Origin of the sequence: Methylophaga sp. SB9B (assembly GCF_004832235.1) — a bacterium.
Classification (GTDB): Bacteria; Pseudomonadota; Gammaproteobacteria; order Nitrosococcales; family Methylophagaceae; genus Methylophaga; species Methylophaga muralis.
This window is the reverse complement of the sequence record NZ_SSXS01000015.1, coordinates 1-57,671: the sequence shown is the minus strand read 5'-3', so window position 1 is coordinate 57,671 and position 57,671 is coordinate 1. Positions and strand designations below refer to the sequence as shown.

At 43.8% G+C, this 57,671-nt stretch carries 46 protein-coding genes, 3 tRNA genes and 2 pseudogenes (1 of these 51 running past the window's edge); 31 read left to right on the top strand and 20 right to left on the bottom strand.

From position 1 onward, the window contains the following. The 4 genes from E8Q33_RS14180 to E8Q33_RS14165 form a co-directional block, all read left to right on the top strand. A protein-coding gene (locus E8Q33_RS14180) for an EAL domain-containing protein (protein ID WP_247870125.1) crosses the window boundary here: on the top strand, nucleotides 1–955 show its 3' portion. The gene continues 323 nt to the left of window position 1, outside the view; the window shows 955 of its 1,278 coding nt (coding positions 324–1,278); the start codon falls outside the window, past its left edge; it ends in the stop codon at nucleotides 953–955. Between the two features lie 197 nt (nucleotides 956–1,152). Beyond that, on the top strand, nucleotides 1,153–2,502 hold the full coding sequence (locus tag E8Q33_RS14175; RefSeq protein ID WP_136555547.1) for a diguanylate cyclase domain-containing protein: 1,350 nt from the start codon (nucleotides 1,153–1,155) through the stop codon (nucleotides 2,500–2,502). A 165-nt stretch (nucleotides 2,503–2,667) separates the two neighbouring features. Further along, nucleotides 2,668–4,134, top strand: a complete 1,467-nt coding sequence (locus tag E8Q33_RS14170) for a NarK family nitrate/nitrite MFS transporter (RefSeq protein WP_136555545.1) — start codon at nucleotides 2,668–2,670, stop codon at nucleotides 4,132–4,134. Nucleotides 4,135–4,150: 16 nt separating this feature from the next. Beyond that, nucleotides 4,151–5,863, top strand: a complete 1,713-nt coding sequence (locus E8Q33_RS14165; protein ID WP_136555543.1) for a bifunctional protein-serine/threonine kinase/phosphatase — start codon at nucleotides 4,151–4,153, stop codon at nucleotides 5,861–5,863. Nucleotides 5,864–5,964: 101 nt separating this feature from the next. Here the strand turns inward: E8Q33_RS14165 and E8Q33_RS14160 are convergent, their stop codons facing one another. Genes E8Q33_RS14160 through E8Q33_RS14150 form a run of 3 tightly spaced genes read right to left on the bottom strand, consistent with a single transcriptional unit; the run spans nucleotide 5,965 to nucleotide 9,494 of the window. After that, nucleotides 5,965–7,899, bottom strand: coding sequence for a PQQ-dependent sugar dehydrogenase (locus tag E8Q33_RS14160; RefSeq protein WP_136555541.1), 1,935 nt, complete (start codon nucleotides 7,897–7,899; stop codon nucleotides 5,965–5,967). A 27-nt stretch (nucleotides 7,900–7,926) separates the two neighbouring features. Beyond that, nucleotides 7,927–8,925: a zinc-dependent alcohol dehydrogenase family protein gene (locus E8Q33_RS14155; protein ID WP_136555539.1), complete on the bottom strand. Its 999-nt coding sequence runs from the start codon at nucleotides 8,923–8,925 to the stop codon at nucleotides 7,927–7,929. Nucleotides 8,926–8,963: 38 nt separating this feature from the next. Then, nucleotides 8,964–9,494 carry a TetR/AcrR family transcriptional regulator gene (locus E8Q33_RS14150; protein ID WP_256369470.1) on the bottom strand — a complete coding sequence of 177 codons (531 nt, stop codon included), beginning with the start codon at nucleotides 9,492–9,494 and terminating at the stop codon, nucleotides 8,964–8,966. A 259-nt stretch (nucleotides 9,495–9,753) separates the two neighbouring features. Between E8Q33_RS14150 and E8Q33_RS14145 the strand changes: the two genes are divergently transcribed. Both E8Q33_RS14145 and E8Q33_RS14140 read left to right on the top strand, forming a co-directional pair. Then, entirely contained in the window at nucleotides 9,754–10,752 is a 999-nt protein-coding gene (locus E8Q33_RS14145) for a catalase family peroxidase (protein WP_136555537.1), read from the top strand. A gap of 69 nt (nucleotides 10,753–10,821) precedes the next feature. Next, entirely contained in the window at nucleotides 10,822–11,424 is a 603-nt protein-coding gene (locus E8Q33_RS14140; RefSeq protein WP_136555535.1) for a cysteine hydrolase family protein, read from the top strand. Nucleotides 11,425–11,473: 49 nt separating this feature from the next. Here E8Q33_RS14140 and E8Q33_RS14135 read toward each other — a convergent pair whose 3' ends face one another. Further along, entirely contained in the window at nucleotides 11,474–12,472 is a 999-nt protein-coding gene (locus tag E8Q33_RS14135) for a cytochrome-c peroxidase (RefSeq protein ID WP_136555533.1), read from the bottom strand. Nucleotides 12,473–12,648: 176 nt separating this feature from the next. Here E8Q33_RS14135 and E8Q33_RS14130 point away from each other — a divergent pair, with 176 nt between their 5' ends. Further along, a complete protein-coding gene (locus E8Q33_RS14130; protein ID WP_136555531.1) occupies nucleotides 12,649–14,400 on the top strand; it encodes a PQQ-binding-like beta-propeller repeat protein in 1,752 nt (583 codons plus the stop codon). A gap of 74 nt (nucleotides 14,401–14,474) precedes the next feature. Further along, nucleotides 14,475–15,914 carry a diguanylate cyclase gene (locus E8Q33_RS14125; protein WP_136555529.1) on the top strand — a complete coding sequence of 480 codons (1,440 nt, stop codon included), beginning with the start codon at nucleotides 14,475–14,477 and terminating at the stop codon, nucleotides 15,912–15,914. Here the strand turns inward: E8Q33_RS14125 and E8Q33_RS14120 are convergent, their stop codons facing one another. The 8 genes from E8Q33_RS14120 to rnr all read right to left on the bottom strand — a co-directional run bounded on the left by E8Q33_RS14120 (nucleotide 15,915) and on the right by rnr (nucleotide 24,344). Next, nucleotides 15,915–16,301, bottom strand: a complete 387-nt coding sequence (locus tag E8Q33_RS14120) for a group 1 truncated hemoglobin (RefSeq protein WP_136555527.1) — start codon at nucleotides 16,299–16,301, stop codon at nucleotides 15,915–15,917. Nucleotides 16,302–16,343: 42 nt separating this feature from the next. Next, nucleotides 16,344–17,174, bottom strand: a complete 831-nt coding sequence (locus E8Q33_RS14115) for a DUF3034 family protein (protein WP_136555525.1) — start codon at nucleotides 17,172–17,174, stop codon at nucleotides 16,344–16,346. Further along, nucleotides 17,134–19,485 carry an EAL domain-containing protein gene (locus E8Q33_RS14110; protein WP_136555523.1) on the bottom strand — a complete coding sequence of 784 codons (2,352 nt, stop codon included), beginning with the start codon at nucleotides 19,483–19,485 and terminating at the stop codon, nucleotides 17,134–17,136. The genes E8Q33_RS14115 and E8Q33_RS14110 overlap by 41 nt, the downstream gene beginning before the upstream one ends. Beyond that, on the bottom strand, nucleotides 19,466–20,131 hold the full coding sequence (locus tag E8Q33_RS14105; RefSeq protein WP_247870124.1) for a methylamine utilization protein: 666 nt from the start codon (nucleotides 20,129–20,131) through the stop codon (nucleotides 19,466–19,468). The genes E8Q33_RS14110 and E8Q33_RS14105 overlap by 20 nt, the downstream gene beginning before the upstream one ends. A 45-nt stretch (nucleotides 20,132–20,176) precedes the next feature. Then, the gene (gdhA, locus tag E8Q33_RS14100; protein WP_136555521.1) at nucleotides 20,177–21,529 is read right to left on the bottom strand and encodes an NADP-specific glutamate dehydrogenase; all 1,353 of its coding nucleotides are present in this window, start codon (nucleotides 21,527–21,529) and stop codon (nucleotides 20,177–20,179) included. Nucleotides 21,530–21,801: 272 nt separating this feature from the next. Then, nucleotides 21,802–21,877, bottom strand: a tRNA-Thr gene (locus tag E8Q33_RS14095). 122 nt (nucleotides 21,878–21,999) lie between these two features. Continuing rightward, a tRNA-His gene (locus E8Q33_RS14090) sits at nucleotides 22,000–22,075 on the bottom strand. A gap of 100 nt (nucleotides 22,076–22,175) precedes the next feature. Further along, entirely contained in the window at nucleotides 22,176–24,344 is a 2,169-nt protein-coding gene (gene rnr / locus E8Q33_RS14085; protein ID WP_136555519.1) for a ribonuclease R, read from the bottom strand. A 40-nt stretch (nucleotides 24,345–24,384) separates the two neighbouring features. Here rnr and E8Q33_RS14080 point away from each other — a divergent pair. The 4 genes from E8Q33_RS14080 to coq7 all read left to right on the top strand — a co-directional run bounded on the left by E8Q33_RS14080 (nucleotide 24,385) and on the right by coq7 (nucleotide 27,449). Then, nucleotides 24,385–24,471 (top strand) — tRNA-Leu (locus E8Q33_RS14080). Between the two features lie 203 nt (nucleotides 24,472–24,674). Continuing rightward, entirely contained in the window at nucleotides 24,675–25,628 is a 954-nt protein-coding gene (locus tag E8Q33_RS14075; protein ID WP_069295614.1) for a chemotaxis protein, read from the top strand. 87 nt (nucleotides 25,629–25,715) lie between these two features. Next, complete coding sequence (locus E8Q33_RS14070) at nucleotides 25,716–26,786, top strand: GGDEF domain-containing protein (RefSeq protein ID WP_069295613.1); 1,071 nt, start codon at nucleotides 25,716–25,718, stop codon at nucleotides 26,784–26,786. Between the two features lie 18 nt (nucleotides 26,787–26,804). Then, nucleotides 26,805–27,449, top strand: coding sequence for a 2-polyprenyl-3-methyl-6-methoxy-1,4-benzoquinone monooxygenase (gene coq7 / locus E8Q33_RS14065; protein WP_136555517.1), 645 nt, complete (start codon nucleotides 26,805–26,807; stop codon nucleotides 27,447–27,449). A gap of 7 nt (nucleotides 27,450–27,456) precedes the next feature. On the opposite strand, the gene E8Q33_RS14060 is transcribed toward coq7, so the two are convergent. Beyond that, complete coding sequence (locus tag E8Q33_RS14060) at nucleotides 27,457–27,720, bottom strand: PilZ domain-containing protein (protein WP_136555515.1); 264 nt, start codon at nucleotides 27,718–27,720, stop codon at nucleotides 27,457–27,459. A gap of 125 nt (nucleotides 27,721–27,845) precedes the next feature. Here E8Q33_RS14060 and E8Q33_RS14055 point away from each other — a divergent pair, with 125 nt between their 5' ends. The 5 genes from E8Q33_RS14055 (at nucleotide 27,846) to E8Q33_RS14035 (ending at nucleotide 33,407) form a co-directional block, all read left to right on the top strand. Next, nucleotides 27,846–30,239 (top strand): Lon protease family protein, encoded by a 2,394-nt coding sequence (locus E8Q33_RS14055; RefSeq protein WP_136555513.1) that lies wholly within the window; start codon nucleotides 27,846–27,848, stop codon nucleotides 30,237–30,239. Nucleotides 30,240–30,306: 67 nt separating this feature from the next. Beyond that, entirely contained in the window at nucleotides 30,307–30,723 is a 417-nt protein-coding gene (locus E8Q33_RS14050) for a hypothetical protein (RefSeq protein ID WP_084002941.1), read from the top strand. A 97-nt stretch (nucleotides 30,724–30,820) separates the two neighbouring features. Continuing rightward, nucleotides 30,821–32,023 (top strand): hypothetical protein, encoded by a 1,203-nt coding sequence (locus E8Q33_RS14045; RefSeq protein WP_247870123.1) that lies wholly within the window; start codon nucleotides 30,821–30,823, stop codon nucleotides 32,021–32,023. 100 nt (nucleotides 32,024–32,123) lie between these two features. After that, nucleotides 32,124–32,765 carry an MBL fold metallo-hydrolase gene (locus E8Q33_RS14040; RefSeq protein ID WP_136555565.1) on the top strand — a complete coding sequence of 214 codons (642 nt, stop codon included), beginning with the start codon at nucleotides 32,124–32,126 and terminating at the stop codon, nucleotides 32,763–32,765. 3 nt (nucleotides 32,766–32,768) lie between these two features. After that, complete coding sequence (locus tag E8Q33_RS14035) at nucleotides 32,769–33,407, top strand: carbonic anhydrase (protein ID WP_069295608.1); 639 nt, start codon at nucleotides 32,769–32,771, stop codon at nucleotides 33,405–33,407. 4 nt (nucleotides 33,408–33,411) lie between these two features. On the opposite strand, the gene E8Q33_RS14030 is transcribed toward E8Q33_RS14035, so the two are convergent. Further along, on the bottom strand, nucleotides 33,412–33,984 hold the full coding sequence (locus tag E8Q33_RS14030) for an outer membrane protein assembly factor BamE (protein ID WP_069295607.1): 573 nt from the start codon (nucleotides 33,982–33,984) through the stop codon (nucleotides 33,412–33,414). A gap of 77 nt (nucleotides 33,985–34,061) precedes the next feature. On the opposite strand from E8Q33_RS14030, the gene fur reads away from it, so the two are divergent. Beyond that, nucleotides 34,062–34,484 (top strand): ferric iron uptake transcriptional regulator, encoded by a 423-nt coding sequence (fur, locus tag E8Q33_RS14025; RefSeq protein ID WP_168800222.1) that lies wholly within the window; start codon nucleotides 34,062–34,064, stop codon nucleotides 34,482–34,484. On the opposite strand, the gene recN is transcribed toward fur, so the two are convergent. Together recN and E8Q33_RS14015 are read right to left on the bottom strand one after the other, a co-directional pair. Further along, nucleotides 34,485–36,158 carry a DNA repair protein RecN gene (gene recN / locus E8Q33_RS14020; RefSeq protein ID WP_136555511.1) on the bottom strand — a complete coding sequence of 558 codons (1,674 nt, stop codon included), beginning with the start codon at nucleotides 36,156–36,158 and terminating at the stop codon, nucleotides 34,485–34,487. After that, nucleotides 36,152–37,021: an NAD(+) kinase gene (locus E8Q33_RS14015; RefSeq protein WP_069295606.1), complete on the bottom strand. Its 870-nt coding sequence runs from the start codon at nucleotides 37,019–37,021 to the stop codon at nucleotides 36,152–36,154. Before E8Q33_RS14015 ends, recN begins: the two co-directional genes overlap by 7 nt. A gap of 174 nt (nucleotides 37,022–37,195) precedes the next feature. Here E8Q33_RS14015 and ndk point away from each other — a divergent pair, with 174 nt between their 5' ends. The 7 genes and pseudogenes from ndk (at nucleotide 37,196) to pgi (ending at nucleotide 44,473) form a co-directional block, all read left to right on the top strand. Further along, nucleotides 37,196–37,633: a nucleoside-diphosphate kinase gene (ndk, locus tag E8Q33_RS14010; protein WP_136555509.1), complete on the top strand. Its 438-nt coding sequence runs from the start codon at nucleotides 37,196–37,198 to the stop codon at nucleotides 37,631–37,633. A 3-nt stretch (nucleotides 37,634–37,636) separates the two neighbouring features. Beyond that, nucleotides 37,637–38,742: pseudogene (rlmN, locus tag E8Q33_RS14005) on the top strand (23S rRNA (adenine(2503)-C(2))-methyltransferase RlmN). Next, nucleotides 38,739–39,494 carry a type IV pilus biogenesis/stability protein PilW gene (gene pilW, locus E8Q33_RS14000; protein WP_069295603.1) on the top strand — a complete coding sequence of 252 codons (756 nt, stop codon included), beginning with the start codon at nucleotides 38,739–38,741 and terminating at the stop codon, nucleotides 39,492–39,494. Before rlmN ends, pilW begins: the two are co-directional and overlap by 4 nt. A gap of 5 nt (nucleotides 39,495–39,499) precedes the next feature. Continuing rightward, complete coding sequence (locus E8Q33_RS13995) at nucleotides 39,500–40,423, top strand: RodZ domain-containing protein (protein WP_136555507.1); 924 nt, start codon at nucleotides 39,500–39,502, stop codon at nucleotides 40,421–40,423. After that, the gene (ispG, locus tag E8Q33_RS13990) at nucleotides 40,423–41,541 is read left to right on the top strand and encodes a flavodoxin-dependent (E)-4-hydroxy-3-methylbut-2-enyl-diphosphate synthase (protein WP_069295601.1); all 1,119 of its coding nucleotides are present in this window, start codon (nucleotides 40,423–40,425) and stop codon (nucleotides 41,539–41,541) included. The genes E8Q33_RS13995 and ispG overlap by 1 nt, the downstream gene beginning before the upstream one ends. Nucleotides 41,542–41,543: 2 nt before the next feature. After that, complete coding sequence (gene hisS / locus E8Q33_RS13985) at nucleotides 41,544–42,818, top strand: histidine--tRNA ligase (RefSeq protein ID WP_069295600.1); 1,275 nt, start codon at nucleotides 41,544–41,546, stop codon at nucleotides 42,816–42,818. Nucleotides 42,819–42,835: 17 nt separating this feature from the next. Continuing rightward, the gene (pgi, locus tag E8Q33_RS13980; RefSeq protein WP_136555505.1) at nucleotides 42,836–44,473 is read left to right on the top strand and encodes a glucose-6-phosphate isomerase; all 1,638 of its coding nucleotides are present in this window, start codon (nucleotides 42,836–42,838) and stop codon (nucleotides 44,471–44,473) included. A gap of 44 nt (nucleotides 44,474–44,517) precedes the next feature. Here pgi and glgB read toward each other — a convergent pair whose 3' ends face one another. Then, nucleotides 44,518–46,692 (bottom strand): 1,4-alpha-glucan branching protein GlgB, encoded by a 2,175-nt coding sequence (glgB, locus tag E8Q33_RS13975; RefSeq protein ID WP_069295599.1) that lies wholly within the window; start codon nucleotides 46,690–46,692, stop codon nucleotides 44,518–44,520. Between the two features lie 106 nt (nucleotides 46,693–46,798). Between glgB and glgC the strand changes: the two genes are divergently transcribed. From glgC to gcvH, 4 genes and pseudogenes are all read left to right on the top strand, one after another. Next, complete coding sequence (glgC, locus tag E8Q33_RS13970; protein WP_069295598.1) at nucleotides 46,799–48,067, top strand: glucose-1-phosphate adenylyltransferase; 1,269 nt, start codon at nucleotides 46,799–46,801, stop codon at nucleotides 48,065–48,067. Then, nucleotides 48,057–49,739 carry a glycoside hydrolase family 57 protein gene (locus E8Q33_RS13965; RefSeq protein WP_136555504.1) on the top strand — a complete coding sequence of 561 codons (1,683 nt, stop codon included), beginning with the start codon at nucleotides 48,057–48,059 and terminating at the stop codon, nucleotides 49,737–49,739. The genes glgC and E8Q33_RS13965 overlap by 11 nt, the downstream gene beginning before the upstream one ends. 3 nt (nucleotides 49,740–49,742) lie before the next feature. Beyond that, nucleotides 49,743–51,198, top strand: a pseudogene (gene malQ, locus E8Q33_RS13960) (4-alpha-glucanotransferase). Beyond that, the gene (gene gcvH, locus E8Q33_RS13955) at nucleotides 51,191–51,580 is read left to right on the top strand and encodes a glycine cleavage system protein GcvH (protein ID WP_069295595.1); all 390 of its coding nucleotides are present in this window, start codon (nucleotides 51,191–51,193) and stop codon (nucleotides 51,578–51,580) included. The pseudogene malQ and the gene gcvH overlap by 8 nt, the downstream one beginning before the upstream one ends. On the opposite strand, the gene E8Q33_RS13950 is transcribed toward gcvH, so the two are convergent. Both E8Q33_RS13950 and E8Q33_RS13945 read right to left on the bottom strand, forming a co-directional pair. After that, nucleotides 51,556–52,662, bottom strand: a complete 1,107-nt coding sequence (locus tag E8Q33_RS13950) for an anhydro-N-acetylmuramic acid kinase (RefSeq protein WP_247870122.1) — start codon at nucleotides 52,660–52,662, stop codon at nucleotides 51,556–51,558. The two genes, gcvH and E8Q33_RS13950, sit on opposite strands and share 25 nt — an antisense overlap. Before the next feature lie 31 nt (nucleotides 52,663–52,693). Continuing rightward, nucleotides 52,694–54,283: an OapA family protein gene (locus tag E8Q33_RS13945; protein ID WP_136555500.1), complete on the bottom strand. Its 1,590-nt coding sequence runs from the start codon at nucleotides 54,281–54,283 to the stop codon at nucleotides 52,694–52,696. A 122-nt stretch (nucleotides 54,284–54,405) separates the two neighbouring features. Here E8Q33_RS13945 and tyrS point away from each other — a divergent pair, with 122 nt between their 5' ends. Beyond that, entirely contained in the window at nucleotides 54,406–55,608 is a 1,203-nt protein-coding gene (tyrS, locus tag E8Q33_RS13940) for a tyrosine--tRNA ligase (protein ID WP_136555563.1), read from the top strand. A 26-nt stretch (nucleotides 55,609–55,634) separates the two neighbouring features. Here the strand turns inward: tyrS and E8Q33_RS13935 are convergent, their stop codons facing one another. Then, a complete protein-coding gene (locus tag E8Q33_RS13935) occupies nucleotides 55,635–56,147 on the bottom strand; it encodes a hypothetical protein (RefSeq protein WP_136555498.1) in 513 nt (170 codons plus the stop codon). 113 nt (nucleotides 56,148–56,260) lie between these two features. On the opposite strand from E8Q33_RS13935, the gene E8Q33_RS13930 reads away from it, so the two are divergent. Then, nucleotides 56,261–57,262, top strand: a complete 1,002-nt coding sequence (locus E8Q33_RS13930) for a helix-turn-helix domain-containing protein (RefSeq protein WP_136555496.1) — start codon at nucleotides 56,261–56,263, stop codon at nucleotides 57,260–57,262. Nucleotides 57,263–57,671: the final 409 nt, after the last annotated feature.

Below are 57,671 nucleotides of genomic sequence, written 5' to 3'. Positions count from 1 at the left end.
CTGGTTATTTTTAAATCTGAATTCACAATGTCTGGTGTCCGAACGACCTGATGCCGGCTTTATGAATAACTTGTTTGAACAAACCGGTATTTCACCACATAGAGTAGTGATTGAAATTCTGGAAAGTGAAATTGATGACCGGCACTACCTCCGTAATTTGATTCGCCACTTTCGGGATTTAGGGTGTTTGATTGCCATTGATGATTTTGGTGCAGGGCACTCGAATTTTGATCGTATTTGGGAACTGGAACCGGATATCGTCAAAATTGATCGCAGTATGATTCGTGGAGCAGGGACATCCAGTCGGGTCGAACGTATCTTGACTGGGGTCGTGTCATTGATCCATGAAGCGGGCAGTCTGGTCATTATTGAAGGTGTGGAAACAGAGCGTGAAGCCCTGGTTGCCATTGCTGCAAATGCCGATATGGTTCAGGGATTCTATTTTGCCAAGCCGCAACCACGTATTACCCAAAACTTGAAATTCGCCGAAGTCATTGACCATCTGCTGAAAATTCAACAACGCCAGCGTTTTAAAAACAGTCACCAGATGAATCAGGATTTCAAAAAAATCGAATCGCTGTTTCGTCAAGCTGTCAGTGAGTTCTCCATTACCAATGCATTTGATACCAGCACCAATATTTTGTTTATAGAAAAACGCGCTGTGCGTTGTTATCTGCTGGATGAAGTCGGCTTTCAGATGGCGCGTAATGTTTATTCACCGCATTATCAGCAAAAAATGGACACACGATTTACCCCGCTGCTATCCGGTGATAACGCCAATTGGTCGCATAAACACTATCATTTTCGTGCCATCGAACACCCCGGCGAAATGCAGGTTAGTCGTCCTTATCTTTCAGTCGCTGACTCAAGAATGTGCATTACAGTTTCCCAGACGGTAGTGGTGCATAACAAGTTGTATGTGTTTTGTTGTGATCTGGATTGGCAGGACGATTAATACACCAACACCCACACCATAAGTGAGCAAGATCATGACAAGGGGGAGCATGTTCGAGGTTGTTAAAAAGTACCGGCATTTTTTGTTGCCGCTCAGTTTAGTGGTGATATTTGATATCACTTTACTGGCAATGAATTACGGTATTTCAGCCCAGTTAGAAGCCTCATCTATCAATATCAATATTGCGCCGGCAACGCATGTTGTCACAGAAAATGACCAAATCTTTGCTGCTGATGCATTATCAGCATCAACAAGGTATGGATACACAAGCGGCTTATCATGAAGTGATGGACGCTATGTCATTGTTTGATCAAACCTTAAAAGCCATGAGTTTGGGTGGTGAAACACTCAGTGCGGACGACCAGCTGATTCAGGTCAAACAGCTCAAAGAAACCGTGATTCAAAGAACATTGATGCAATCAATCGAGCTGTGGGAGCCATTGTATAGTTCGATTCAACAGATGCAGCTAAACGATTCTGCGTTAAATGTGCTGGTAGACGCCATGGTGGCAGATAACCTGCAACTGCTTTATTTAATGAATAAGTTGACCAATCAACTCGAAGCGTCGGCCAAACGGCAGACCTATCTGTTGCGAGGGTTGCAGACAATTATCGTTATTTTGATCCTGTTGTCGTTTGGCATGGCCATCAATCGTTTGATTCGACGTGAGCAGTATTTCAGCAAATTGATGGAAAAAAGCTCGGATATTGTTATCGGTATCAACTCGGCTACCAGTCGTATTACTTTTATGAGTGCGTCGGTTAAATTACTGCTTCAACACGACGAAATGTATTATTTGGGCCAGCCTTATCATCGATTGTTTAGTCAGGAATCGGCTTCGCGTATTTCACATTTACTGCTGCTCGCCAAGAAGTTTCGCCCATTGCCTTATAACCGCTGTGAAGTGCAGTTGGTCAGGGCTGATAATGAATTGATTGATGCCGAAATGCTGCTGCAGCTTAATCGCAGTGAAGATGGTCGCACCATTGAACTCAGTGCGGATATCCGTGATATCACTGAGCGTAAACAGTTGGAACTGGCGCTGACTGAAATGGCGCATAAGGATAGTTTGACTGGCCTGCCTAATCGGGCACAGTTTAGTTTGTTGGCAGAGCAGGCTATTTTGCAGGCCCAACGTAAAAGCAGCTCTTTGGCCATGATGTTTATTGATCTGGATGACTTTAAATCAGTGAATGATATGTTCGGGCATCATGTCGGTGATGCGTTGCTAATTGAAGTGGCAAATCGAATCAGCCAACGGCTGCGAGCGTCAGATACGGTATTTCGTATTGGTGGTGATGAGTTTGTGCTACTTCTCAGTGATGTGTCCCATAACCAGCACTTACAGCACGTTGGCGATAAAATCATCGCCGCTTTATCTGAGAAAATACTGATTGATAATTGCCCATGCCAGGTGGGTGCCAGCATTGGTATAGCTCGTTATCCAGATGATGGTGAAGATATTGATGCTTTATTGAAAGCGGCCGATGAAGCGATGTATCGGGTGAAACAATCCGGAAAAAATGCTGTGGCATTTGTCGCCTGAACCATGCACAGCCATGGTGCGCTAAGCACTAATTTGATTTAAATAAGTGCATTAGATACTTGTTTAAAGTGGTCAACAATAGTTAAATCAATAACTTATAAGTTGGCACAGTTCCCGCTTAAGCCGTTGACCAATGTTGGTCAAATGTTCTGAAGCGAGAACTCCATGTCTGCATCTAATTTAAAATTTTTATCCTTCAGCGGTAACAGCCGCATCTTACATCTCAGCTGGATGGCCTTTTTTATCAGTTTTGTGGTCTGGTTTAACCATGCACCCTTATTGGTTTCTATCAAAGAAACCCTTGGCCTGACCGACCAGCAAATAAAAACCCTTCTGATTCTCAATGTCGCATTGACCATTCCAGCCCGAATTGTAGTCGGCATGTTGGTGGACAAATACGGTCCTAAAATTATGTACTCAATGCTGCTGGGCATATCCAGTATGTTGTGTTTCTTTTTTGCAATCGCAGACAGTTTCGAACAAATGGCATTGGCACGGTTTTTACTGGGTTTTGTTGGTGCAGGGTTTGTTATCGGCATTCGGATGATTTCAGAATGGTTTCCTGCCAAACAAGTCGGTCTGGCAGAAGGTATTTACGGTGGCTGGGGTAATTTCGGTTCAGCTGCGGCAGCGATGAGTCTGCCAACTATTGCATTAATGTTTGGTGGTGATGAAGGCTGGCGTTATGCAGTGGCTCTAACCGGCTTTATTGCTTTGGTTTATGCCTTTATTTACTACAACAGCGTTTCCGATACACCTAAAGGCTCTACTTATTTCAAACCGAAAAAATCCGGCGCGATGGAAGTGACCAGTAAAGGTGATTTTTTATTGTTAATCCTGATGACCATTCCGATGTATGGCGCTTTGGGACTATTGGCGTGGAAATTGTCACCCAATGGTGTTTCCTTGCTCTCCGAGTCAGTCACGATGATGATTTATGGCGGCTTGGTCTTATTGTTTATGTATCAGCTTTATCATATCTATCAGGCCAACAAATCCATCTTCCATACACCGGTTCCAGAGATTCATCGTTACAAGTTCAAGCAGGTCGCGGTATTGAATATGGCCTATCTGGCGACTTTTGGTTCTGAGCTGGCGGTGGTGTCGATGTTGCCATTGTTTTTCAGTGAAACATTCAACATCACCGTAGTGCAGGCCGGTTTACTGGCATCAGGATTTGCCTTTATGAATCTGGTGTCACGACCAACGGGTGGTTATTTCAGTGATAAATTGGGCCGTAAACTGACGTTGACCATTTGTCTGGCGGGTCTGGCGGTTGGCTATTTTGTTATGGGTTTAATCACCCCAGAATGGTTTATTGTTTTAGCCGTATTGGCAACCATGTGCTGTTCGTTTTTTGTGCAGGCAGGTGAGGGTGCTGTGTTTGCAGTCGTACCATTAGTGCAACGTCGTTTGACCGGACAAATTGCCGGAATGGCGGGTGCTTATGGTAATGTCGGAGCCTTGTTGTTTTTGACGGTACTTTCAGTCGTGTCGGCTCAATTGTTTTTCTGGGTGATTGCTGCAACAGCGTTAGTGACCTTGGTTATTGTGCAGTTTATGGATGAGCCTCGCGGCCAGATGGCAGAAGTGTTGCCGGATGGTACCGTGCAAATGATCGACGTGCATTGATAACGGGATAAGGACCATGCTGAAAGTCCGTTGCGGACAATATTCTCATGCGGGTGTAAAAGCCGAAAATCAGGATGCGATTGGTTTTTATGCCCCGGAGAATAGCTTGCTGCTGGAGAGTAAAGGTGCCATCTGCGCGATTGCTGATGGTATCAGCAGCAGCGAGCAGGCTCGCGAAGCCAGTCATGCCGCCATCAAGGGGTTTACAGCGGATTATTTCAGCACGCCAGATACCTGGTCAGTCAAACAATCCGGTGGCAAAGTCTTAACGGCGATTAATATCTGGCTGTGTGGGCAAAGTCATCAGTTTCGAGAAATGTCGCGGGGCTTTGCTACCACCTTTTCGGCAGTCATTATCAAATCAGTTACAGCCCATCTGTTTCATGTTGGCGATGCCCGTATCTATCTGTTTCGCAATAATTCGCTGGAGCAACTGACTCAAGATCACCGTATTAAACTCGATGAAGGAAAAGAGTATCTGGGTCGGGCGCTAGGAGTTGATTACGCTCTGGAAATCGATTACAAAAACCTCAGCGTTGAGCGGGGCGATGTTTTTATATTGATGACCGACGGTGTTTACGAGTTTGTTGCCGATAGCGTCATCAAACAACAGTTAACTCAGCAGCAAGAGCTTGAGCAATCTGCCAAAGTATTATGCGAATTGGCATTGCAGAACGGCAGTCATGACAATGTCAGTTGTCAGCTGTTTTCAATAGACGAGTTGGCAGAGCCTAAAGTGGATGAGGTTTATGCACGGCTGACGGCGTTACCATTTCCTCCGGAGCTCTATGAAGGTGTGATCCTCGATGGTTATCGGGTATTACGTGAGTTACATGCCAGCTCCACCAGTCAGCTGTATCTGGCGATTGATACCGAAACCAAGCAAAAAGTGGTGTTAAAAACCCCATCAGTGAATTTTGAAGATGATCCGGCTTACTTGGAACGCTTCCAGCTTGAAGAGTGGATTGGTCGACGAATTGATAATGCCCATGTGGTTCGTATTGTTGAGCAGCAGCGTCCACGGCGATTTCTTTATTACGTGATGGAATATGTGGCAGGTAAAACCCTGCAACAGAAACTGGATGATGAAGGTCCGTTGAGCTTGAGTGAGGTCCGGCAGATTGTGCCACAACTTATCTCTGGATTAAGAGCCTTTCATCGGCTGGATATGCTGCATCAGGATCTTAAGCCCGGCAATATCATGCTCAGTGATGAAGGCGTGGTGAAAATTATTGATTTTGGTTCTACCCGCATCGCCGGTATTGCTGATGTCATCTCGCCGATAGAACGCAAAACATTACTCGGCACCAGAGAATATACCGCGCCAGAATATCTATTGGGCGAACAGGCAGGGGTGCAAGCCGATCAGTTTGCCTTAGGTTCAATTATTTATAACCTGCTCAGTGGCCAATTGCCGTATGGAAAACATTTTGAAAAAGCCATCAATCGACAACACTTAAGTCGACTGAATTATCAATCATTAACCCAATTGCAAGCAGATATCCCGGTATGGGTGGATAAAGCCATTCAAAAATCCGTTCAGCTTAATCCGCAGCGTCGTTATGAAGTTTTATCCGAGCTGCAAACAGACCTGACAAAACCCAACCCAGCATTTTTACAAGATGAATATGTCCCGTTGATTGAACGTCATCCGCTGAGGTTCTGGCAAACGCTCACTATTTTAAGTGTGCTGTTTAATCTGATATTGCTTTATCTTTTAGTGGGCTAATCAAATCAGCCTTAAAGCTGGAATTCAAGCTGCCCAACCTTTATCAGCCGAGATACAAAAAAGCCGGGAATAATCCCGCTTTTTGATTGCTTTGATTAAATTTACTTAATCGGCAGGAAATACAATTTTCCAGCTTTCATATCGGGCATCAGAATATGTTTGCCATCTGCTGATAAGGCGATATCGGCTGCAGATTCATATTCGTCAGTGATAAGTTGTGGTGTAGCTTTGGGCTCATTTAATTGCCAAACCTTGCCATTTGCCCAATCACTGATATAGAGGAAACCATCAGTATCCCGGACCAGACCATCTGCACCACCAAATCCACTGTTCACTTTGGTGGCTTTGGCAGCAGCAATATCCAGCTGAAACAAATCACCGGTGCCAAAATCGGCTACCAGCATTTTGTTATAACCATCCATCAGCAGACCATTAGGACGTTTAATGCCAGATTTAGCATTGATGATTTCGCTGACTTTGCCTTCGGCAGTGATCAGATAAATACCGGCATGTTTGCCGTCATCATCACCACTGTCGGATACATAGATATTGCCATGACCGTCGATTTCAACGTCATTGAGGAACACCGGTTTGCCGGGGAAACCATCAGCTTTAACTATCACTTCGCTCTGACCATCCAGGCTGATTTTCAGTAATTGATCAACATCTGCAACATACAATGTGTTGTCAAACATATCGATGCCTTTGGGATCATTAAGGCCATCGACCAGCGTTTCAGTGCTGCCGTCCGTGTTCACAACAGTGACTTTGCCATCACCTTGTTTTCCAAATTCGCCAATCTCCGTGACAAACACCCGACCATCTGGATGGGCAATGGCTGATTCTGGCATGACCAGACCTTCAATTGTTTTGGTTGAATGCGTTGCAGTTTTGCTTGTAGCAGCTTCTTCACCATAACTAACCCGGTAAATCACGCCATTAAAATCATCTGAGACCAGCACTGAACCATCAGGCAGTTGCAATATGTCAGTCGGACGACCCCAGGCTTCGCCATCTTGTAACCAACCGTCAATAAAGGTTTCCTGGCCACTGACTTCATTATTGTCGTCAAACGTCACACGCATTAATTGATAGCCCACCGGTTCTGTGCGGTTCCATGAACCGTGCTGAGCAATAATCACATCACCTTTAAAGTCTTCTGGGAACATATTGCCTGTATAAAACTTCATTCCTAGCCCAGCAGTGTGTGCCTGAAATTCTGCAACCGGAAACGTAACGTCTTTGGGTGGCGTTTTGTCTTTCCAGTCATCATGCTGGGTATCACCACCGACGTAATACGGAAAACCAAAATGCAGGCCTTTTTCAGGTGCAGCATTTAACTCTTCAGGTGGAATATCATCTCCCAGCATATCGCCACCGTTATCGGTGAAATACAGCACGCCGGTTTCAGGTTGGAAGTCCATACCGACAGAGTTACGAATGCCTTCGGCATAAACTTCTGCTTCGCTGCCATCCGGGTTCATCCGAATAATGGTTGCTTCCATGCCTTCCACATCGCAGATATTACAAGGCGCACCGACGGTGACATAGAGTTTGCCATCTGGTCCGAAATCAATATAACGCCAGCCATGATGGGCTTTGTCTGGCAGATCTTCATAAATCACTTCGCGCATTTCTTTGAAAGGCAAAGTCAGATCAAAACCGGGTGCGGCATAACGTGCAATGCGGTTCTGCTCTGCCACATATAAATTGCCCTGATACATGGCGACACCATTACCGACTTTTAGATCATCAAGAATGGTGACCACTTCGTTGGCTTTGCGATCTTTATTGCGATCAACTACAGCATAGACTTTAGAGCCACGAGTGCCGACAAATACGGTGCCGGTGGATTGTCCGAGAGCCATTTGGCGAGCCCCCGGCACTTCCGCATAAACTTCAACTTTAAAGCCATCAGGCACATTGAGTTTATGCAGGTTTTTTTCGACATCGGCTGCACCGGCAAAACTGGCGGTGCTGATTAAGCCTAACGAGGCGAGCGTTAAAGTACTGAGAGTCTTGAGAGTGAACTTCATAGTGGCGTTCTCCATTGAGGTAAACGATTAGGCGTTATTCGTGGTAACAACGATTTTGCCGATTTGTTGATTGGATTCCATATACTGATGAGCAGCAACAATGTTATCCAGCGTAAAGGTTTTAGCGATGACTGGTTTCAGATGTCCTGATGCAAGACCAGTATTAATAAAGTCGATGCCTCTGTGCAGGCGTTGGGCATCTTGTGTGAATTCAAACAGTGTATAACCACGTACCGTCAGGCCTTTGCTTAATGCGGCGAGTAACGGAAAAGGCGTAGCTTCTGTATCCAGTACACCATAGATAAACAGTTGTGCAAAGCGGCCGCAAGCATCTGCTAATTCATTTATGGCTGGTCCGGCGACTGGATCAAATACCATATCTGCGCCTTTACCATTTGTTATAAGCTGAACTTGTTCAGTTATTTTATCGGTTTCACTGACAATGACATGTTTTGCACCATATTGTTCTAACAGGGCTTTTTTAGCTGGGGTTCGGGTAATGGCAACTGGGATAGCACCAACCTGATTGGCGATCTGAATCGCGGCAAGACCGACGCTGCTCGATGCAGCAGGAATCAACAGAGTTTGTCCGGCGGATAGCTGGCCGATATCAACTAAGGCCCCCCATGCTGTGAGATATTGCATCCAGATTGCTGCGGCTTCGATATCAGAAACATTAGCGGGTTGTTTAACGATGGCATGAACCGGCAGAACGGCTTTTTCAGCATAGGTGCCGTATTGATTCATTGAAAATGCTGGGATGACGTTTACTTTGTCGCCGATGTTGAACTGGCTGACATTGGAACCAAGCTGTTCAATGATGCCCGATGCCTCATAACCCAAACGGGCAGGGAGTTCTGGTGTTTCCAGATATTGTCCGCTGCGGAACATGACTTCGGCACGATTAAGGCCAATGGTATTGATGTTGATAAGAACTTCATCTGCTTTGGGCGCAGTCAATTCCATGTCGTCCAATTGAATTACTTCTGGTCCACCTGTTTGATGGAAACGAGCGACTTTGCTCATAAAGCACCTCCGGAAATTTGAGAATAAGATTTAGCGGACTAACAATACGTTTTTAAAACAATATCGATAAAGGCCTGAAGGGGGGTGATACTGGAATGCATTTTTGCTCGCAAAATGGCACCTTGCCATCCCGATAACAGAAACTCAGCAAGCTGTTCCGTATCGGTAGTTGTTGGTAATTCGCCACATTCAATAGCGTGTTGCAGGCAATGGCTGAATTGCTGTTTCCAACCCTCAAAAACCTGATCCAATCGGACTCTAAAGGTTTCATTCTGGCTGGATAGCTCTTGACCCAATGTACCTATTAAACAACCACGTTTACATTGATTGTCACGGATGGTGGCAAGTCCGTTCTCAAGATAGTCACGAATCCGTTGTAACGGGCTGCTACTTTCATTGGTCAAGAAAAATGCAATCTTATCGGCATAATCAATAGCGAATTCATCAATGATGGCCAAGCCAAAATCTTCTTTACTCGCAAAGTAATAATAAAAAGATCCCTTAGGTACATCAGCGGTCTTCAGCACGGTATTTAATCCTGTGGGATTGAACCCATGACTGCCAATCACCTAGGTGCCTACTTGAATCAATAATTGTCTGGTTTCATTTTTTGTCATATTAGACCGGTCGTCTAGTAAATTTGTTACAACAATAGACCAGTCGTCTAGTAAATGCAAATCTTGGCCAAATACCCCAAATCAATACAGCTGAATTTTTGCTGCAGTGTTTAAATCAGCATGAACTTAGTTCATGCAGAAGGCTCATAAAGGTTTAATATAAATTTTCATGTCCAGAGCAGACTGTGAATTCATAAAAAGGAGAGCATTAATGGCTACTAAAACATTGAAGTATTTGCCACTGGCATTGTTGTTAGGTTTCAGCATAAATCCGGTTTTAGCTGAAGAAAGAGAAAAATCGACGGTTGAAAAGATTGTTGATGTGCAACACGATCTATTCAAAGGGCCAAGAGAGGGATTGCGTTCTAATCATACAAAAGGGGTGGTGCTAACCGGCGAGTTTCATCCTGCTGATTCGGCACGACAGATTACTTCTGCTGCTCATTTGCAACAGCAGTCCTCTCCGATAGTAGTACGTTTTTCCAATGCAACCGGGTTTCCCGACATAGCGGACAACGATCCCAGAGGATTGGCTAAAGGCATGGCGATGCGTATTGATCTGGGCGACGAGGAATATACCGATATGGTATTGAGTTCGGTACCGCGTTTTCCGGTGGCAACTCCAGAAGCGTTTTTAGAAATGCTCACAGCAGTCAGAGACTCTGCCACGTCAGAAGCTGAAACCAAACCTATCCAACAATTTTTAGCTGACAACCCTAAGGCCAAACACTTTGTCGAATACCCGAAACCATTTCCAGCCAGTTTTGCCAATTTGTCATATCACGGTATTAATGCGTTTAAATTCACTAATGCAGATGGTGAATCGGTTTATGGTCGTTATATTGTGACTCCTTTAGACGGTGTTAAAACATTGGAAAAAGCCGATGCGGAAATACAAAATGAAAACTATTTGATGAATGAAATTCGTGAAAGATTACCGCAGCAACCAGCGGAATTTCGTTTAGCCGTACAAGTTGCAGAGCCAGGTGATGAGGTGAATGATGCGACCATTATTTGGCCAGAGGATCGTCTAATAGTTGAGTTAGGTAGGATTGTTCTTTATGCGGCGAAAGCAGATGCTGCAGAGTATGAAAAAGCCACTATGTTTAATCCACTGGCTTTACCAGAAGGAATAGAGCCTTCAGCGGATCCGATTCTATTAGCTAGACCGGGGGCTTATGCGGTCAGTTTTCAACATCGTATGGATTAATTCAGATCAAAATCTAGTTCAATAAAACAGCACATTACTACCTAGTATGAACATTCAATGAGGATTGTTATGGCACAAGCATCACAAACATTAAGAGAGATTGTCGGTCTCGGTCACCAACCAGCTAATTTGAGTGATTCGGCTTTGATTTTGATTGATTGTCAAAATACCTATCGCAGAGGCGTTATGCAGCTCAGTGGCGTAGAAGAAGCGATTGTTGAAGCGAAAGCCTTACTCAAACGGGCAAGGGCTGCCAATATTCCTATCTTTCATATTCAGCATGATGGTGGCCCTGGCTCACCGTATGATTTAACCTCAGATATCGGCCAAATCTCCAGTGAAGTAGCGCCGCAGGATGGGGAGTATGTAATCACTAAAAACTTTCCCAATTCATTTATTCAAACAGAGCTGGACGAACGACTGAAATCGCTGAAAATTGAGAACATCGTGTTAGCGGGATTTATGACGCATATGTGTGTGAACTCCACAGCACATGGCGGATTTAATTTGGGATATAAACCGACTGTGGTCGCCAGTGCTACAGCGACTCGTCCGCTTGAAGCTGCTCATGGCAAACTGGTCCCGGCAGAACAGGTTCAGGATGCGGCCATTGCTTCGACCAGAGATTTATATGCTGCAGTAGTCGATCGTGTGGCAGATTTACCTGACTAGCCCATAAAAAAGCCCGGTGATGATTTTCATCTCCGTTTTTTTGACACGATTAGTTTTCGAAGGGAACAGGAATTGGCGTATTAGGCGTTGATGGTGGTAGTTGCGGTATAGCAAATTGCGGTTGGTCACCAGTCAGCGTTTTCAAAAATGCAGTGATATTTTTGATGTCCTGCTCTTCAAGTTGCTGGCCCAATTGCAATCTGGCCATTACATCCACGGCATCTTCCAGTTTCCAATACGCACCGTCGTGGAAATACGGATAGGTCAATTCAACATTACGTAAGGTCGGTACTTTAAAGGAAAAGCGGTCGGCATCTTTACCGGTCACGGCAATACGCCCTTCGGCAGGGTTATCTGTTTGGTAGGGCTCCATAATACCCATTCTTTGAAACGAGCTACCACCAACTGCTTCGCCGTTATGACAGGCTACACAACCGATTTGTTTGAACTTTTGATAACCGGCAATTTCCGTATCGGTTAAAGCGTTGTCATTACCGTTAAGCCATAAATCGAAACGTGAATTCGGCGTAACCAATGTTTCTTCAAACACAGCAATAGCGTTGGTGACTTGATCCAGTGTAATGTCATCGCTGCCATAAATTTTATTGAACTCAGCAACATATTGAGGAATCGAACGTAGAACATCGATGGCTAAAGAGTGGCTGAAAGCCATTTCCATTGGATTGGCAATTGGACCGGCAGCCTGTTCCTGTAAATCGGCGGCACGACCATCCCAGAATTGCGCCAGATTCATGCTGGAATTCAACACGGTGGGCGAATTGATAGGGCCTTGTTGCCAGTTATGACCTATCGATGTCGGCAGATTGTCACTGCCGCCCATACTCAGATTATGGCATGAGTTACAGGAGATAAAACCGGAACGAGATAGCCGGGGATCGAAAAAGAGTTTTTTCCCGAGTTCAACTTTATCCGGTTCGGTGATAATAAAAGGCTGAATAGGCTTAATCGGTTCATTTGCCAGGCGATTAGCCATGACAGGTGAAACATTCATAAGGGTAACCAGACCCAATAAGAGTGTTTTATACATTGCCCACCTCAATTTATTCAGTTGTCGTGAATTTGAGTGTAAGCGGAGTAATTATTTGCAGTGGGGTTAACAGGCAGGTAATTGATCTGGATCAATAGATCCAATCAGCATGATAAGCGCTATCCAGCGGGGATTAATTGTTATCATGACTAAATAATAATTAGAGAGAGAAAACAATGCGAGTAAAAGACTTCATCTGGTTAAGCGGCTTGTTGACAGTGATATCGCTGCCACTTTCAGCAGCAGAAAACGACTGGCCCGTTTATGGTGGTGATAACTTGCACCAGCGACACAGTAAACTGACACAAATCAATAAAAGTAATGTGACCGGTCTGGTCGAAGCATGGGAGTTTGATACCGGTGTTAATGACACTTTTCAAGCTACGCCGGTGGTACAGGATGGCGTGATGTATGTTTCTTTGCCGTTTAATGACGTCATTGCCTTGGATGCCGCGACGGGCAAACAGTTATGGCGTTATCAGCATGATTTGGACAAGGATTATCCGATTTGCTGTGGATCGGCCAATCGTGGTGTTGCTGTGTCCAATGGCATGGTTTTTACCGGCACTATTGATGCCCGACTGATTGCATTGGATGCCAAAACCGGCAAAAAACGTTGGGACCATCGTGTTATTGGTGAGAACACCGGCATCAGCGAAGATGCCAGCAAACTTGAGGATACTGAGCTGGGCAGTGTGTCTGGCACTTCTGGTGCCGGTATTAATATGGCGCCGATGATTTATCAGGATACGGTCATCATTGGCATCACTGGTGTAGGTTATGGATTGCATTTGGATGCAGTCGATTCTGACTCGCCTCTGGGAACCGTTGTCGGTATTGCCGGAAAATATGGACGTCGCGGGTTTATGGCGGGCTACGATATTCACACTGGTGAACAGAAGTGGCAGTTTGACACAATCAAGTCGGAAAACTGGGAGGGCAACTTCGTTACCAAAACGGCTGATGGGGTTGAATTACCTCGTAATATCACTAATGAAAAAGCCGCATTGCAAGAAAATGCCGATGCCTGGCGCTATGGCGGTGCTTCTGCCTGGAGTACGCCGGTTATTGATCCCTATACTGGCATATTGCATTTCGGCACGGGTAACCCCTCACCTCAAATGGAAGGATCGTCACGTCCTGGCGATAATCTTTACAGCAGTTCTTTACTGGCCCTTGATGCCAGTAGTGGTGATTATCGCTGGCATTATCAACAAGTGCCACACGATCTGTGGGGATATGATGTTGCCAGTCCGCCAGTATTATTTGATATAACGATCAGAGGTCAGCCGGTTCCAGCAATTGGTCAGGCGGGTAAAACCGGCTGGTTTTATGTGCATGATCGGCGTAATGGCAATTTTTTGTATAAAAGTGAAGCATTCGTTCCCCAAAAAAATATGTTCTCGCTGCCAAGCGCTGAGGGCACGATCATTTACCCCGGTGTTATGGGAGGAGCCAATTGGTCTCCGGTATCAGTAGATGCTCGGCGTCGCTTGGTGTTTATTCCTGGCATCCATTGGCCGGTGGAGTATAAATTACATCAGCAGGCCGCAAGTGAAGGTAAGGACGCCGTACGCTATTCTTCGATGTCGCCTATCAATACCCCTGAAAAACATGGATTGTTGACGGCAATTGATTTGGATAGTGGCAAGATTGTCTGGCAAGTGAAAACTGAAAACCCGTTGATCGGGGGCGTGTTAAGTACCGCCAGTGGATTGGTGTTTACTGGAGAGGGCAGTGGCGAGTTGATGGCTTTTGATGCCGATTCTGGCGAAAAACGCTGGAGTGGTAAAACTGATGCTGGCGTTAATGCGCCGCCCATAACTTATCGAATTGATGGCAAACAATATATTGCAGTGGCAGTGGGCGGCAATCGCTTGTTTGGTTTTAAAACCGGGCAGAAAATTAAAGTCTGGCGGTTACCTTAGAAGTTGGTGTTAATCGCAGCATCAGCTTCCAACAGAAAATAGACCTTTAACAGTTTTTGGAAACAACGACATAGATGAATAGCATAAAGGCTAGAGTTATTCTGCTTTGTGTCAGTCTGATCATATTGACAGCTCTGGCCATGCAGTTCAGTCATGGATGGTTTATCAGCCAGCATAACCAACGGCAGATGAATTCGCAGGTAGCGAATGCTTCGTATTTTCTGCAGCAATATATCGAGAGTCGTGAATCAAATTTGCGTTACTCAAGCAATGTGATTACTCAGGATTTTGGTTTCAGACAAGCCATTGCAACCAACGATCTGCCGACTATTACCAGTATGCTTACCAACCATGCCCAACGAATTCAGGCTGATCTGATGTTGGTGCTGAATAATGATGGAGAGTTGATTGCCGGCAATGAACTGGACTTTCCCTTTACAGAATTGGCCAATGTTAATTGGTTAGATTTCAACCGAGCTTCAGAAGCAGGTCAGTTTGTAGAAGTAAATAACCGTTTATACCGCTTGTTTAGTTTGCCCATCAGAGCTCCTCATCAAATTGGTATTAGCGTTATAGCGTTTGAAATCAATGGTATGTTGCTTGAAGAATTAAAGCTAAAAACAGGACTGGATATCATTTTTCAGTCGTCACTATCAGATTTGTTTTTAAGCACATTAAACATAGATAAAGCTGAGTTTGAAACCATTTTACAGCAAGAAAATCTACCGAAATTGTGGTGGCAACGCTCAGACTATTTATTGGAAAAAGTTGCACTGCAAAGTTCTTTGGAGCAACAAATACAACTGTTTCTGCTGGCCGATTTATCAGTGTTTTATCAGGTGTTTGATCGGTTAAATTATTCGTTGCTGTTGTTAACGCTGGTGATTGTTGTGATTGCAGTTGTCTTGAGCACTCTACTGGCACGTCGTCTGGCTAATCCGTTATCACATCTCTACCAAGATTTAATTTACCGGGCGACGCACGATCATCTCACCGCTATTTTTAATCGTTATGCAGCAATTGAGCGGATTACCGATGAGTTAAAACGTTCCTCACGCAATGACAAGATTTATTGTGTGGCTTTATGTGATATCGATAATTTTAAAAAGATAAACGATACCTACGGCCATGCTGTTGGTGATGAAATATTACGAGGTTTTGCAGCCCGTTTGAAGACCACTTTGCGTAGCTATGACGTACTCGGACGCTTTGGTGGTGAGGAATTTTTAATTGCCCTGCAATTAAAACCGGAAGAGGCAACGGCATCTTTTGAACGGTTACGAACCGTTATTTCATCGACGCCAATTACTGGTGGATCGGAGTTAATTCCTGTCACCATGAGTTGTGGGGTTTGCTTGCTATGGCCGGAAGACGATGTACCACCAATGGATGTCATTTTGCAGGCGGCCGACTCGGCTTTATATAAAGCTAAAGATCATGGTCGCAATCAGGTCATTTTCACTCATATCCCACAGTTTCCGGTAAAGGAAGCAGAAATGGATGAAGAAGCTTAATCAGCGATAAATGATTTCTTCGCGTAATTGCGCGAGTCTGGCAATCAGCTGGTTCTGTATTCGATGCGGAATACCCTCGTCATCCATGGCATTAATCAATAAATCCACTAGGTGGTTAAAATCCCTTTCATTGATATTCATGCCTGTATGAATATCCACCATATTGTCGCCGGTGTACTGACATGGCCCATCGGATATAGCACAGAAATGTTCAATCAGATTTTCTTTAAACCTGCTGACCCGTGACTGGGCAAAATAATGAAATACTTGTTCATCACGACCAATTTCTTGCACCAGGTTCTCGACGATATTATGGATTCCCGGTTCACCACCTAATTTGTCATACAAAGTTGTCTGTGGGGTGGTGGCACAGCCAGCAAATAACAAACAGCAAGCCCCAAAAAAAACTGTTTCGAAAGTTTGTCAGCATCAGAAGTAACCCGTCACAGAAAAATAAGCACCTTGCTGATTTTTGGCACCGGCGATTTCACCCAAATCCAACCAGGCTGCCGTCAAACTAATGACTTTATTAGGAAACCAAGCCACAAACACGTTTGACCAGTCATCTTCTTTTAAGCCCAGATTATCGGGCTTTTGACGGTATTCAACGCCCAAAGCCAAATGCCGACCAAATAAAATAGCAGTTGAAGCTTCAAGAACTATCTCACGCTGATTACCACGCTCTGCGCTGCCAAACCCCAATAAGCCGGTTTGATTGGCTTCGGTTGAGCGAGCGGTGATATTCCATAACCAGTTATATCCGCCAATTGCGCCGAGATGCAATTTGCTGGCGGCTAGATAAACATCCGTTCCTGAATCTTCATCAGCCCCTAACAGATAAGCTACTGTTGGATCATCGAGCTTTTTATGCTGAATACCCAGACTGATTTGCGGGAAACGACTATAGACAATATCGCCATAGAGTCTGGCTTTGACACCTAACACGCGTTGTTTGATATTGAGATTTAACGCGTCAACATGAAATTTCTGTTTGGCGACAGAAAATTCGACACGGTCATAAAAAGTGGCCTGTGCACCACATACATGCAAGTCATAATCATCAACGTTGGCACCACTGCAAAACACATTGGCGGCAATTTCATCTCGACTGCCGTAACCGGCTAACTGTGCCCATGGTACAAAACCGCCGCCACCTGCACCTTCAATTTGTGAAATGCCGGGCGTGGCGAGTAATTTGCCATCAGCAGCATAAAGCTGACTAGTGAATGTTAAAGTCAGCAGGAGCAGAATATGTCGCATTATTTTCACCTAACCAAGCAACGAGATCATTCGCATCTCGTGGTTTACTAATTAAATATCCCTGTACGCTATCGCAATCCATTTTTTTTAACAATTCATAACAGGCCGTATTTTCAACACCTTCAGCAACCACTTTTAAACCCAATGCATGTGCTAGATGAATAGTGGACCAGACAATCTTTTGATCTTTAGTTGAGGTATCCAGGTGGCGGATAAAACTCATATCAATTTTAAGTTCGTCGACCGGCAATATTTTCAATTTAGATAAAGACGATTGGCCAATTCCGTAATCATCCACGGCAATTTTGTAGCCAACCCGCTTTAAGGTTTTTAATACCTCAATACCCAATGCCTCATCGTGCATGATGTCACGCTCGGTGATTTCAATCGTTATGGCGTCTGCTGGTATGTTGTAAGTCGCAATTCGTGTGTTCAAATAATGACAAAAATCTGGGTGGGCTAAATCTTCTGCTGAGACGTTAATAGCTGCATTTAACAGCAAGCCCTGATCACGCCAAATGCGCAGTTGCTTAAACGTTTCATTTATAACCCAATGGGTTAATTTCACGATTAAGCCTGATTGTTCTGCCAGTCCGATGAATTTATCTGGAGCAATACGACCAATCCCTGGACGATGCCAGCGGATTAGGATTTCTACAGTTTCCATTTTGTCATTATGCAGTTCTACTTTGGGCTGGAAGTTTAGAAACAACTCAATATTATGAGGCTGTTTTAATAAGGCTTGTAAGGATTCGATCAGCATTAATTCTTCTAAATGCTGTTCATCTTCGCCCGCTTCATAAATGTGTATGGTCTGACGATTGCGACGAGCGTGATCGGCCGCTATCCGGACTCTTCGCAACATGACTTTACTGTCTTGGCTATGTTCTGGAAAACAACAGACACCCGCATAGAAGTGCAGGCTTAAACTGATATTACCGATTTGAAACGGCTGATGTAATGTTGCCAGCAAGGCTTCAACAATTTGTTTAGGATTTTGATCCGGTGTTAACTGAATGACTGATAAAAACTCGATGCCTTCCAAACGTGCATTAGTTTTGGCTGCCTCGGTCTCGAATTCATTGAGTCGATTGGCCAAAGCTGACAGACAGGCATCAGCGATTTCAGGTCCTAGTCGATCATTAATCTGTCTGAAATTCTGAATATACATGGCGATAACGACACATTGACCATAATCATGGAAAATCGTGCTTAGAGTGCTACGCATGGTGTGAATGTTTAATAAACCCGTTAAGGCATCGTGACGCGCCTGCCAAGTCACCACCTGTTCACGTTGTTTGACTTCCTGTCCCATGGTTTGAAGTGCAGATGCTAAATCACGAATTTCACTACTTGCTTGGCCTGGTTCACTCCATGCATCGTAATGACCTTTGGCAAACTGGTTGGCGGTTTTAACCAGTTTTGCCAGTGGGGTGGTTAAGGTATGTGCGATGACTGTGCTGATAAGAGTTGCAAACAAAATCACTAAAAAAACAATAAAAATGATTTGGTAAGCCATATCATCATATTGTTTGTATATAGATCGTAAATCAGCGGTGAATAAGAAACTGACAGGGTTCTCGCTGCTGCTGGTGGGCATAAATTCAGAACTGACAAAGGTGGGTCTGTCCAGCCATAGCCATCTGGAATGGGCTGCGTTGATTTCATCAACAAAGCGTTCGTTATTTTGAAAACCTTCTAGTGTTGAATGAACCGGAATATCTTTATTCATCAGGGTCAGATCCAACCCGGTAAGATCTTTGAGTTCAAACAGCGTTGTCTGACTGAGTTCAAAACCAACCAGGCTATAGGCGATGGTTCGTGGTGCCATCACCGGCAGCAAAATAAGCTCATAAATTCGATTATCCAGCATCACGATGTGTGCTGTAGCGGGTTTTTGTAGCAGGTCTTGCACTATTTGGCTCAGTATTTCCCGGTCATTACTGCCTGAACGACTGCTGGAAATTAAAGTACCCGATAAGTCGGTCAACAGCATTAAATCAGCATTGATACGTGCTCCATGATTCGCCAACACGCTGGCAATCGTATCTTTATCTCCTGAAGAAACTGCTTGTTTAAAACCGAAATCTGCTGTCAGCACGCGTGCTGAGTTCACCAGATTGTTTTCCGTTGAGCGGATGTACTGACGCAGAATGTTTTCTGCAGTGATGATGTTTTGGGCAATTTGTTGCTGGTTAAAAGTGTTGGCAGACCACCAGGAAATAGCTTGAATAACTAAAGTCGTTATCAGAACAAGTGCCAACGCAAATAACAGTATTTGCGTACGTAATTTAGTGATGCCCAATCGCACCAAAAGTATCCTCAAAAGAATCGCGTGGGGGAGGAGGGGTAAGCTCTATCTCAACGATGTATTCCCCGGTAGCATTTTTTTCTAGTTGGTTTACCTCAAAGGTTTGACGACTTTCAGCACCATTTGCCGCATAAGGATGCCAGATACTGATTTGAGGGGAGGATTCCGCTGATGCAGCAATATGAGCGACACCCAAATCAGATGAAGTAAAGAATTGATGCTCAGCGACATAAATATAACCAATCATCGAATCATGAATATTGCAGCCAACCACGACAACGCCGGGTTGCTCAAACACAATTTCTTTCTCGGGTTTATCAGCATATAGCTTGAGTTCGAAGGTTTTGGCTTCAGAGAAAGAGTAAACATGATGGCGAATATTATCGCTGTTAGGAAAGTCGACTGCTTGGCCTTGTTGAATAATAATTTGTTCAGGAACAAAAGCTTTATTGATTTGATCAATGACCGCAATGTTGGTAGGTGAACCTTTGATTTCAGCTGAGTTGAGAATTTCAATAACTGCGTTGGCAACCGGTTGCTGGTGCTGATCGATAATATTTAATGTCACAGCACTGGCCTGAACCGGTGAAACCAGGATTAATGGGCAGAGCAGTGTGCTCTTGGCAATCTTCAAATAGGATCTCACTTTTCTATCCTGTTATGACCTGAAATTGAGAAGGGATTGTTGAGGTTAAACCAGCCCTTGTTCCAGCATTGCATCCGCGACTTTACGGAATCCAGCGATATTGGCACCAAACGCTAAATTGCACGGCTGATGAAATTCTATGGCTGTTTCTGAACAGCGTTGATAGATATCTTTCATGATCTCCTGCAAGCGTTTATCCACCTCTGTAAAAGACCATTGAATCATACTGGCATTTTGAGCCATTTCAAGCTGACTAGTTGCCACGCCACCGGCATTGGCGGCTTTTGCAGGTCCATAATGCATGCCTGTAGCGATAATATGGGCTTGTGCGTCTGCAGTACAAGGCATATTGGCACCTTCGACAATACAGTTAATCCCATTTTCTGACAGTGCTTTGGCATCTGCTAAAGTCAGTTCATTTTGGGTTGCACAGGGAAAAGCGGCATCTGCTTTTATGCGCCAGACAGCATGGCCGTCGTTGGGGTATTTATCAATTGGGGTAAATTCGGCATCGGAATGTGATTCCAGATAGTCGATTAAGCTACTGCGGCGTTGCTCTTTCAATTCTCGAACAAGTATTAAATCGATACCTTTTTCATGGTAAAGCGTACCGGTACTATCAGAGCAACTAACTGGCAGAGCACCTAATTGATACAATTTTTCAATGGTATGAATAGCGACATTACCGGCCCCGGAGACCAGACATCTCTTACCGTCTAGGCTGTCATCGTGAGCTTGCAACATATTTTCGGTGAAATAGACCAGACCATATCCAGTGGCTTCTGAACGAACCAACGAGCCACCCCAATTAAGTCCTTTGCCCGTTAACACACCTTCAAAATTGCCATTGAGACGTTTGTATTGACCAAACATATAACCGATTTCACGTTTTCCCACACCAATATCACCAGCAGGAACGTCGACGGTAGCGCCGATATGACGATGTAATTCAGTCATAAATGCCTGGCAAAATCTCATGATTTCCTGTTCAGAGCGGTTTTTAGGATCAAAGTCTGAACCACCTTTACCTCCGCCCAGTGATAAACCGGTTAATGCATTTTTGAAGATCTGCTCAAAGCCCAGAAATTTTATGGTGCTGGCATTGACCGAAGGATGGAAGCGAATGCCACCTTTATAAGGGCCGAGCGTTGAACTGAACTGAACGCGGTAGCCCTTGTTGACATGCACTTTACCGTCATCGTCATGCCAGACAACTCGGAACATGATCTGACGCTCGGGTTCAACCATACGTTCAATAATATTTTGTTGCAGATATTGTGGATGTTTATCGATCAACGGGCGGAGAGATTGCAGAATCTCTTCTGTAGCTTGATAAAATTCTGGTTGACCCGGACTGCTTCGTTGCAGCTTTTTCATCGTCGTCTCAATATAAGACATTCATCACTCACTTGGTTAGGTTTACAGGTTTATTTCAGGTCAAACAATTTAACAGAAATGCAGCCGTTTATCAGACTTGAAGACGTGTAAATCGTTCATTGCAGTTGATTTGACTAAACTTGGCTTTGTTTTTAAATAGTATTTACCTTACGTAAATATCGATCAAAATATAACTTGGCAGCACTATGATTATATTGGTGGGAGATACAGTAGGGTGTCATAGCCGAATTTTAGGCAAAAAAAGCCGTGTATAAACACGACCATTTAATTTATGGAGCCGGAGATAGGATTTGAACCTACGACCCACTGATTACAAATCAGTTGCTCTACCAACTGAGCTACACCGGCAACAAGAGGCGCATTATACAAACAGTGTGGGTGGCGTGCAAGCCTGAATCAACTGTTAAAACATAATGCTGAATCGTTTATTTACAAACATTCACATGAGGGTAATAGACGATTACAAAAAGTGGGGTGAATGATGGGGCTCGAACCCACGACAACCGGAATCACAATCCGGGACTCTACCAACTGAGCTACATTCACCACAGAAATCTATTCAAAAGCCACTCAAATTAATTGGGTGACTTTCAGGAAGTCGACAATTGTACTGCCTTTATTTTTCTGGTCAAGGGAAATTCAGTTCCTAAGCCAGATCAAGGTCAATTTTCTTTTCATCCAAATCGACACGTACAACTTTCACACGAATTGAATCGCCTAAACGATAAGATTTACGCGTTCTTTCACCCATCAAGCGGTGACCACTGGCATCAAATTGATAATAATCGTTTTTCAGTGAAGTCACGTGGACCAAACCTTCTATGTAGATGTCACTGAGTTCAACAAATAAGCCAAATCCAGTCACACCACTGATCACGCCTTCATGAACTTCACCCACACGATCACGCATATATTCACACTTAAGCCAGTCAGCCACATCACGTGTCGCTTCATCCGCCCGACGGCTGGCCATTGAGCAATGTTCGCCCAGTTGAACCATAGCTTCTTCGGAATAGCGCCAAGTAGCCTTTTTCTGTTTAGTAATGACGTGCTTGATAGCACGGTGTACTAATAAATCTGGATAACGGCGAATCGGTGAGGTGAAATGCGCATAGGCTTCCAGACCCAAACCAAAATGGCCGACATTATCCGGAGAATAAACAGCTTGTTTCATGCTGCGAAGCATCACGGTTTGTAATAAATGCCCATCGGGACGTTTGCTAACGGTTTTTAATAATGAGGCGTAATGAGCTGGTTCAGGAGCATCACCACCACCTAAAAATAAACCAAGTTCGCCTAAAAACTCGCGAAGTGCTGTGAGTTTTTCGACCGATGGCACTTCATGTACACGATATAAAGCCGGCAGTTTACTGGAGATCAGGTATTGAGCTGACGCAACATTGGCGGCGATCATAAATTCTTCAATCAACCGATGAGCATCATTACGGGTGCGTGGTTCGATGGAAGAAATCTTTCTGTTTTCATCAAACAGAAATTGCGTTTCAGTCATTTCAAAGTCAATAGCGCCGCGTTTTTCACGTGCTTTGAGCATGACATGGAATAACTCATACATGGTTTCCAGACCTGGAAGTACATGAGCGAATTGTTCACGTAAAGCAGTATCGTTATCTTGCAGGATGCTGGCGACTTGTTCGTAAATCAGCCGCGCTTTTGAATTCATTACTGCTTGGTGAAATTTATAGGACTCGATTTCACCATCTTGATTGATGATCATTTCGCAGACCATGCACAAACGATCTACTTGTGGATTTAATGAACATAAGCCATTGGATAATGCTTCAGGCAACATCGGTATAACCTGGCTTGGGAAATATACCGAGGTGGCACGTTCCTGAGCATCTTTATCAAGATCATCGTCAGGTTTGACGTAATAAGAGACGTCAGCAATTGCCACCCATAACCGCCAGTTACCGGAATCCAGCTTTTCGGCATATACCGCATCATCAAAATCACGCGCATCAGAGCCATCAATCGTAACTAACGGCAGCTCACGTAAATCCAGTCGGTCTTTGATGGCTTCCTGTGGAATGTTCTCACCAAAGCTTTCTGCCTGGACGAGTGCTTTAGGTGACCAGACATGTGGTAATTCAAAACTGCGCAAGGCGATGTCGATTTCCATACCTGGCGCCATATGGTCACCTAAAACGGCAACAATTTTGCCAAGAGGGGAGCGATGTTTATTAGGATGTTCAGTAATTTCTGCTTCAACGATCTGGCCGTCTTTCGCATCCATTAATTCATGAGCAGGAATCATAATATCCTGGCTGATGCGACGATTATGCGGTATCAAATAATAAAGGCTAGCATCGGCTTGCAAGCGTCCAACGACGGTTTGATTAGCACGTTGCACGACTTCAACAATCGCACCTTCTTTACGACCCCGACGATCGGTGCCACTGATTCTGGCTAACGCACGGTCTCCATGCAACACCACACGCATTTCACGTTCGCTAAGAAATAAATCTTCGCCGCCTTCATCAGGAATTAAGAAGCCAAAGCCTTCGGGATGCCCCATTACACGGCCACTGACCAAATTCATTTTGGAGACGATGCCATAAGCGTTTTTGCGATTACGCAAAATTTGCCCATCGCGCTCCATTGCTCTTAAACGTCGGCGTAGCGCTTCGGTTTGATCTTCACCTTTAATATCTAGAAGTTTGGAAAGATGTTTACGGGAGAGTGGAGCATTGTGTTCTTTGAGGAGCTCGAGAATGAATTCACGGCTAGGGATTGGATTGTCGTATTTCTCGGCTTCACGACCCTCAAAAGGGTCCGTTATGTTTTGTTCAGTCATTGACAGTTTTTATCTCGATCTATATGATGCGCGTCTTCTTGCCCAGGTGGCGGAATTGGTAGACGCGCTAGCTTCAGGTGCTAGTGTACGTATGTACGTGGGAGTTCGAGTCTCCCCCTGGGCACCATTCCGAATTTTTCTCTTTTGTCACCCGACCATTTTAACTGCTTTGGTCGTTTCAGGTGAATCTTTCTCGTTTTGCATTCCCTCAATTTGATTATTAACGCTATTGAACCTATTTTAAGGTTACGATATTGTGCAACTTAAACCGCTAAGGTACGTGTCAATTGTTCCCAGCGGATTATCAGCCTTTGCACAGTGAGAACGGACATGGCAACCTTTATAGATTCGATTGACGAACGTACCAAATTAGCCGGCACAAATCACCTTGAAGTATTGCTGTTCAGCATGGGGACCAATGATGATACTGGTCGAAATGAACTGTTCGGCATTAATGTTTTCAAAGTTCGAGAAGTACTGAATGTTCCCGAAATCACCAGTGCACCAGAAATGCCCGATGGTATAGAAGGGTTTGTGAGTTTACGCGGCGATATGGTTCCGATAATTAATTTACAAAAATTTTGTAAATTAAAATCTCAGGAAACCCCTAAAATCCTGATGATTACCGAGTATAACACCCATGTTCAGGGGTTTCTGGTTACTTCAGTTGATACCATCCAACGATTAAGCTGGCAGCAAGTTAAAGAACCACCTCCATTAATTTCCAAACGTTTAGGCGGTTTAGTTACTGCGGTTGCCGAGTTACAGGATAATCGGCTGGTGATGATTATGGATGTTGAAAAAGTTCTCGCCGATACCGGTGACTTTTATGATGAAAATGCGTTTGAGGGTATCGAAAAAATTGAGAACGGCAAAAAGTACAAAGTACTGTATGCCGATGATTCAAATGTTGCTCGTAAGCAAATCACTCAGACTCTGGATAAGTTGGGGGTCAGCCATACTGGTGTTATTAATGGAGCACTTGCCTGGAAAGCGCTGGATAAACTGGCGACACAATGTGAGCAGGAAAAACGTGATATCACCACAGAAATTCAAGTGGTGTTAACCGATGTTGAAATGCCTGAAATGGACGGTTACGTGTTGACCCAGAAAATTAAGGCTGATCCTCGTATGGCGCATTTACCGGTGATTATGCATTCATCACTCACTGCTGTGGCAAATCAGGCGATGGGCCGAGGTGTGGGTTCAGATGCTTATGTATCAAAATTTCAGCCACGTGAACTCGCCGCCACAATTCGTGGTTTTATTGAAAACCATCATTAATTGGCTTCTGCCGTATTGATCTGAGTGGCAATTGATCAGCCCGATCAACGATGATCGTCCACCCGTTCTGTTAAAGGCAAAACAATTATGCAACATCGTCATAGCAGTATACGAATTGTCGACAATCTTGCTGAAATCACCCGACACCATGATCGGCAGGTGTTGGAAAAAAGCCTGTTAAAAACCTTAAATGAATTATTTCCGGCGCAGTCGCTGCGACTGTTTCGAGTGCGCCGCCATGATCTGGTGCATGACATCAGCCTGCTGGCCTTTTGTGTGAATGATGTTATTTCGTCTTCTGATCAGCACCCTAAACTGAATTTTGAAACGGCTGATGAATTGACTGCAGCACTTACCAAAGCCATCGATAAAGAAGATATTGTTTCTTATCGCCAATCTGGAAATGACGGATGGAATGTCATTTATCCTGCTTTTGATTCACATGGCGAAATATTTGCGAGTTTGGTGCATCACTGTCACGAGTTGCCTTCTGTCAATGATCAACGACTAGTGCATGGAATTCTGAGAGTTTATGCCAACTACCTAGCGTTAATTGACAAATCTCAACGTGACAAATTAACTGGTTTATACAATCGTGAAACGCTTGATGAGCAGATAACCAAAATTCTGGTGAATCAAAGTAGTGAACTTAATAAACTTATGGCTTCCCCAAATGATTCGCGTCGTCGTCGCTATGCCATTAAACATTGGTTGGGGGTAGTGGATATTGATAAATTTAAAGTCATTAATGATACCTATGGTCATTTATATGGTGATGAAGTAATTATTCTGGTTGCCCGATTGATGACTTCAGGCGTGATTCGCGATGATGATCTGATTTATCGTTTTGGTGGCGAAGAGTTTGTGGTGTTGCTTAAAGCGGCAAATGAAGTGGATGCCATGCAGGCATTTGAACGAATTCGTAAAGTGGTGGCAAATCATAGTTTCCCTCAACTTGGTCAGGTGACGGTGAGTGTTGGTTTTGTCGAAGTCTCAGCCCAACTCTCACCAACCGACGTAATTGGTCAGGCCGATGAGGCTTTGTATGCCGCGAAAAATGAAGGTCGTAATCAAGTACAAAATTATCATCATCTAGTTGCTGCAGGGAAGGTGATGGAGCCTAAAAAAATGGTGAGTTCTAATGTTGAATTGTTTTGAATTAAACCCAGGAAAAAAATGAGTTTCCGTAATTTGTTATTAGCTGACAAAATCATTATCGAATTGGATAAAGCCTTAACCACTTTGGCGGGCACACCGCTTTCCAGTGGCAGAGACAATCCTGCGAAGGGTATAGAAGAAAACGTGTTGAATGATAATGAGCGACGCCAATCAATTGCCTTGATGCGCGTCAATCATTCCGGTGAAGTTTCCGCGCAGGCTTTATATCAAGGTCAGGCTTTGACGGCCCAGTTGACGGATATACGTGAAGCAATGCAACAAGCGGCAGCAGAAGAAAACGATCATTTATTGTGGTGCGAACAACGCTTGCAACAACTGGAAGGTCGCACCAGCATACTCAATCCACTTTGGTATGCCGGTTCGTTTGTGATCGGTGCAGTTGCTGGAAAAATAGGCGATAAGTGGAGTTTGGGGTTTGTTGCCGAAACCGAAAAACAGGTAATTGAACATCTTGATGAGCATTTGGGCAAAGTCAGTGAAAATGATTTGCGAAGCCGCTCGATATTAGCGCAAATGCGTGAAGATGAACGTCATCACCAAGATACTGCAATAGCGGCTGGTGGGGCTGAATTACCCTGGTTGGTGCGAAAAATAATGCAGCCGATGTCGAAAGTGATGACGCGAAGCAGCTACTGGTTGTAACTGGATTTCAATAAATAGTGGTAAATTTCACCGAAATATTGAAACGCTCCGGTTGTTCTTCTATAGGTTGAACTCTCACAACCTTCGCCTCTGCGACAAAGTCAGCAAGTTCTGGGTTATGACTTTTTATACTAATTTGTAATATTTCGCCTTCAGTAACAATGTCATCTGATATCAAACTCAAGCCACTTGCGCTTAAATCAAGTCCTTCTGCATGAAAGGTTTCCGCAGGATCCTGGCGTTCGATCTTCACCGGACCATTTACCCGCATGCGAAAAAATTACGTTTCTCTTCATAATCCTGATTTGTCATAAGCCTTATCCCATTTATTGAAGCAGTTGCCTATCAGATGTGCCTAGCCTAAGCTAAGTTCTGTTCATTCGTCCAGAGATATCCATGCCAGTCACACAACTTAATGCTTCACAACTTTACCACGGCTGCAATCCGGCCGATTTGCCATTCAAAACAACCGCAACCATAGAACCTCTAACGGGCTTGATTGGTCAGGAGCGGGCTCGCGAAGCCATTGAGTTTGCAGCCAATATTCAGGCCGAGGGTTATAACCTGTATGTGATGGGTGAAGCCGGTATGGGGAAAAAATCGTTGGTAGGGGAGTTTCTCACCAAATATTGTGCCGGTCGTCCGGATGCCAAAGACTGGGCCTATTTGCATAATTTTGATATTCCCCAGCAGCCAAAAGCGTTGTCATTGCCTGCGGGGGATGGTGCGCAACTAAAGCTTGATATCGAGCGTGTCATCAAAGAGCTTCAACAACAATTACCTTACGCATTTGACGATGAATATTACCGTGGACGACTACGCGCAATTGAAGAAGCCAGTCGGCAACATCGGGTGAGGTTGTTTGCTGCGTTACAGGCTGAAGCAGATAAACAAGGTGTGGTGTTACTGCGGATGGAAGATGGCGCGTATGCCTTTGCCGCCCAACACGAAGGTGAGCCTTTATCTGGAGAGGCTTTTGAAGATCTACCTTATGCCAAAAAAATGGAAACGGAAGAGGCCATTGCCAAACTGCAAGTTGATATGCAGGAAACGTTGATTGAAATCCACGAATGGGAACATGACACCGTTAATAAAATTACTGCATTAAATGATCAGGTGGCTTTGGAGGTTATTACGCGCCAGATAGATTTTTTACGTCACGCATATCCAAAATCCCAGCTGTTGCAGAATTATTTTGATGATATGCAGTTTGATATTCAACGCAATATCGACATGTTCTTAAAAAACGATGAACGTCAGGAAGATGTGAACATTGATAATTGCCTGAAGCGCTATCAGATCAACTTGATTGTCGACAATGCTGACCTGCATGGCGCGCCAGTGGTGTATCTCAATCAACCGAATCATCAAAACTTGTTGGGTTGTGTGGAAAACATGGCAATGATGGGAGCGTTAGTCACCGATTTTACCTTGATCAAAGCGGGAGCTTTGCATCGCGCCAATGGTGGTTTTTTAATTGTTGATGCCGAAAAGTTATTGGAGCAACCTTTTGCTTGGGAAGGTTTAAAAGCCGCATTAAAATCATCGGAAATTCCGCTGGAAAACCTTGAGCGTACATACAGTTTAGTGGCTACTGTCTCACTGGAACCCGAGCCGATTCCGCTTTCGACCAAAGTAATCCTGCTTGGCAATCGAGATCTTTATTATCAGCTTTACGAATGGGACCCTGAATTTGCAGGATTATTCAAAGTTCTGGCTGATTTGGAAGACGAATTACCTCGTACTGCTGAAACACATATGCAAATGGCTAAACTTATTGCCTCAACTGCAATGAATGAGCATTTGCCTGCATTGCAGCAAGGTGCGGTCGCCTTAATGATTGAGTACGCAGCAAGATCGATTAATGACGGTCAGCAGTTATCTTTACATATAGGCGATATGACGGATCTGTTGCGTGAGTCAGCCTATTGGACGCGAAAATATCAACAAGCAGAGATAACGGCTGATGCTGTGAATCACGCCTGGCAACAACGTCTCCAAAGAGTGGATAGGGTACGCACCGTGGTCTATCAACAAATCCAGCGGCAAATTATTCAGCTCGATGTGAGCGGCAAACGTGTTGGTCAGGTAAATGGTTTATCAGTTTTAAGTATCGGTGGTTTTCATTTTGGTGAACCAACGCGTATCACAGCCAGTTGTCGTTATGGTGATGATGCTATTATCGATATTGAACGCGAAGTTGAGCTCGGTGGAAATCTGCATGCCAAAGGGGTGATGATTCTGGCCGCCTATCTAGGTTCGTTTTATGCTGCTGACAAACCTTTATCAATGGCTGCCAGTATTGTGTTTGAACAGAACTATGGTGAGATTGATGGCGATAGTGCCACGGTGGCAGAGTTATGTGCATTATTGTCCGCCATCGCCAAAATTCCGTTGAAACAATCCATGGCAATTACTGGCTCAATGAATCAATTCGGTCAGGTGCAGGCTATCGGTGGTGTTAATGAAAAAATTGAAGGTTTTTATGATGTTTGCTCGCTAGTTGGCATGACGGGGACACAAGGGGTGATAATTCCGCGCAGCAATATGCAACATCTGATGTTAAAACCGGAAGTCAGGCAATCGGTTGAAAATGGTCTGTTTCATATTTATGCCATTGATGATATTGCAGATGCTATTACTATACTGACTGATCATGAAGTTGGTGTAGCGGATGAAGATGGTAACTACCCAGAAAAAACTTTTAATGCGGCAGTAGCAGCCAGACTTGCGAATTGGGCTGAGCTCAATAAACATGACAAAGACACCAGTCACGAGGCGAGTGATTAGACTTCAGTAATCAATAAACCAGCCGTTAACATCAATAAGCAGAGACTCATTGATAGGTATGTCATCCATGAATAAACAGTTTGTTATTAAATTAGGAAGTATGGCATTTGCATTAATGGCAGTTCCGGTACAGGCATTGACCCCTGTGCCGGTTCCCACCGAACCAATTTACTACGAACCACCTATTGTTGAAATAACGGATGAAATTCGTAAACATAGCTGTGTGGAGATTGATGGAGCGATTAATCAATTGCACCCATACCGATACAGTTACAAACCGGATTTTTATGCCGATGGCAGTAATAAACTGGCGACTACCTTAATTGCTTTCGATACTATCCCGATTGTTAAAGGTTGGTTAGGATTAGCCTATTTGAGCTATTCTTCATTGGTGGATGAAAAAGAAGCAAGGCGTACACAGCAGATAGAACAGAAAATTGCCATGTTACAGCGGGTGAAGGCGGAAAAGCATTGCTTTGAATAAAAGTTAGTTTCATGTTTTCTTCGCATGCTTTTACTTGTAGTCGTCTTCACTTCTGGGGTAGTATCAAATTGTAAAACTACCCAGAGAGGTAAACACAATGAGTAGCACAATCGATATTAAAACAAAGTGGTACGAGAGCAATCACGCAGCGATAGACAGTATTAAAGCTAAGTTGCAATCCGCAAACGCAGTGAGAGATAAAATGAAAAAACTGCCTTGGTACAAAGCGGCTCAGAATCCTGTTCAGCATTCTGAACGTCCGTGGTATGAAGCCAATCTGGTGAAGCATCTTGATACCAAGAAAAAATGGTATGAAGCTAACTTACGCAGTGCTGTCGAAGCAGTGCGCGCAAACCGTCATTGGTATGAAGCGAATTTGGATAACACACCAACTGAAACCCATTGGTATGAGTATGCTGATTCACAATATAGTGATTTGAAAAAACGCTTCCAACAAGCTAATTTGGCTAAATTCCGCGAGCAACATAGCAAGTGGTATGAAGCCAATCTGGATCAAACGCCAACCGACAAACATTGGTATGAGTTCAGTGATGAACAAATGGCCAGTGATAGAAAATGGTATGAGGCGAATCTGCAAGCGGCGCGCGAAAGCCATAAAAAATGGTATGAAGCGAATCTGCATCCCGATCCACATGCAGATATCAAACAGAAATGGTATGAAGCTAATATCAGTCTGGTAAGAACACAACAGATTAAACGCGACTGGTTTGCTTATAACACCAAAGTTGCACGTGAAAATGCGAAATGGTATGAAGCTAATCAGCGTCCTGCCCAGCAACGCGATACTCACTGGTTTGAAGCCAATATGGTGGATCACTTAGATACCAAGAAAAAATGGTACGAAGCCAATCTTCGCAGTGCTCTCGAAACAGTTCGGGCGAATCGGCAGCATTGGTATGAAGCGAATCTGAATAACACACCAACTGAAACTCATTGGTACGAGTTTGCTGATTCACAATATAGCGATCTGAAAAACGCTTCCAACAAGCTAATCTGGCTAAATTCCGTGAGCAACATAGCAAGTGGTATGAAGCTAATCTGGATCAAACGCCAACCGATAAACATTGGTATGAGTTCAGTGATGAACAAATGGCCAGTGATAGAAAATGGTATGAGGCGAATCTGCAAGCGGCGCGCGAAAGCCATAAAAAATGGTATGAAGCGAATCTGCATCCCGATCCGCATGCAGATATCAAACAGAAATGGTATGAAGCCAATATCAGTCTGGCGCGTACCCAAAAAATCAAACGTGATTGGTTTGAAAATAATATGCGTTTAGCACGTGAAACGCAGAAAAAAACAGACAAATAATACGTTTTAAATGAAGTTATTAAAGCAGCTGGTGCCATCACCAGCTGCTTTTTTTTGGGAGTTATGTGATGCACATTACCTGTTTCACAGTTGGTGCATTTCAGGTCAATACATATTTGATCCAAGATGAAGCAACCGGTGCCAGTGCAATTGTTGATACCGGAGAAACGGATGAGTTAGTCAAAAAATTACTGGCCATCAGACCTGTACCAGAAATCCAGATGATATTGTTAACTCACGGGCATCTTGACCATGCGGGTGGATTAATTGCTCTGCAGTCAAAGTTTAATGTGCCAACATATTTACCTCGTAAAGAGATCCCGTTATTTGAAACTCTACCAGTTCAAGGTGATTGGTTTGGGCAACCGGCCTTTAATCGACAATGCGGACGTATTGATCATCTTGTGGATGATGGTGATGAGATTCAGCTAGGTAAGACAACACTCAAGTTTATTTCCACTCCAGGACATACTCCCGGGCAGGGTTGTTATTATGATGAGCAGGATATTTTTGTGGGTGATACGTTATTTTCAGGCAGTGTTGGCCGAACTGACCTGCCCATGGGTAATCCGGCTATAATGCAGCAAAGCTTACAACGCTTAGTGCAATTGCCAGGACATTTGCGTGTGCATAGCGGACATGGACCAGTCACTACGATTGAGCATGAGAAACAACATAACCCTTTTTTAAAGTTTTTGAGACAAGCATAAAAGATGGCTAATACAGATAGATTAATTGAAGGTTTTAGACGTTTCAAAAAGCATTATTTTGGACAGGATAGTCGTCTCTACGCCAGCATGAAAACTGGCCAGCCCGCCAAAACGTTAATGGTCGGCTGCTGTGATTCACGAGTTGATCCGGCTATTTTGACGGATTGTGATCCTGGTGATCTGTTTACAGTCAGAAACGTCGCCAACCTCGTGCCACCTTGTGAGAATGATGGTTTGCACCATGGCACTAGTTCAGCACTTGAGTTTGCAGTGAATAATCTTCAGGTTGAAAACATTATTGTCATGGGGCACGCAAACTGCGGTGGAATAAGGGCGCTCTGGGAAGACGATGGTCAGCAAAACTCCAAGTTCATTCATCAATGGGTATCAATAGCGCAGCCAGCAAAAGATTGGGTTAAACAGCATCATCATGGAGATGAACCTGCTCAATTGAAAGCATGTGAGCAAAGGGCCGTATTAGTTTCGTTAGATAATCTGATGAGCTTTGAGTGTGTAAAGGAACGTGTTGAAGATGGCCGTTTGACCTTACACGGCTGGTACTTTGATTTAGCGGCGGGGGAGTTGCTTTGCTTTAACTCCCAAACCGGTCAATTTGAACCGGTTCAGGAATCAACTAGTTAAACGATTATTGAATATCCGGGATTTGGCCTGCGGGTTGTTGTCCACCCATAGGCTCTCTTGATGTCTCTGGAAGTGCTTCTTTTTGCTGTACAAGAGCAGGATCAGTTTCGTCAATTGTCTCAACTTTTTCTTCGCCCAAACCGATAAGGTTCAAAATACTGTTGAAAAAACCAGTTTTCTGTTCGGTAAGTGGCACAACGACATTTGTATCGGTACGTTGCTCTTCAGTCAATTGAATGCTTTCAACAATACGTGTGTTGCCATCAACATAGTCCAGCGTTTCTTCATCATCAAAATATAAAGTAATGCGACGTTGTTCGCGTGGGCCGCTTCCAGGCTGGAAACTGTAGAGGTAATCCCAGCGATTTGGATGGAATACATCAATTAGCATCGGTGTTCCCATTACAAAGGAGACCTGACTTTTGGTCATACCAGGCTCCAGTTTGCTGAGCATTTCCTGAGTAACCTGGTTACCTTGCTGAATATCTATTCGATAAACACCAGGTATTTTATCTTTGCTACAGGCGCTAAGCGTGAGAATAACCAAGGAAAGGCTATAAATAAGCAGGCTTTTCATTTAGTATTTGTTTCTGTATTGATGACGAAAGTGCGATGATACGCTATTCGTACGTATTCTACGAGGCAACAATAATAATGGAAAGACAAGATTTAAGAAAAGCGGGATTGAAAATTACTCTGCCACGTTTAAAGGTGTTAGAGATCCTTGAACATTCCAAACAACGCCATCTCAGTGCTGAAGATGTTTACAAAGCTTTGCTGGAAATGGGTGAAGAAATCGGCTTGGCAACGGTATATCGTGTGCTGACACAATTTGAAGGCGCCGGTCTGGTATCACGTCTGAATATCGATGGCGGTCATGCTGTATTCGAATTGGAAGATGGCGAACATCATGATCATTTATTTTGCGTGAAATGTAATCGCATTATTGAATTCTATGATGAAGTGATTGAAGAGCGTCAAAAAGCTATTGCCAAAGCAAATGGTTTTGAAATGACCGATCACAGCTTGTACATTTACGGCATATGCAACCGCGAAGAGTGCAAGAAAGATAAATAATCAACTTTGGCCCTGATCCAGCATCTCTTCAGCATGTGAACGAGTTTTCTGGGTCAGGTTCATCCCGCCCAACATCCGGGCAATTTCTTCAATGCGTTGTTCACGATTAAGTTCGCTGATTTCGGTGTGGGTTTTATGCTCACCCAAAATTTTAGTAACTTGCAATTGTTGATGCGCTTGTGCAGCAACCTGAGGTAGATGCGTTATACAAATCACTTGTTGAGTTGATGCCAGTAATTTGAGGTGTTGTCCGACGATTTCTGCTACGCCACCCCCAATTCCCACATCAACTTCATCAAAAATCAACGTAGGTACACTGCGTTTTCCTGCAGTTACCACCTGAATCGCCAAACTTATCCGAGCTAATTCACCACCCGAGGCTATTTTTGCCAGTTCACCTGCCGGCTGACCGGGATTAGTGCTGACTAATAGTTGAATATTATCTGCACCATGTTCAGTGAATTTGCCTTCCTCAAAAGGTCTTATAACAAATTCAATGCGACCTGCAGGTATGGCCAGTTGTTGTATAGATTGGGTTATAGTTTCCGCTAACGGTTTTGCGTGTTGCTGTCTATTTGCACGGATTTCGGCGCAAAGCTCCAGACAACGCTTTTCTTGAATTTTAAGCTGCTTTGCCAGCTCAGTTTGATTTTGCTGGGATTTTGAAAGGCTGTTTAATTCATCGCACAAAGCTTGATAGTGGGCTGGTAATGTTTCAATTTCGACATGATGTTTACGAGCCAAATCATGTAAAACGGATAATTGTGCTTCAACAGCCTCAAGTCGTGATGGATCCAGATCAGCATTGTCCAGATAGTGACGCAGCGAAGTTGCTGTTTCATCCAGATTGATTGCGGCACTATTAAGAGTTTCAATGATCTCAGCAAACCGAGGCTCATACTGCTGTAATTTTTCCAGCTCAGTGAGAGCCGCGCCGATAAGATCGTAAGCAGCACCCTGATCCTGATCAAATAAACGATGCAAGGTTGACTCAGTGGTATGAAGCAACTGCGCGGCATGTGCTAACTGTTGTTGTTCCTGTAACAGTTGTTCAATACCGCTTTCGCTGAGAGATAAGGGCTCCAGTTCACTTATCTGATAATTCAATAATTCCTGGCGAGCTAATTGCTGCTCTGATTGTTGGCGTATAGCTGCGAGCTGTTGTTGGGTCTGCTGCCACTCGGTATAGGCGCTTTTCAAGGCTTTAAGCAGAGTTTTATTATTCGCTACGATATCCAGTAATTCGCGCTGTGTTTCCGCGCGCAGCAGGGATTGGTGTTCATGTTGGCCATGAATATCAATGCTTAACTCACTGATATAACGTAATTGAGTTAATGGAACCAGACGTGCGTTTATATAAGCTTTGGAACGACCATCCCGACTGATAGTACGGCGCAAATGACATTGGTCATCATCATCAAGCTCTTGTTCTTTAAGCCATTGTTGTAATGGCAGATTATGGCTGATATCAAAACTAGCTTCTATTTCAGCACGTTCACTGCCGTGCCTAACCATGTTCGAATCAGCTCGATCACCTAGAACTAAACCCAAAGCATCGACCAGTATGGATTTACCGGCCCCGGTTTCGCCTGTCAGTGAGGTCATGCCGGATTTGAATGTTAGGGATAGATCTTCAACTACTGCCAATTGGCGGACGGTTAACGCTGTTAGCATGTCAGTTTTCGGCCCCATTCCAGTTTGGCACGCAAAATCGAGTAGTGATCATGATCTTCAAGGTGCAGTAAATCGATACGGTTCGCATGACGTTGAATACGGACACTATCGCCAGGTTCAAGAACATGGCCGGGTCGTCCATCACAAGTAACCATCGCCGTAGTAATATTATTTTCACTTAATGTGATGTCAATAATGCTACTGGCAGCAATCACTAAAGGGCGATTGCTCAAGGTATGTGGACAAACTGATGCTAATACTACCGCGTCCAAATCTACATCAAGAATCGGACCTCCCGCTGACATGGCATAGGCTGTTGAGCCAGTGGGTGTAGCAACCACTAATCCATCAGCACGTTGACTGTTTAAAAAACGACCATTGATATGAGTTTCAAATTCGATCATATGCCTGCTTTGATGTGAATGTATAACCACATCATTCATCGCAATGCAGATAGGATTTTCAGCATTATTCAGGTGGGCTTGAAGCAGAAAACGATTGTCATGCCGATATTGACCGTCAAGAATTCGGCCTAGCTGAGTTTGCAGTTTATTCAGTGTGACATCGGCCAAAAATCCCAATCGACCAACATTTACGCCAACGACCGGTAGATCAAAACCAGCCAAGGCCCGTGAGGCTGAAAGCATTGTGCCATCGCCACCGATTGCTATAGTCAGATCGCACTCTGATGGAAACTCGGCAATCGAAATAACTTCCAAATTAGGTAAAAAACTCATCGGTTCGTTGCAAAATACTTTTAACTCTCTGGATAACAGGAATTCATTTATTTGAATTACAGCAGTTTCCAAGACAGGATCGTCTTTGCGAATAAACAGGCCGATACGTTTAAAAGTGTTATTCATCGTCGAATTTGCAATTGAGTGTTATTAAAAAATAGTCCGCTGATGGTAATGGTTTTGTCATCAAATCCAAAGCAAAATTGGCCGCTTAATAAAAACTCGGTGAACGCTACTATCACAGAGCCCTATAGATGCTAGAATATGTCGATTTAATCCAATCAATCAATGAGGATACACATGGCGACTGAACGTACTCTGTCAATTATTAAACCAGACGCGGTAGCAAAAAATGTTATTGGTGAAATTTATTCACGTTTTGAGAAAGCTGGTCTTTCTGTTGTTGCTGCCCGTATGGTGCATCTCACACAACAGCAAGCAGAAGGCTTTTATGCCGAACATAAAGCCCGTCCGTTTTTTGGCGATTTGGTAAGTTTCATGACTTCTGGTCCTGTCATGATTCAGGTCCTGGAAGGCGATAATGCTGTTATCACACATCGCGATTTAATGGGCGCAACAAATCCTGCTGATGCAGCACCTGGGACTATTCGTGCTGATTTTGCGCAAAGCATTGATGAAAACGCCGTTCATGGTTCAGATTCAGCTGAAAGTGCCGCTCGTGAAATCGCGTATTTCTTTACTGAAGATCAATTGTGCGCCGCACTCGCTAATCGTTAAATAATGGCAAACACATTGACCAATCTGCTTGGTCTGGACCTGAAAGGTCTGGAAGGGTTTTTCGTCGAGATCGGTGAGAAACCTTTCGTGCGCGCCAGCTTTTACAGTGGATCCATCAGTATCGCGTTACTGATTTTGAAGAGATGAGTAATCTGAGCAAATCTCTGCGCGAAAAACTGAGCCAAATTGCCGAAATACGTGTACCCGAATTGCTGCAAGAACACATATCCACAGATGGTACCCGTAAATGGATCATCAAAATGGATGGTGATAACGCCATTGAAACGGTATTCATTCCTGAAAATGGTCGAGGCACTTTATGTGTGTCTTCTCAGGTGGGGTGCGCCCTGACTTGTACTTTTTGCTCTACTGGTCAACAGGGCTTTAATCGTAATCTGAGCGCAGCAGAAATTATTGCTCAACTGTGGATTGCCAATGAAGCCTTAGGCAAAGATCCGAAAGGCAATCGTATGGTGACTAACGTTGTAATGATGGGCATGGGGGAACCGCTGACTAATTACAATAATGTGATTACTGCGATGAACCTGATGCGAGATGATTTGGCCTATGGTATTTCCTGGCGGCGCTTAACATTGAGTACCTCTGGTGTGGTACCGATGATTGATCGTTTAAAAGAAGATTGTCATGTCAGTCTGGCTATTTCATTACACGCTGCAAATGATAAATTGCGCAGTGAGATTATTCCGTTAAACGATAAATATCCGATTGCCGAATTACTGGCGGCGTGCAAACGTTATGTGACTGGTGAACAATTGCGTCGTCATATCACAGTCGAGTATGTGATGTTGGCAGGCATCAATGATTCAGAGCAGGATGCTAGGGATTTGATTCGAATTCTCAAAGGCATCCCCAATAAAATTAACCTGATTCCGTTTAATCCGTTTCCAGGTACCGATTATTTGTGTTCATCACGCAATGTGATCAACCGTTTCAAAGAACAACTCATTGCTGCTGGTCTGGTAGCTACTGTACGAAAAACCCGCGGTGATGATATCGTAGCAGCCTGTGGTCAATTAGCAGGCGAGGTACAGGATAAAACTCGTCGTACTCAGAAACTAGTCGAGCGGGAGGTTGTTTTCGTCCGATGAAATCATCTTTGCAAATAGGTTTTCTGGCGACATCTATTATGCTGCTAACGGCATGTGGTACAACAGGACCACGTGAACATATAGCACCGGATCCAAAAGCTGCGGAATTAAATATGCAGTTGGGCATAAGTTATCTGCAACGTGGTGATTATGAAATTGCCATGGAGAAGCTTGATAAGGCGCTGAAGCAAAACCCTAATTTACCCAGTGCTCATAATACGATGGCCTTGCTATATCAGCGATTGGGTGAAAATCAGAAAGCTGAAAAACATTTCAAAGAAGCAGTGAATCGTGCTCCACAATATTCCGAAGCACAGAATAACTATGGTGTTTTTTTGTGTCAGCAAGGTAAATATGAGGAAGCCGAAAAACGTTTTCTAAAAGCGGTTGAAAATCCGTTGTATCAAAGTGCTGCAATGGCCTACGAAAACGCTGGTCTATGCACTCGAGAAATTCCGGATATGATTAAGTCTGAATCTTACTTCAGACGAGCTTTACAGATTAACCCTAATTTAAGTAAATCCTTGATGGGCATGGCTGATCTGAGCTATGAACAGATGAATTACATGCAGGCAAGAGCGTATATACAACGTTTTAACAGTGTGTCTCCCTGGACACCACAGGCTTTACTCACAGCCATAAAAACTGAGCAAAAACTGGGTAACGAAGACGCTGTATCCAGTTACAAATTAATTATGCGAGCCCGGTTTCCGGATTCCGACGAAATGCGTATGGTCAATGAAGGTATCTAACATTTATGACTGAAAGTCATACAGAAGAAGCGAGTGTTGTTTCATCAACAGCAGATGTTGGTAAACGTCTGCGTGAAGCTCGGGAAGCAAAGAAGATCTCTATTACTGATGCGGCTGCTCAGCTGAGAGTAACTCGAGATGCAATTGTTCATCTTGAAGAACAAAACTGGGATAGGCTGCACGGTAGAACTTATGCGCGTGGTTATTTTTTGAGTTATGCCAAATTCTTGGGGCTTCCTCAGGATGAAATGCTGGCAGGCTTCAATATTGAGTTCAATGAAACCATTGATCACCGAACACCTTCCATTGCCCCAATACAACAAATAAGACCAGCGAAATCTTCGTTTCAATTGTTGCCGTTTTTACTACTTATCATCGTTGGTATATTGGCTTGGTTTGCCTATCAACAATGGCAACTGACACAAACTGACAATCAGATTAGTGATATTCCTAATCAACCGCTGATAGAGCCATTAGACCCGCTGGAAACTAGCGAAATGTCTCCAATACCAGTTACAGAATCGGCTACTGAGCAGTTTGTTGATATCGACGAGCCACTCATATCATCAGAAGAATTAGCTGAAGATCTGATACAAAATGATTCCTCTCAAGTTGATCCGATACCTGTTATGGCAGAATCCGAGCTTGAAGCAACTGCTCCGACAGTTGCTGAGGATTCAAGTCAGAAAAATTTAATCATTGGCATAAACTCTGATTGTTGGGTCGAAGTGCGTGATGCCAATCAGCAAGTGTTGATTAGCCGTGTGGTTAGGGGCGGAAATACGGTCGAGTTGACTGGTACTTCACCTTTGCAAGTTTCACTCGGACAGGCGAATGCAGCTTCAGTCAGATTTGATGGCGAGATAATTGATATTTCAGGATATACCCGTGGTAATGTCGCTCGCTTTACTTTGGGAGCTGACTCCTAATGCATGCACCATCTCCCATTAAGCGGCGAAAATCACGTCAAATCATGGTTGGCAATGTTCCAGTAGGTGGCGATGCGCCAATTGCTGTGCAAAGTATGACCAATACTGAAACTACCGATGTCGCAGCAACAGTTGATCAAATCCAGCGCTTGCAAAAAGTGGGTGCTGATATCGTGCGTGTATCGATTCCTTCTATGGATGCGGCAGAAGCCTTTGGTGCTATTCGCCAGCAGGTGAATATCCCACTTATCGCAGACATTCATTTCGATTATAAAATTGCCTTACGAGTAGCAGAGCTGGGTGTTGATTGTCTGCGGATAAATCCGGGCAACATCGGTCGTGAAGATCGTGTTCGTGCCGTTGTGGATAAGGCACGTGATTTTGGTATTCCAATCCGCATTGGTGTGAACGCCGGTTCTCTAGAGAAAGAATTACAAAAAAAATATGGCGAACCAACGCCAGAGGCACTGGTTGAATCGGCCTTAAGGCATATTGATATTCTGGATCGTTTGAACTTTCCTGATTTTAAAGTGAGTTTGAAGGCATCAGATGTGTTTATGACGGTGCATGCTTATCGTCAATTGGCGGATCAAATTGAACAACCATTGCACTTGGGTATCACAGAAGCTGGCAGCCTGCGCAGCGGTGCAGTGAAATCAGCTATAGGGCTTGGTATGTTGCTCGCTGAAGGTATTGGCGACACGATTCGCGTCTCATTAGCGGCTGATCCGATAGAAGAAATTCGCGTCGGCTTTGATATTCTGAAAAGCCTGCGAATTCGTAGCAAAGGTATCAACCTGATTGCTTGTCCATCCTGCTCCAGACAAGAGTTTGATGTTATATCTACCGTGAATGCGCTTGAAGCACGCCTGGAAGATATTATCGAACCGATGGATGTTGCGGTAATAGGCTGTGTGGTTAACGGCCCTGGTGAAGCCAAAGAGGCTGCAATCGGCTTGACTGGAGGCTCTCCAAATCTGTTATATCGAGATGGAAAACCCCATCATAAATTAGACAATGAATCATTGGTTGATGAGCTGGAAAAAGAGATTCGTCAGCGGATCGCCATGCGTAGCGAACAACCCGCAAAAGTAATTCCGATAAAGGACATAAGCTAAAGGTGGCAGAGATAATCCGTTCTGTCCGGGGAATGAATGACATTCTCCCGGAAATGACGCCGTATTGGCAAGCAGTTGAAACCAGCCTTAAACAGATCCTCGATAGCTATGGTTATCAGGAAATCCGTTTACCTATTCTGGAAAAAACCGAATTATTCAAACGCTCAATTGGTGAAGTCACCGACATTGTTGAAAAGGAAATGTATACCTTTGACGATCGCAATGGTGACAGCCTGACTTTGCGACCAGAAGGCACTGCCGGCTGTGTCAGAGCAGCTATGGAACATGGCATGTTCAATCAACAGCAACGCCTTTGGTATATGGGGCCTATGTTTCGCCATGAACGTCCGCAAAAAGGCCGTTATCGACAGTTTCACCAACTAGGTGTTGAAGCCTATGGTTTCAGCGGTCCGGATATTGATGCGGAAATGATCCTGTTAACGGCACGTTTATGGAAAAAGCTTGGGTTAAAGGATATTACGCTTCAAATCAACTCGCTGGGCAGCACAGAAGCGCGTCTCAATTATCGGGAAAAACTGGTTGAATATTATCAGTCCAATCAAGAGCAATTAGACGAAGACAGTCAGCGTCGTTTATTAACTAATCCTCTTCGCATACTAGATAGTAAAAATCCAGATATGCAGTCACTTAATGAAGCTGCTCCAAAATTGATTGATTATCTGGATGCAGAGTCAGCTGAGCATTTTGAACAGTTATGCGCCACCTTACGTGAAGCGGGTATCGCTTTCGAAATCAATCCACGGCTAGTTCGTGGGCTAGATTATTATGGTAAAACTGTTTTCGAATGGGTGACAGATCAGTTGGGCGCTCAAGGCACCGTGTGTGCCGGTGGACGCTATGACGGACTGATTACTCAACTGGGCGGTAAAGCATCAAGTGCAATCGGTTTTGCCATCGGACTGGAACGATTAATTTCACTATTGGAAGCGGGCGGTACGCTACCTGAAACTAAAGGGCCGGATGTTTATCTGGTTGCTGTCGGTGAAGCTGCTGCTGCGCAATCTTTGTTATTAGCTGAAAGCCTAAGAGACCAGCTACCGGATCTTCGCTTGATTAGCCACTGTGGTGGTGGTAGTTTTAAAAGCCAATTCAAGCGGGCTGATCGCAGTGGAGCGCGCTGGACCTTAATTTTGGGTGAAGAAGAAATGTCGCAGCAACATATTGGTGTTAAAACCATGTCTACTGGCGAGCAACAGACATTAGCCTGGTCGGAGCTAGCAAATTTTCTCTCTACATCACATTTTGATAACCGTTAACAAAAATAAGTAGAAATATGACGCCACTAAATATCGCCGAATGGCAATCACTGGATAGACATTACTCCGATATCAAATACCTGTCGATGCGCGAGCAATTCGTGCTGGATTCGGGTCGGTTTGAGCGGTTTTCTCTGCGTTCGGGCGAACTGTTATTGGATTATTCCAAAAATCGCATTACCCAAGAAACCATCGATAAACTTCTCGCCCTTGCACAAGCTGTTGATATGCAATCATGGATTGAACGCATGTTTTCCGGTGAGCAGATAAATCACACTGAAGGCCGTGCAGTCTTGCATACTGCATTACGTAACCGTGCCAACACACCTGTTATGGTGGATGGTCAGGATGTTATGCCGCAAGTCAATGCGGTTTTAGACAAAATGGCCGCATTCTGCGAGCAGGTTCATACCGGTAAATGGTTGGGTTTTAGCGGCAAAAAAATTACCGATATTGTGAATATCGGCATTGGTGGTTCGGATCTTGGCCCTGCCATGATCTGTGATGCACTGGAACCTTACGGTATTGATGGTCTTGAAGCACACTTTGTTTCAAATGTGGATGGTACTGATCTCAGTACAACACTTGAGAAACTCAATCCTGAAACCACGCTTTTTATTGTGGCTTCAAAAACATTTACTACGCAAGAAACCCTCACCAATGCCCAATCTGCTCGTAACTGGTTTTTAAAAGTCGCTACTCAAGCTGATGTGGCCAAGCATTTTGTTGCTGTGTCGACCAATGCTAAAGAAGTTTCAAAATTTGGCATTGATACCGCCAACATGTTTGAAATCTGGGATTGGGTAGGGGGACGCTATTCATTGTGGAGTGCCATCGGACTACCAATCGCGTTGTATGTCGGCATGGATAATTTTATTCGTCTGCTTGAAGGTGGACATGAAATGGATAACCATTTCCGCAGCAAACCATTAGCCGAAAATATCCCGGTTATCATGGGCATGTTGGGGATTTGGTACATTAATTTCTTTAATGCACAGACCCATGCCATTGTGCCCTATGACCATTCATTAGCCCGTTTTCCAAACCATATGCAACAGTTGGATATGGAAAGTAACGGTAAGTTTATTAATCGTCAGGGTGCCCGTATCAGTTATAAAACGGGCCCAGTTATCTGGGGTACTCCGGGCACTAACGGACAACATGCCTATTTTCAGCTGATTCATCAGGGAACACAGTTAATCCCAGTAGATTTCGTGTTACCGGTCAATAGCCATTATCCAGAATGTGATCATCAATCTATTTTGCTGGCAAATGGTTTGGCGCAATCTGAAGCATTAATGAAAGGCAAAAGTGCCGAAGAAGTCAGAGAAGAGCTGATTAAAGAAGGCTATGAAGGCAAAGCCTTAGATGCATTACTGCCGCATAAGGTGTTCCCGGGAAATCGTCCGAGTAACGTTTTGTTATTTCCAAAATTGACGCCTGAAATGCTGGGTCAATTAGTTGCTTTGTATGAACATAAAGTGTTTGTTCAAGGCGTGGTGTGGAATATCAATTCTTTTGATCAATGGGGTGTTGAGCTAGGCAAGCAATTAGCTAAAGCGATATTGCCAGATTTGCAAGGTAATGCAGATATTTCCGTACATGATAGCTCGACCACTGAGCTTATCAAAATGATCCGTGCTTTACGCCAGTAATTAGTAAACAAAAGCGGCCCGTGTTCGAACGAGCCGCTTTTTTTTTAATGTTTCTTACGAATAATCAGACCGGCTAACGACGGCAAATTAACTACGATTGAGTATGGTCTATCTGACCATTCAATAGCTTCACTATAGATAAACGAGCTCACTGGATAATTACTGCCGGCGTAATATTCAGAATCAGAGTTAATGATCACCTCGTATTCACCTGCTTCCGGCACACCAATTCGATAATTATCCCGTACTACCGGTGTGAAATTAAACACTGCCACCACAATAGAGTCTTGACCGCGGCGCAGATAACTCAACACCGAATGCTCACGATCATTACAGTCAATCCATTCAAAACCATACGCATCAAAATCATGAAAATGCAGCGCAGGGCTTTCGCGATAAACTTTATTTAAATCGGTGACAATTTGTAACAAACCTTGATGCAATGGATAATCGAGTAAATACCAGTCAAGTGCTTGTTCACTATTCCACTCACTGCCTTGACCAAATTCTGACCCCATAAACAAGAGTTTTTTGCCGGGATAACTATACATAAAGGTATAGAGCAACCGCAGGTTGGCAAATTGCTGCCACTCATCCCCCGGCATCTTGTAACGCATTGATTTTTTGCCGTGTACAACCTCATCGTGAGAGAAGGGTAGGACAAAATTCTCCGTAAATGCATAGAGCAAGCCGAAGGTCAGTTGATCATGATGATAACGGCGGTGGATGGGGTCTTGCTTCATATATTCAAGAATATCGTGCATCCACCCCATATTCCATTTCATCGAAAACCCAAGTCCACCCATATCGGCAGGTCTTGAAACCATTGGATAAGAGGTTGACTCTTCCGCGGCGATAATACAGCCGGGATGGGCCTGATGCAGGATGGTGTTTACTTCTTTGAGGAAACTGATCACTTCAAGGTTTTCGCGACCCCCGTGAATGTTTGGTAACCATTGACCTTCCTGACGCGAATAATCCAGATACAACATTGACGCGACGGCATCGACACGCAGTCCATCAATATGAAATTCTTCCAACCAGAAAAACGCACTGGATAACAAAAAGTTACGAACTTCATTGCGACCATAATTGAAAATTAATGTGCCCCAATCCTGATGTTCACCACGTCGTGGATCTTCATGTTCGTAGAGAGCTGTGCCATCAAATCGAGCCAAACCGAAACTGTCTTTTGGAAAATGGCCGGGCACCCAATCAAGGATTACACCGATATTATTTTGATGACATTGATCCACCAGATAGCGGAAATCATCCGGCGAACCAAAGCGACTGGTCGCAGCATAATAGCCTGTCGTCTGATACCCCCACGAGATATCCAGCGGATGTTCGGTAATAGGTAACAGTTCAATATGAGTGAAGCCCATTTTGGTGACGTATGGCACCAGTTTGTCAGCAAGTTGGCGATAAGTGCAAAAGCTGCCATCACTCTGTTTTTGCCAGGAGCCAAGATGCACTTCATAAACACTATGTGGCGCATTTAACCAATTGGTATGCTCTCTCGTGGACATCCAGTCCCTATCCTGCCATTGATATTCGCTATCAAATATTACCGAGGCGGTATTGGGGCGAAGTTCTGCTTGCTGGCAATAAGGATCCATTTTCAGGTGCAGACTGCCATCTTGATGGTTACGTATTTCAAATTTATAGAGTTCGCCGATACCGATACCTGGAATAAATAATTCCCAAACACCGGTGCTGCCTCGTGAACGCATCGGGTGACAACGTCCGTCCCAGCGATTAAAGCTACCTACTACACTGACACGTTGAGCATTGGGAGCCCAAGTAGCAAATACAACGCCTTCTACACCATTAATGATGCGTTTATGCGAGCCAAGAATACGATAGGCATGCCAGTGTTTTCCCTCAGCAAACAAATACAAATCATAATCTGAAATCTGCGGAGCAAAGCAGTAAGGGTCATAATGACTGTGAATTTCATTTTTTACAGTTGTACGATGAATTTGGTAGGGAACTTCTAAATCATCTGACTGGCCTGACCACTCAAAGATATCCGTCCCTGGTACTCGTTTCATGGGAAGATTCTTCTTACCCACTGAAGCTGATTCGGTATGCGGCAAAAAAGCTCTAACATTCACACCAGTTTTAGTTGGATGACGTCCCAATACTGCAAAGGGATCATGATGTCTGGCCTCTATGATTTTAAGTTGGTCGTCTGTCAAATTTTGTTCAAAAACCATAGATATACTGTCCTATAAATTTTTCTATTGCTGTCCACCTTACCGATGTGGCACGCTTAAAGCCATTACAACATATTTCACTGCATAGCTGGCCGGAGAATTAAATATGCCAAAAAATAATAGCACGCGTTTTGTCAGTCGACTGACCAGGGATACATTGGCACTGATCCTGGCAGGTGGGCGTGGCTCGCGTCTAAAACAACTGACAGGATGGCGGGCAAAACCCGCTGTGCCATTTGGTGGGAAATTCAGAATTATCGATTTTCCTCTGTCAAATTGCGTTAATTCAGGTATCCGCCGGGTAGGAATTTTAACGCAATATAAAGCGCATTCATTGATTCGCCACATTCAACAAGGTTGGGGATTTATGCGTGGTGACTTGGGTGAGTTTGTCGAATTATTACCCGCTTCGCAACGTACAGAGCAAGGATGGTATACCGGCACGGCCGATGCGGTTTATCAAAATATTGATATCTTGCGAAATCATGGTCCTGAATATGTATTGATCCTTGCCGGCGACCATATCTACAAAATGGATTACGGCGATATGCTGGCCGAGCATGTTGCCCAAAATGCCGATATGACGATTGGTTGTATCGAAGTACCGTTGGATCAAGCCAAAGCGTTTGGGGTTATGTCAGTTGATTTAAACCATCGTATCGTTGCTTTTAATGAAAAACCTGAAAACCCTACGCCAATTCCTGGTTCGGATGATGTGGCGTTGGCCTCCATGGGTATTTATATTTTCAACGCGGGTTTTCTGTACGAGCAATTAATTAAAGATGCGGATAATTCCCGATCCAGCCATGATTTTGGGCACGACATCATTCCTTCTTTAATTCAAAAATATAAAGTCGTCGCGTTTCCTTACAAAGATGTTCAAGGGAATGATCCCGGTTACTGGCGTGATGTCGGAACCATAGATGCTTTCTGGTCAGCTAATCTGGAGTTGATAGGCGTCACACCCGAGTTAAACCTGTACGACGAAGACTGGCCAATCTGGACACACCAGGCTCAACTGCCACCTGCCAAATTTGTGTTTGATGACGATGATCGTCGCGGTATGGCCGTCGATTCAATGGTTTCAGGCGGCTGTATCATTTCTGGATCTGTCGTACGACACTCCGTTCTGTTCTCGAACGTTGAAGTACTGAGCTATAGTCTTATCGAAGATAGTGTTGTATTACCTGATGTTACTGTTGGTAGGCATTGTCGCCTAAAGAAAGTTGTGTTGGATAAAGGCTGTATCGTTCCTGAGGGCACGATTATCGGTGAAGATCCGGTATTGGATGCACAACGCTTTGAAGTTTCACCTAATGGTGTCGTTTTAGTGACACCTGAAATGCTGGGGCAAAATTACCGTTATGTCCGATAAATTAAAAGTTGTTCTTTGCTGGCACATGCACCAGCCGCAGTACAGTGAGCCGATGGGGGGCAATTATCAGCTTCCCTGGACCTATTTGCATGCGATAAAAGATTATGCAGATATGGCGTGGCATCTTGAAAATGTTTCTGAAGCTAAGGCGGTAGTGAATTTTGCGCCAACTTTATTGGAACAAATTGATGATTATGATCAGCAGTTAAAAGGCCGTTTTAAAGGTACGGGCCGTTTGAAAGATCCATTGTTAATTGCATTGGATTCACCGGTACAACCGGTGCATGCTGGTGAACGACGGAAATTGATAAATGCCTGTCTAAGAGCAAATGAAGAAAAATTGATAGCGCCGTTTCCGCATTTTGCACGGTTGGCCGAAATTGCCCGTTGGGCATTGGAACAGACGGAACGTCTCCGTTATCTCAATGAACAATATTTGGTGGATTTGCTGGTTTGGTATCACTTAGTTTGGATGGCTGAATCGGTACGACGTAGTGATATTCGTATTCAGAATCTGATGAAAAAAGGCCATTTTTTTACTTTTCATGATCGGCGCCAGTTATTGACGGTCATCAGTGAAATCTTAAGTGACTTGATTCCACGTTACCGTCGTTTAGCGGAGTCGGGACGAGTAGAATTATCGGTCACACCATACGCCCATCCTATCTTGCCGTTGTTATTGGATATCAACAGTACGCTTGAAGCTATGCCTGATGCTCCTTTACCGGAAATTACCGAATATCCTGGTGGTGAGGCTCGAGCTCATTGGCAAATGGAAGAGGGCTTGCGAGTATTTGAGTCATTTTTCGGATTTCGCCCTAAGGGCTGCTGGCCCTCTGAGGGAGCAGTATCTGATGCAACATTGCCATTAATAGCAGAACATGGTTTCAGTTGGACCGCTACAGGTGAAAATGTCTTGCGTAATAGCCTGAATAAGTCGGACATGCCTGAGGCAAATATCCATAAACCTTATCGATTGAAAGATTTACCTCCGGCGTGTTTTTTCCGTGATGATGGCTTGTCGGATATGATTGGTTTTATCTACACCAAATGGAGTGCTGAAGATGCGGTAAATGATTTTATTAGTCATTTACTGAATATTAAAGCTACAACCGAAGATGATCCTGATCGGGTGGTTTCCGTCATTCTCGATGGTGAAAATGCCTGGGAGTATTACTCCTACAATGGGTTTTATTTCTTGCAGAGTTTGTATAAGCAATTGTCGCAACATCCAGAACTTGAACTTACCACCTTTAGCGAATGTTTAGAAAGTGGCGTAACACCTGGCACGCTCCATGAAATGGTTGCTGGAAGTTGGGTATATGGATCCTTTTCGACGTGGATTGGTGATGCTGATAAAAATCGTGGTTGGGATTTGCTCAGTCAAGTCAAACAGGTTTATGACCAAAAAATGGCTACCACCACTTTTGATGAAGAGATGCAGCTAGCGATAGATAGACAGCTGGCAATTTGTGAAGGATCGGACTGGTTCTGGTGGTTTGGCGATTACAACTCAGCAGACAGTGTCAGCGATTTTGAGCGGTTGTTCCGCTTACATTTATCCAATCTTTATCAAATGCTGGGAGAAGAAGTGCCGCAGATATTGTCAGAAGTCGTATCTTTTGGTGGAGGTGAGGCTGAACAAGGCGGCACAATGCGTCGTGGCGGCTAATACATGAAACAGGCACATATTTTTGATAACCGTCGCACAGGCGTTTTATTACACATTACGAGTTTGCCGTCTGGAAATTTAGGCGCTGATGCATATCGCTTTATAGACTTTCTGCAACAAGCAGGAGTAACCGTCTGGCAGATGCTGCCATTAGGGCCAACCCATGAGGATGGTTCACCCTATCAGTGCTTATCCGCTCATGCTGGCAATAATAAGTTGTTATGCATTGATTCCATTAAGGCTAAACCTTGGTGTCGTAATGAAGATTTGGCTGGTAAAAAAGTGTTCACTATCGTGGTGAATGCTTATAAACAATTTGTTGAGCATGCAACAGAAGCGGATTGGACAGCTTTCAATGAATTCTGTCAACTTCAGGCCTTCTGGCTCGAAGATTATGTTTTATATCGGGAAATACGCAACCTGAATCATGCAATGCCTTGGTTTGAATGGCCTGAACCACTCCGCGACAGGCAGCCGGCAGCTTTGAAAGAACTAGCTGAACAACGAACTGAATCATTAACCATTCGCCGTTTCGAGCAATTTCTTTTTTTCCAGCAATGGCAAAATCTAAAAACTATGCCAATCAACACCAAATCAAATTATTTGGTGATATGCCTATTTTTGTTGCTCATGACAGTGCGGATGTCTGGGCTGCACCAGAACTATTTACTTTAGACGCCACTGGACAAGCAACCAAGGTTACAGGGGTTCCCCAGATTATTTCTCAGCCACAGGGCAGCGCTGGGGCAATCCGCTTTATGATTGGCAGGCGCACATCAAAGAGGATTTCAGTTGGTGGTTAAAACGGCTTGCCACACAATTAGATTTGTTTGATTTAATTCGTATTGACCACTTCAGAGGATTTGAAGCCTGCTGGGAAATCCCAGCCAGCTGTGAAACAGCTATGGAAGGTGAATGGGGCAAAGCACCTGGAGAAGCTTTATTCAAAAAGCTGGTTTCTGAGTTTGGGGAGCTTCCACTGGTTGCTGAAGATTTGGGTATTATTACCGCTGAAGTCACTGCTTTGCGCGAGCAGTTCGCGATGCCCGGTATGAAGATTTTACAATTTGCCTTTGGTGGTGATGCCGACAATCCTTATCTGCCTCACAAGCATTGTAACGATAGCATTACCTATACGGGCACTCATGATAACAATACTAGTTTGGGTTGGTATGAGGAGATTGATGAGGCGACTCGCCAACACTTACATCAATATATCGGACCTAGTGAAGAGGCGATGCCTTGGTTGCTGATCCGTGTAGCCCTAAAGTCAGTATCACAACTGGCAGTTATACCAATGCAGGATTTACTTGAATTGGGGGGTGAGCATCGTATGAACGTTCCCGGAACTATGGAAGGTAACTGGAAATGGCAGTTTGAGTGGACTATGCTTCCTGAAGGTTGCGCTGAAAAGTTAAGACAACTTAATCAAATATACGGACGCATCATTTATGAATAATTCAGACGAATATTATTATAGTGAGTCGCATGTTTGGCTGGAACAACAAGGAACGGGAATTTTTACTCTTGGAATTACTGAGCATGCTCAGGATAGTTTGGGTGACATAGTCTTTGTTGAGTTGCCAGCAGAAGGCCAGGAGTTTGCTGCGGGAGAGGCCTGTGCAGTAATTGAATCAGTTAAATCGGCTTCGGATGTGGTTATGCCAATCAGTGGTGAAATTATTGCCATCAATCAACAGCTGGTTGAAATGCCTGAGCTGATCAATCAAGAACCATTCAATAATGGTTGGATTGTGCGCTTTCGTTCTGATCTTCCTATCGAAGAAGTTACAGCAGAGTTAATGACCGCTATGGACTATGATGCTTTTTTAGACCAATAGACCGCACCTAATATGCTGGGGCTGCGGGCGCCAGTTACCTCACGTAAATCAAGCGCATTGTGTTGCAATGTTTGCTCGGCAAGCCATCCAAATGCAGCAGCCTCAACCCACTGAGGATCTAAGCCAATCATTGCTGTAGTCATGACCTCTATAGTATCCAAGGCATTTTGCAGTTGTCGCATTAAAGCTGAGTTTCTAGCACCGCCACCACATACGTAAACTTTGTCTGTTTGACTGGCATATTGATGTATAGCATCAACAATGGTTGATACTGTAAAAGCCATCAGAGTCGCTTGCACATCTTGCGCATCAAGATCTGAAATGCCAGCTAAGCTTAATTGCTGCATTAACCAGCCTAGATTAAACAATTCACAACCGGTGCTTTTAGGTATTTTTCGTGCGAAATAAGGATCGGACTTTAATTTCAGTAATAAAGACTGACTTACTTGGCCACCTTCAGCCCATTTACCTTCATTATCAAAAGCCTGCTGTCTATGCTGCTGAATCCATGCATCCATAAGGGTATTGCCTGGTCCAGTATCAAATCCTTGCAAAATGCTATGCGAATTGGCCGTTAATATACTGATATTGCTGATGCCACCGATATTCAAAATTACCCTGTTTTCACTATCCGAACGAAACAGAGCAGCATGAAAAGCCGGAACCAAAGGGGCGCCTTGCCCGCCATTTATCATATCTCGCTGGCGAAAATCACAAACGGTGGTAATACCGGTTTTTTCAGCAACAACATTGCCATTGCCGATTTGCATACTAAAGGGGTATTTTGAGTCGGGAGAATGGAATATCGTTTGGCCATGACAGCCTATGCCATCAATTTGAGCAGGAGAAATGCCTGACGATGCTAGCAGGGTGTTAATAGCGTCGGCATAAGCATGACCCAGCTGAACATCTAATTCACCCAACTGGGAGAGCTGACAATGCTGAGAACGAATTAAATCCGTTAGCGTTGTTTGCAGCTCAGCAGCAAATTCTGCTGAGTGATGGGCAATTAATCTAGGTTGATCCGTAGGCGATGTTTCAATTAACGCTACATCAATAGCATCCAGGCTTGTGCCTGACATTACACCGATGTAAAAGCCCATTCTGAATATTTTAATCTTGGCGTAAGGCCAAGGTTGGTACTTGTATATTATCTAAGCTGGCAATTAGTGGTTGTGCAGTGGTTTTGAACTGTGCCAGATATTGACTTGGAATTGGTTCAGCTTTTGGTAAAGTTACTGTTAAAGGATTTTTATGTACACCATCTACACGGAATTCATAATGCAAGTGTGGGCCGGTTGCCAAACCACTCATGCCAATATAACCAATAACTTCACCTTGTCTTACACGCTGGCCAACACGAATACCTTTTTTATAACTGGACATGTGGGCAAACAGCGTTGTGTAACGACCGCCATGAGATAAAACTACCGTGCGGCCATACCCACCTTTCGTTCCAACAAAATCTACTTTACCGTCACCAGTAGCCAGTATTGGCGTTCCAGTAGGAGCCGCATAATCTACGCCACGATGTGGACGATTGGTTTGTAAAACAGGGTGTTTACGATTCGGATTAAAGCCAGAACTGATGCGTGAAATAGGCACCGGCGTTCTTGTGAAGGCTTTACGCATACTATCTCCGTTAGGAGTATAGAAACGGCTTTCACCATTGCTATCAGTGAAACGAATAGCTCTGAAGGTGTTACCACGATTAGTAAACTCTGCTGCCAGAATTTCACCATCGGCCACTTTTTCGCCGTCTAAAAAGTTTTCGTTATAAATAACTTTAAAACTGTCGCCCTTACGTAGGTCCAAAGCAAAATCTACGTCCCAGCCAAAAATATGCGCCATTTCCATAATTAATCGGTCTGACATACCGGCTTTTTGTCCATCAACAAACAATGAACTTTGAATCTCACCAGCAACCAGTTGACGTTGCTTATCTAGTTCGCGTTCAACAACTTCGGTTTCAAAACCTTGCTCAGTTGCTGTTAACGTCAAGGTTTTCATTGGGTTTAATTGCAATTGAAGTTGTTTTAAAACTAACTTTTGTTCACTATCAGTGACTGTTCCAAAACGTACTATTTGACCAGGTCTAAGATTAAGTAGTGCTTTAGCATCTTCACCAGCAGTCTGAGCAACGTTATAAACATCACGAGCACCTAAACCAGCTCTTGGGAAAATTAATGAGAGGTTATCACCGGACTTAACTTCAACTTCTTGCCAGCTCAACTCACCATTACTTGCATCGTTAGCTGTTACATCTTGGGGTGATGTCGCATCGATAATACTCGAAACTTCAGTTTCAACCACCGGAGTTGGTTGACTCAGATGTAGACGCTCAATTTCAGATGACTCGTCCAAAGTAATATCTTTCTGTTCTGTTTCAGCTTCTTCAATTATTGCAGTATCGATAGATGTCGTTTCAGTCTCAACAGACTGTACCGATAGTGGAATAACTGATTGAGTTGCAGAGGCGGGAGATTCACTTTCAGTCGGCATGTTAGGTAAAGTAACAGCCTGTGTTTGACTGGTTGTGGAGCTAGGTTCACTTGTCGCCAATACGATACCGGTTATAAAGATACCGGTAAGAGCTAACAAAGATAGGATTGGAATATGTCTGTTTTTGTGGGGAGACAGCGTTTCAGATTTAAATAATTTTGATTGCTGTGATGAGCTCAGAAGTCTATTACGTTTCTTCATGGGCATTCCCTGTTTATAGTAAATTCGTGCAATTCTCTCAGCATTTGCTCGGAATTGAAACCCCTAGAAGGCAAGATCTTGTGTTATATTGCCCGCCAATTTTTATATCGCGGAGAACGATGATGAGAACTGTACAAGAAACCTTGGCAGAAATCCGTCGTGGATCAGAAGAAATTCTGGTTGAAAAAGAGTTAATTGAAAAGCTGGAAACGGGGAAACCACTGCGTATCAAGGCGGGTTTTGATCCAACGGCACCGGACTTGCATCTAGGTCATACAGTATTACTGAATAAGTTAAAGTTGTTCCAGGATCTAGGACACGAAATTCTATTTTTAATCGGTGATTTTACCGGAATGATTGGTGACCCAACCGGTAAAAATGTGACACGCAAACCATTAACCCCGGAACAAGTGAAGCAGAATGCGGAAACTTATCAAAAACAGGTTTTCAAAATACTTGATCCCGAACGTACTCAAGTAGTTTTCAATTCACATTGGATGAACGAATTGTCCTCTGCTGACATGATTCGTTTGGCCTCGCATCATACTGTTGCACGCATGCTCGAACGTGACGATTTTCATAAACGTTATACGGGCGGGCAACCTATTGCGATTCACGAGTTTTTATATCCTTTAATACAAGGTTACGATTCCGTTGTGTTGGATGCTGATGTTGAGCTAGGCGGAACCGATCAAAAGTTTAATCTGTTGATGGGCCGTGAATTACAGAAAGCTTATGGTAAATCGCCGCAATGTATTTTAACCATGCCGCTTCTGGTTGGGCTGGATGGCGTACAGAAGATGTCCAAATCCTTGGGGAATTACATTGGTATAGATGAGAGCCCTAAGGATATCTTTGGCAAACTGATGTCAATTTCAGATGAGTTGATGTGGCGTTATATTGAGTTACTGAGCTTTAAGTCGTTAACGGATATTGCAGACTGGAAACAATCTGTTGCTGATGGTCGTAATCCAATTGAAGTCAAAAAGTTATTTGCTGAAGAGATTGTCTCACGGTTTCACGGTGACGCAGCTGGTCCACAAGCAAGGCTTGATTTTGAAAGTCAATTTAAAAAAGGTGAAATCCCAGACGATATTGCTGAAGTGACTTTGACTGTTGGCGCCGAAGGGATGCCAATTGCCAATGTTCTTAAAGAAGCTGGACTTACTGTCAGTACTTCCGAAGCCTTAAGAATGATTAAACAGGGCGCAGTAAAAATTGACAGTGAAAAGATGGATAACAAAGATTTGATTGTGATGCATGATCAGCAGCTGATTATCCAAGTTGGCAAAAGAAAATATGCAAAAGTGCTGACCATTCAATAGCCGGCTTTTCAATTCAATGGAGTCAATTAATCGGCTAGGGCTCTGCCACATCGTTTACATGAAGATTGTTGGTCCTTTGCAACGTAATCCTTTTCATTGAAGGTTGATTTAAAAATCAATACCGCCGCTTTTCCGAAGCCATAGCTGGTAAGTAACAAACTACTATATAAATAGATAGTAAAAGCCAAACTCCAAAAAGTTATTTCTTGGTACAGTTCAGACAATGGATCAGTCACTGGAAAAATGGCATGTAGTAAAAACAGACTTGAGTTAGTGAATGCGCCGATTACCATAGCCCAGCTTACATGCCATGGCAGTCGAACTCTCGTCGCGTAAAAGCCCAATATTAACGCGCTCATAATTAAAAAATCTAAATGCGCCTGTAGTACTCGAACAGGTCTGCCAGGTATGAGCCATTGCAAAAAAGCAATCTCGTTATATAACCCGACTAAAATCCACGCTAAGAGCAGTGCCATCAATATCCACAATGTCGCTCCGCGGAGAAGAACCAGATTCACGCGATTTGTTGAGTTTGGCATTTTTATTTCCTGTGCGTTAAACATCCGAGTACATTTTGCACGCTCAACTTAAGATCATCTTTTCTCCATGGGTATGATAATTTGACTAAATCGGAACAAATGACATGTAGGCTATGATGATGGATGCAATTGTTGGCTCAACCTCCATAGACAGGTTATCTGGGCAAAGATTTTCTACAGCAGATCTGCCAAAAAATGACCGATTGGAATGGCTAAAAGAAGTGATTGGTCGGGAATACGCCAATGTAGAAATTACGCCACCCCAAAAAGGCGAATTGTTTAACGAAATATCGATTTATCCATGGCAGCAATTACGTTTATCGACGATTCGTTCTCATGCTATATCTCTGGAACGCTTATCTCCAGAACCATCATCAGATAATCAGGATTGTTATTTTGCTGTAATGCTATGTTCTGGAAACTACAAACTTGAGCAGGCTGGCAGAGAAGTTTTTTTAAAAGCCGGGGAGATGACGTTTTACGATGCTACTCGACCACATCGGATTAGCATTCCAGAATCCTTTGGCAAAGTACTGGTTTCAATACCGCGATCTTTGTTAAAACAAACCATTAGAAATGTAGACGATCTGACAGCAACCAAAATTTCGGCAACAAGTGGACTGCCAGCCATAACTACAAATTTCATTCAAACTACGGTTCAGCAACTCAGTTCACTAAAACAGTCGGAATTTAACTCATTATCTGAACAGTTGCTCAATATGTTTACTCTGACATTATCAGGTACAGAAACAGCGCAGCTTCAATCCAATACCAAACATCGCCGATTATTACTTACCCGCGTGAAACAACAAATCATGACTCAATTATTTGATCCAGACTTGGATGCAAATGTAATAGCCAGTCGAATCGGTATTTCTAAACGTTATTTGAATAATCTTTTCCATGAAGAAGAAACTTCGTTGATGGGGTTTGTTTTAGATCACCGAATGGCTGAATGCCGAAAACAGTTACTTAATATAATGCAACAAGAAAAGACCATATCCGAAATTGCTTTTCAGGCAGGCTTCAACAATATGTCGCATTTCAGCCGAGTGTTTAAAAGTTACTTCGGACATTCACCCCGAGAATACCGACAGCTTTATCTCAACAAATAAAAGACACTAGGTTAGAAACAGTGGAATTTTGCTTTCCAACGGAGCGCTAGGATTCGAATATTGCTCGAATATCTGGTTAATTTGGCGTGGATATAGATAAAAATATTCTATCTTTAAAGTTTTTTCTTATCAATTCATAAAGCTAGCACATCATTAATGCAATCAAGAAAAACTTCCTGTTGACGAATGAATTTCAATCTGTAGAATGCGCCGTTCTGTTTCGACAGACACTCCTCAGCGCTGATAAATAAACGCGTTGAGGGTTGACAGATTAAGCGGGGTCTGTATAATTCTCGCTTCTTTGCAGGGCGTTATTATCTGCAAGCTCTTTAAAAAACTGGTATCAAGTAATTTGTGTGGGTACTTGCGTTGTATATTTCTGAGAAGAAAAAACGACGTGAGCTATTCG

What these genes read in the sequence shown, in the direction of transcription:
- ndk (WP_136555509.1), top strand. Translation starts at nt 37,196, where the DNA reads ATGGCGACTGAACGTACTCTGTCAATTATTAAACCAGACGCGGTAGCA.
- E8Q33_RS14140 (WP_136555535.1), top strand. Translation starts at nt 10,822, where the DNA reads ATGGCACAAGCATCACAAACATTAAGAGAGATTGTCGGTCTCGGTCAC.
- fur (WP_168800222.1), top strand. Translation starts at nt 34,062, where the DNA reads ATGGAAAGACAAGATTTAAGAAAAGCGGGATTGAAAATTACTCTGCCA.
- E8Q33_RS14135 (WP_136555533.1), bottom strand. Translation starts at nt 12,472, where the DNA reads ATGTATAAAACACTCTTATTGGGTCTGGTTACCCTTATGAATGTTTCA.
- E8Q33_RS14165 (WP_136555543.1), top strand. Translation starts at nt 4,151, where the DNA reads ATGCTGAAAGTCCGTTGCGGACAATATTCTCATGCGGGTGTAAAAGCC.
- coq7 (WP_136555517.1), top strand. Translation starts at nt 26,805, where the DNA reads ATGAGTTTCCGTAATTTGTTATTAGCTGACAAAATCATTATCGAATTG.
- E8Q33_RS14160 (WP_136555541.1), bottom strand. Translation starts at nt 7,899, where the DNA reads ATGAAGTTCACTCTCAAGACTCTCAGTACTTTAACGCTCGCCTCGTTA.
- E8Q33_RS14170 (WP_136555545.1), top strand. Translation starts at nt 2,668, where the DNA reads ATGTCTGCATCTAATTTAAAATTTTTATCCTTCAGCGGTAACAGCCGC.
- E8Q33_RS14145 (WP_136555537.1), top strand. Translation starts at nt 9,754, where the DNA reads ATGGCTACTAAAACATTGAAGTATTTGCCACTGGCATTGTTGTTAGGT.
- E8Q33_RS14035 (WP_069295608.1), top strand. Translation starts at nt 32,769, where the DNA reads ATGGCTAATACAGATAGATTAATTGAAGGTTTTAGACGTTTCAAAAAG.
- ispG (WP_069295601.1), top strand. Translation starts at nt 40,423, where the DNA reads ATGCATGCACCATCTCCCATTAAGCGGCGAAAATCACGTCAAATCATG.
- E8Q33_RS14155 (WP_136555539.1), bottom strand. Translation starts at nt 8,925, where the DNA reads ATGAGCAAAGTCGCTCGTTTCCATCAAACAGGTGGACCAGAAGTAATT.
- gdhA (WP_136555521.1), bottom strand. Translation starts at nt 21,529, where the DNA reads ATGTCTTATATTGAGACGACGATGAAAAAGCTGCAACGAAGCAGTCCG.
- glgB (WP_069295599.1), bottom strand. Translation starts at nt 46,692, where the DNA reads ATGGTTTTTGAACAAAATTTGACAGACGACCAACTTAAAATCATAGAG.
- E8Q33_RS14130 (WP_136555531.1), top strand. Translation starts at nt 12,649, where the DNA reads ATGCGAGTAAAAGACTTCATCTGGTTAAGCGGCTTGTTGACAGTGATA.
- E8Q33_RS13935 (WP_136555498.1), bottom strand. Translation starts at nt 56,147, where the DNA reads ATGCCAAACTCAACAAATCGCGTGAATCTGGTTCTTCTCCGCGGAGCG.
- glgC (WP_069295598.1), top strand. Translation starts at nt 46,799, where the DNA reads ATGCCAAAAAATAATAGCACGCGTTTTGTCAGTCGACTGACCAGGGAT.
- tyrS (WP_136555563.1), top strand. Translation starts at nt 54,406, where the DNA reads ATGAGAACTGTACAAGAAACCTTGGCAGAAATCCGTCGTGGATCAGAA.
- E8Q33_RS14070 (WP_069295613.1), top strand. Translation starts at nt 25,716, where the DNA reads ATGCAACATCGTCATAGCAGTATACGAATTGTCGACAATCTTGCTGAA.
- E8Q33_RS14055 (WP_136555513.1), top strand. Translation starts at nt 27,846, where the DNA reads ATGCCAGTCACACAACTTAATGCTTCACAACTTTACCACGGCTGCAAT.
- pilW (WP_069295603.1), top strand. Translation starts at nt 38,739, where the DNA reads ATGAAATCATCTTTGCAAATAGGTTTTCTGGCGACATCTATTATGCTG.
- E8Q33_RS14075 (WP_069295614.1), top strand. Translation starts at nt 24,675, where the DNA reads ATGGCAACCTTTATAGATTCGATTGACGAACGTACCAAATTAGCCGGC.
- E8Q33_RS14125 (WP_136555529.1), top strand. Translation starts at nt 14,475, where the DNA reads ATGAATAGCATAAAGGCTAGAGTTATTCTGCTTTGTGTCAGTCTGATC.
- E8Q33_RS14115 (WP_136555525.1), bottom strand. Translation starts at nt 17,174, where the DNA reads ATGCGACATATTCTGCTCCTGCTGACTTTAACATTCACTAGTCAGCTT.
- E8Q33_RS14030 (WP_069295607.1), bottom strand. Translation starts at nt 33,984, where the DNA reads ATGAAAAGCCTGCTTATTTATAGCCTTTCCTTGGTTATTCTCACGCTT.
- E8Q33_RS13945 (WP_136555500.1), bottom strand. Translation starts at nt 54,283, where the DNA reads ATGAAGAAACGTAATAGACTTCTGAGCTCATCACAGCAATCAAAATTA.
- E8Q33_RS14050 (WP_084002941.1), top strand. Translation starts at nt 30,307, where the DNA reads ATGAATAAACAGTTTGTTATTAAATTAGGAAGTATGGCATTTGCATTA.
- recN (WP_136555511.1), bottom strand. Translation starts at nt 36,158, where the DNA reads ATGCTAACAGCGTTAACCGTCCGCCAATTGGCAGTAGTTGAAGATCTA.
- E8Q33_RS13950 (WP_247870122.1), bottom strand. Translation starts at nt 52,662, where the DNA reads ATGTCAGGCACAAGCCTGGATGCTATTGATGTAGCGTTAATTGAAACA.
- E8Q33_RS14175 (WP_136555547.1), top strand. Translation starts at nt 1,153, where the DNA reads ATGTTGTCACAGAAAATGACCAAATCTTTGCTGCTGATGCATTATCAG.
- E8Q33_RS13965 (WP_136555504.1), top strand. Translation starts at nt 48,057, where the DNA reads ATGTCCGATAAATTAAAAGTTGTTCTTTGCTGGCACATGCACCAGCCG.
- pgi (WP_136555505.1), top strand. Translation starts at nt 42,836, where the DNA reads ATGACGCCACTAAATATCGCCGAATGGCAATCACTGGATAGACATTAC.
- rnr (WP_136555519.1), bottom strand. Translation starts at nt 24,344, where the DNA reads ATGACTGAACAAAACATAACGGACCCTTTTGAGGGTCGTGAAGCCGAG.
- gcvH (WP_069295595.1), top strand. Translation starts at nt 51,191, where the DNA reads ATGAATAATTCAGACGAATATTATTATAGTGAGTCGCATGTTTGGCTG.
- E8Q33_RS14045 (WP_247870123.1), top strand. Translation starts at nt 30,821, where the DNA reads ATGAGTAGCACAATCGATATTAAAACAAAGTGGTACGAGAGCAATCAC.
- E8Q33_RS14015 (WP_069295606.1), bottom strand. Translation starts at nt 37,021, where the DNA reads ATGAATAACACTTTTAAACGTATCGGCCTGTTTATTCGCAAAGACGAT.
- E8Q33_RS13995 (WP_136555507.1), top strand. Translation starts at nt 39,500, where the DNA reads ATGACTGAAAGTCATACAGAAGAAGCGAGTGTTGTTTCATCAACAGCA.
- E8Q33_RS13930 (WP_136555496.1), top strand. Translation starts at nt 56,261, where the DNA reads ATGATGATGGATGCAATTGTTGGCTCAACCTCCATAGACAGGTTATCT.
- E8Q33_RS14060 (WP_136555515.1), bottom strand. Translation starts at nt 27,720, where the DNA reads ATGCGGGTAAATGGTCCGGTGAAGATCGAACGCCAGGATCCTGCGGAA.
- E8Q33_RS14040 (WP_136555565.1), top strand. Translation starts at nt 32,124, where the DNA reads ATGCACATTACCTGTTTCACAGTTGGTGCATTTCAGGTCAATACATAT.